The following is a 57,671-nucleotide window of genomic DNA, read 5'->3' on the forward strand; positions in this document are numbered from 1 at the left end:
ATCTCATCATTACCATGTTCCTGGGTGGCTTGTGGCATGGAGCTTCGTGGAATTTTGTCCTTTGGGGGATGACGCACGGTGTTGCGCTTGCAGCCCACAAGTGCTGGATGACGCTCACCGGACATAAGAAAGGTGCGGAAAGCCGTGGCATTCGCCGGTTCTTCGGGGTGCTTATTACTTTCCATTTTGTTTGTTTCTGCTGGATATTCTTCCGTAATGCGGAGTTTTCCACATCAATGGATATGCTGAGGCAGATATTCACTACTTTCCGTCCGCAACTCTTCCCGCAGTTGGTGGCAGGCTATTGGGAAGTGTTCGCATTGATGGCATTGGGATATTTTCTGCATTTTGTGCCCGACAGTTGGGAACGTGCCTGCACAAAAACAGTAATCCGCCTTCCCTTGTTGGGAAAGGCGGTACTGGTGCTTGCTGTAATCTATCTGGTCATTCAGATGAAAAGTTCGGAGATACAGCCGTTTATTTATTTCCAGTTCTGATTACTTCTTCTCGGTAGCAGTGGAGTCTGCCTGCTGTCGGAAGGGTTCCCGGTAGTTGAGCCCGTCTCTCCGGTAGAGGCTGATGAGTCCGGCCAGTCGGGTAGTGAAGTTTGTATAATCTTTCTTTTCCTGTTGTGTCCATTGTACTTCGGCAAGGGCGGCCATACGGGGGAGAACCATATACTCTACCTGCTCGCTGGTCGGGATGTATTCTGTCCAAAGGTTGGCTTGTGCGCCGAGTATGTGCTTGGCTTGTTCTTCGGTCAGTGAGGCGGTAGGATTCAGACTGTATACTTTTTCCAATGGGACAAAGCCTCCGATGGCAAATGGTTCGTGCCGGGTATCCTCACTTTGGTAATAATCAAAGTAGCAATAGTCGTTGGGTGTCATTATCACGTCGTGTCCCAGTTGGGCCGCTTTGATTCCTCCTGCCGAGCCACGCCATGACATAACAGTTGCGTTAGGAGCGACGTCGCCTTCCAGAATCTCATCCCAGCCGATAATCCGGCGTCCTTTACTATTGAGGAACTTTTCGATACGTGTCATGCAATAACTCTGCAGACGGTCTTCGGCTGTATGGTTCTTGTCGGATTTCAATTTTTCGGTTCTGATACGCGCCTGGCATTTGGGACACTTTTCCCAACGGGTGCGGGGAGCTTCGTCACCGCCGATGTGGATGTATTTGGAAGGGAATATATCAATGATTTCGGCCATGACATCTTCGAGGAACTGCATGGACTTTTCGTTGCCGATGCACAGCACATCTTCGAATACTCCCCAACGTGGACACACTTCATACGGTCCACCGGTGCATCCCATTTCGGGATAGGCGGCCAGTGCGGCAAGCATGTGTCCGGGCAGGTCTACTTCGGGGATGACCGTGATATAGCGCTCCTCGGCATATTTTACGATTTCCTTGGCTTGTTCCTGCGTATAGAAACCGCCATATCGGGTATTGTCATACTCTTCGGTATTCCGGCCGATGACGGTACGGTCGCGCCAGGCGCCAATTTCCGTCAGCTTGGGATATTTCTTTATTTCTATTCTCCAGCCTTGGTCTTCGGTGAGGTGCCAGTGAAAGGTATTCATATTGTGAAGTGCCAGTAAATCTATGTATTTCTTGATGAACTCAATGGGGAAGAAGTGGCGGCCCACATCGAGGTGCATGCCTCGGTAGCTGAAGCGGGGTTCATCCTGGATGCTGCCGGCAGGCAATAGGATAGAGGTGGCTTTGGTTTCGGCAGGGATTGATTTACGCAGGGTTTGTATACCGTAGAACACTCCGTTCTCGGTCTGGCCGTTTAGGGTCACCCGGTCGGCTTTGACGGTCAGCACATAGCCTTCCCGGTTGCGGATAGCCGGATCCAGTCCTAATGTGATGGCGTCTTTGGGCGCTTCGCTCCCCGGGGCAAGGGCTTCTGTCTGGAGGGTGTGGCCGGTGGACTGGCTGATGTATTCAGCCAGAAACTCAGCATTGCGTTTCAAAAGTTCATTGTTTTCGGGGTAGGCGATGATGGTACCGGCATTCAGGTTGAAGGGAGATTCCTGACTCAAGGCAACTTCCTGGGGCAGGGGGATGACTTGATAGTTGGCTGTTGTTTCTACCCCGCATGAAGAGCAGGCCAGGACGAGGGTACCTGCAAGGAGCATGTGTGTAAGTTTTCTCATGGCATTGAATTGATTAAATTAGTGTCTGACAAATATACGCAAAAAATACTAAAGAGGTAGAGGATAAGGGGGATTTATGTATGCTTATGCTTCAGTTCTCTTTGCTCTATACTCCTTGAGTGACATTCCCGTGTGTTTCTTGAAATATCGTCCGAAAAAAAACTGGTCGGGAAAACGGTATTTGTCGGCAATCTCTTTCAGTATTAGCTGTCGCCGGCTTGGTACTGACCAGTTGCGGCATCTATACCAAATACCAGCGCCCGGAGGACATCACAACCGATGGACTTTATGAACACGATTTGGACGGGCAAAGTTTGGATAGCCTGAGTCTGTTTGCGGCATCGGACACTGTCTCCATCGCCTCCCTTTCCTGGCTCGAGCTTTTTACGGACACGCAATTATAGTCGCTCATCGAGCAAATCTTGCAAGGCAACACCGACTTGCTTTCCGCCCAGCAATGCATCAGGGAGGCAGAAGCCACGCTGATGTCGGCCAAACTTTCGTACCTGTCTTCGTTTATGCTCACTCCGCAGTGTGGCGTCAGCAGTTTCGACAATTCCAAAGGTTCGTGGACCTATTCCGGTATTGCCTCGGCAAGTTGGAGAGTCGATATTTGGGCTAATTTGACCAGTGCCATGCGCTGCTCCAAAGCGCTCTACCTTCAAAGTTTGGAGTACGAACAAGCCGTCAGCACTTCGCTGATAGCTATGTGGCCAACCTTTACCTTGCTGATACTTGACGAGCAATACCGCATTTCCGAAGAAACAGCCGCCAGTTGGCGCGAAAGTGCACGCACCATGCGAGCCATGATGGCTGCAGGCATGACGAACGAGGCGAGTGTTTCGCAATCCGAAGCCAACTGTCGCCCAGGTGGAAGCTTCGCTGCTCGACCTCCGGCAGCAGGTAAGGGAAATGCCGCCCGTTCTGCTTTCTACCCCTCCATCACCCTGAGCGGTACAGCTGGCTGGACCAACTCGGCAGGAAGCATGATTGTCAATCCCGGAAAACTTCTTCTGTCTGCCATCGACTCGCTGACACAACCCTTGTTCAACAAAGGGCTGAACGTGGCACAGCTCAAGATGCCAAAGCACAGCAGGAAGAAGCCAGGCTCGCTTTTCAGCAAGTTTTGCTTAATGTCGGCAGCGAAGTGAACAATGCTCTGACCCAAGTGCAGGTAACCCGTGGAAAGACGGAGCTCTGCACAAGGCAGATAACTTCACTGGAAACTACCGTCCGCAGCACCCGGTTACTGATGCGGCACGGCACCTCCACCTATCTGGAAGTGCTCACTGCCCAGCAGGGGCTACTCTCTGCCCAACTGACACAGGTAGCCCACCGCTTTGATGAAATACAAGGTATCATCAATTTTTATCAAGTCCTCGGTGGAGGACGGGAGTAAAATATACTCTTTCTCATCTTCATTCTCTTGCTCCTCTATCAATCCGGCATTTCCTTTTTTGTGGAAATCCGGCGGTAGAGGAACTTTCATATAAGCGGGCTATGGCAAAAAAAACTACGGTCTCCTGCCGTCAAACCGGGACAAACTTTATAACTTTGCGGCATACGACATAAAAATCTATTGATTATGAACTGCAAATCCTTGTTTTTTCTGGCTATTTTTTCCCTGCCCCTTATATCAGGGGTGTTTGCTCAAAAGAAAGTTTCTATTCTTGGCGATTCCTATTCCACTTTTTACGGTCATGTCTCTCCTGCCGCCAATCTCTGCTGGTATGGAGTTCCCGGCGAAAAGAAAGAGAATGATGTGACAAAGGTGGAGGAAACCTGGTGGTACCGTTTCATCCATGAGCACGGCTTTCAGTTGGAACGCAACAATTCCTATTCCGGCTCCACCGTCTGTCATACCGGTTACGAGAAAGCCGATTACTCCGACCGTTCTTTTATCACTCGTATTCACAACCTCGGCACCCCCGACATAATCCTTGTTTTTGGCGGTACCAATGACAGCTGGGCAGGTGCCCCCATTGGCGCATACCAATATGATGGCTGGACGAAAGCCGATTTGTATAGCTTCCGTCCTGCCTTTTGCTATCTGCTTGCATCTCTCAAGCAGCTCTATCCTGCGGCCAGGATTTATAATATTACCAATTCTGAATTATCCGAAGAGGTAACTGATTCCATGGATGAAATTTGCCGGTACTATGGCATCGAGAATATTCGTTTGCACGACATTGATAAACAATGGGGGCATCCTTCTGTGCAAGGAATGCAGAGTATTGATGCTCAGGTTTGGGAGTCTGTCTCCCCGATATTGGAGGCTTCTGTTTCTTTGCCTGCCAAGAACTAAGGACAGACTCATTGGGAGTTATCCTTTTCTATCCTAGATGCTAATCTTTCCACTGCCGTATTCTTTTCTTTCCACAGCTGTGGAAAGAAAAGAATACGGCAGTGGAAAGAAAGTAAAATCCTTGTGGCAAGAAAAATAATTAGTACCTTTACTGCCAGCTTCTGCCGATTTCGAGAACATTTCTTCCCCAAGTTTGCTGCAAGTTTTCCTCAATTCTCTATAAACCATTAATTTAAATTATTTTATGAGTGCTTATTATGACCTTTATGAAACGCCCGTCCCCGAAGGCGAGGAACCGAAGTCGCTACATGCCCGTGTCTGTTCCAAGGGAACCATTTCCGGTAAAGAGTTCATGGAACGGGTTTTTCGTGAAGAACATATGCCCCACGCCATGGTTGTGGGTATTGTGCAAGCCATCACCACTACGCTTGGAGACTGGCTGGCAAAGGGCTATACGGTGGAGATAGAGGAAGTTGAGAAATGAATATACATGATTTTAAAAAGTAATATATGACACTGATAAGCAATCTGTTACAATAACTTAGGCTACTTTATACTTTCAAACAATATCATATACTTTTGTAAATCGGGGGAGTAGTTAAAGGATGTTACTCCCCCTAATCAGTCTTCGTATCTTTGCTCTTGAAATTAGGTGGATAGAACAAGGAAAACTAGTTTGTACTATCATGTATATTCATGTAATGTCAGCCTGTTTTTCCTTTAAAATCTTCTCTTTAGATTCGCAACAAAATTAAATAAAAGGTATGAAAAAGACAAGTTTTAGCACAAGAGCCTATGTAATGAAGAACGGGCAGGTAATGATCCGGGTAAGATGGAACAGTAAGAAGAATGAAGTCGGTTTCTCTGTCGGTTATACTATTGATCCTCTAAAATGGGATAGTGACAAACAACTGGTAAAAAGCAATACGACCCATAAAATCGGTGGGAAGATTGTTTATGCCCGTGAGATTAACAATGCAATCCGTAGTTTTCTGGTTTGTATCGAGGAAGTGTTTACTGAATACGATGTTCGTTCAACGATACCAACGACTGCTGACCTAAAAGAATCAGTTAATGAAAAACTGGGTAGAGTGAAACAAAAAGTAGAAGAAGAAAATGAAACAAAAACACTGAAATACATATTCAACGAGTTCTTAAGAACAAGAGCATTGGAAGGAAACTGGAGTATAGAAGCAGAATATAAATATGGACAAGTATGGCAACAACTAACAGGCTGTGATTCTAAAATAGAACTGGAAACACTGGATAAAGATAAAATGATTCAACTTATGAATTGGTATATAAAAAATGATTATCGAAATCGAACCATTGTTAAACAGTTGAGTATGTTGAAGTCGTTTCTTCGTTGGGTTTCCAGAAATGGATATGTGATACAACCTGGTGTACTGGAATTCAAGCCTAAGCTAAAAGTTATACCGAAGGCCGTCACCTTTTTAAAATATAAGGAACTGATGCACTTCTTCCATTTTGAATTTCCCAAGGAGAGGGAGTATTTGTCGAGGGCAAGGGATATGTTTTGCTTCATGGCTTTCACCTCACTTCGATATTCAGACCTGGCCGCACTAAAACCTGCCAATATTGTAGATGGCTGCCTAGATTTCTGTACCGAAAAGACTGATGACAAACTGCATATCGTTCTGAATGAACATGCCCAGCGGATCATTGATAAATACTCCTGGTACAAAGGTAAAACTATTTTTCCAGTCCCAAGTAACCAAAAACTGAATGATTACTTGAAAGATGCTGCCAAACTTGCCGGACTGGATCGCGAAATATCCCAGGTTTATTTCAAGGGTAATACCAGACATGAGGATACCTATAAGTTCTGGGAACAGATCAGCTGCCACGATGCAAGAAGAACTTTTGTATGTTGTTCCTTGGCTCTTGGTATTCCGGCTAGCGTAGTAATGAGTTGCACAGGTCATTCCGATTACGAAAGTATGAAACCTTACATTGAAGTGGCCGATGAAACCCAAAAGATGCAGATGGAGAAATGGAACACCCACCAATACAAGTCTGGGGTCATAGAAAGTATGGAAAAGATGACTCCGACACAACTAAAACAGCTTTTTGAATATGTAAAAAGCATTGCATAACAAGATTATCGTTATATTTGGGGCGATATTCGGGATAAGCCCGGATATCGGCTTTATTATTAATTTTAAATATAATATCTATGATAAAGAACAGATACAGAAACAGTGCGAAAATTCTGGTGGATCCCCAACTTATGAAATGTAGTGGATCCAGAGACAGCGTGAGCCTCCTGCCATCTTCCAATCCTGTCTTTTATAGTCCAATAAGGACAAAAAGGGAAACTATTGTTACGGGTGCTGTATGTCTGGTGGCAGGAGTAGGATTGGGAATGATGTTGAAAGATTGTTTAGACGGGAAAAAGAATACCCCAACAGTCCGCGGAATAGGTCCTTCGGATTTGGATTTTTTTATAAATGATACGAATCCCCCATCTATAGATGGCCATACGAACAATCCAACATGCATTGATAAACCAACGGGTCAACAGTCAAGTGACAATCAGCCCGTACTTGAAACCAACACTGCCGAGACTATAAGTCTGTCACCGGAAAAAGAGACTGATAAGGTTCCCGATGCAGTGGAGCAACAAGAGATGCAGTCCTTCCAACCCGCTCCTGAAGTTCCCGTCCAGGATAAAACAAAGGAGGAAGGTGGCAAGACAGTATTAAAAAATATTGAGGTTTCTCTAGAGGAGTTCTCTCAAAGCAATCGGCCAACACCTATTCCACTGTCTTATCCACCTTTATTTATCAAGACTATCAAAGCTGAAAATAAAGCTAAAACTAAAGCTAAACGGTTGAAGGCCATGGAGGCATTATTTGAAGAGCTGACAGATGGATATATGAAATGTTCCTCGTACATATATTTTTGCTATATATTCGGAGGAATGGGGGCATCAGGGACCTACGAGCCCGAGGAGAATGATTATATAGATTGGACCGGCGGTAAAGGCTCCCTGCAATGGCTTATTCTGAAGCTGTACAAATTGGAAGGGAAGAGCCAGATTAGAAGAGGAACGTGGCAAAAGGTGGAAACATGCATCATGCTGGACCACGCACAGATTCCTTCCGGTACTCTAAAAAATGCAACCAATAAAATTGCCAAATCAGATCAAGAAGAGATAGATGCGGTTATATCAAAAGTTATATCAGACGTTATGGAGGGCGTAAAATAACTGTGTCATGCGCTGTTCTCTTTCTGTGCCCAGCAGTCGGGGATTGACCAGTGCCAACAATACTCCGGCTGGCGTAAAGCTACAACAATTCAAATATGTTTCCAGGCTTTGTCACCGGTTGTCGTGCAATGGCTCCCCAATCAGCCAATAGCATGGCCCATGCCTTCCGTATATTGTGGCAAGCAAGGTAGATCGGTTTTTCAAGGGGTGTGTCCGGTGGGAACACGCCCTTGTTTTTTGTTCCTTGCGGATCTGGCGGTGATATTCCTCAACGGTACGGGTCACACGTCGTATATCTGCTGTGGATTGGTGATATCCGGTAAACCTTTCCTTGCTCTCCCGCCATGATTCGATAACGACAGCGTATTCCCCACTCCATTTTTCATCCAGATTAAGTAACCCCGTTCCACCGGTATCTGCCTACAATCCCATAAACATGCTCCGGTTTCCCCCATGAACTTTTTTGGGCATCTGTTACCGGCATGTCCGATCAAGTTTCATGTCTGATGGGCAACACAGAGCCGGACGAATAGACTTTGGATAATACCGGGGAAACCTTCCAATCCGCAAAAACATGTTACCCGAAACATGAAGGCCGATAATGCGGCCAGCAATACTCCCTGCCGGATGATTTCACGTTCTTAACAAACCGGAATCAAAGCCGGAGTTACGGTCACAAGGTATGGAAACGGCACTTTACCCGTTGGAGTCTGCACCTGTCTCTGTATCCTTCCATCACGGCGGCTGTCACTCATGCGTGCATTCCCGGAAAGACAAGTGTCCATCCCGTCTTCAAGGGGCAGCCTTAAAATGTTTTCCAACAATGGGGCAAGGACCTGTCGGAATTCAACGGCTCAAGAGGATTGTCTTTGACACTTCTGAAATCAAATTCCCCGTTCAAAAAAAACAGTGCCGGCATAATCAATTTTTTATTAGTTTTCTTTGCCGGTACAGTCCGAATCACAGCCCCTTATTATTACAACCATGTACAATCTTAAAGGCTAAATCTACAACCAACTACAATCATCTACAACCTATTCCAACCTATTCCAACTTCATGTAATTTTCTGATAATAAACCGGTTATTATTTTGAAATAATCGTATTTTTTGTTTATACCTTTGCGGCGTTTCGAAACAGAAAACAATTATATTAAAATATAGATAAATATGAAAAAGAAGATGGAAGTACCGCATAATAAAACGGTATGTATAATGGCAGGCAGTAAACAGCCGGAACAATTCCGGTTGCCGAAGGACCCGAAAGTGGAAGTGGAAAAGTCAACCATGGATGATTACCTTGGATTCCCCAGATTTGTAACGGGCATCAAGAGTCTTGCCGGGGTGCTTGAAGTCTCATCAAGCACAGTCAACAGGTGGAAGGCCAGCGGTCTGCTGGATGATGCGACCTATCAGAACGGCAAATACATATTGTTTGACGTATATGGGGTGCTGGATATCCTACGGGTAAGTAACCAAAAGGGGAGATATAACCAATCAAAGTATAATCATAACATGTAACCGTAATGAATACAATTGTTCAAAGTCTTGTGCTTGCACACGCAGAGCAGACAACTGTCCAAGCAACGGTAGGATGTATTAATGACGGTGCAAAACCTGAGGGAAATGCCAGGCCTGATAGTAACTATAGTAAACGGACAATGAATATGAGAATCATACATGATAAGATGAGGATTAGGAGTCCTGAATGCGACATCAAGTATCTTGAAGGCCTGTCAGAAACCTTTATTGGGGGCACTGTCAAATGTGTCATGGCCGGTACTTGTCTGCGTGTACAGGTGTGGCAGCAGGTTCAAGATACCAGTGAAGGACCTCTCAAAAAATAACCGGAGAATACCGGTTTGCGACCATAACATCAGAATTATAAAAAATTATTAAAATGCAATAGAAATGAATTATAATAAAGGAATAGCCCTAATGGGGCTTTGTATGACAGCCATAGGGCTTGCGAGTACATTGTTTTATAACATGTCCATGAAGAAACGTGGGCAGACCGGGAAAGCGCCTGCCGCAACTAATGATGTGAAAAATGATGGAAGATTCGCCATGAAAAGTGTATCGTCCCACAAGCGGATTAAAGAAACAGTGGCCATTGGCAACCTTCACGAGCGGATTGGACTGCCAGCGGCCAAGACCCGACTCCACCTTGCCGAATTGAATAGAGAGAGAAACGACGGAACCTCCCCGATTGTATCGTCCTCAGACAATACCGTAAGTGCAACAAGGATCCATGGCAAGGCCATTTACCAACCGGATGGAAGAGCCAGAGAGTTCTGTTTATGGGCCTGCAACCTGTACAACGGCTGTTCGAATAACTGCGATTACTGCTTTAACAACAAAAGCATCATGGCCGGTACACTTGGCGGCATCATTGTATCCTTGAAGAAGTCCCTCGTCGACACCGAGACCGCCTTTGAGATATTTAAAACGGAACTAACCAGGTGGCGGTCGAAAATCATCAAGGACGGTGGGCTCCATTTCAACTTCGTGTCCGATCCCTGCCTGGCTGAGACCATCGAATTGAACTTCAGATGCATGGACGAGGCACAGCGTCAAGGAGTCCCTTGCCAGATACTTACCAAATGTGCAGACTGGTTGGATCATCCTGCCGTACAGAATGTGCTTTCCAGAAAGGGGTTTGTATCCGTTGGTTTCACACTTACCGGACGTGACGACCTGGAACCTGGCGCAAGTACCAACAGGGAACGTATTCAGTCCATGAAAGAACTGCACAATGCCGGTATAAGCACGTGGGCGAGCATCGAGCCCATTATCGACCCGGACCTCTCGTTCGAAATGATTAGAGAAACGGCAGGGTTCTGCGACCATTACAAGATCGGTATCCTCAGCGGCAAAAAAGGTTACGCCCCGCAGCAGATACGTGATTTCGTGGCAAAGGTACAGTCCCTGGGGCATACCTCGATATATTGGAAAGAGAGCCTGCGTGAATTCATTAATAAGCAATAGTCACAAAACCAGACAGCCGGTGGCGGTCGGGGTATCGGATCTGAGCAGTATTATTATAAACAGTAAATTATTAATATCGTGAACATTAAAAGAATAGTCCTAATGGAACTTGGCATGGCTGTCGTCGGCCTTGCAGGTATATTGGCCTATAAGAGCTCTGTAAAGAGACACGGTCAGATAGTGGAAGCACCTGCCGTAATTGATAAGGTGGGAAATGATGCGGAAAAGGTTGTACCATCACAGGTTCTCCTCTCTACCAAACGTACCAGGACCAGAACAAAAGTCACCCGTGGCATGGTGAGAGAATGGCATCTGGCGTCGAAGAAGGGGATGACGCACAGGGAAATCGCCGCCATGTATGGCGTATCATTGGTAACTGTGGACCGTCATCTGGCGGATGTCAACAGAAGGCAGGCCGTCAAAACCGTGAAGTCTCCGGTCTGTCTGACAGTCCCGACAGACGATGCAGTAATTAAACAAGATTTATCAACTTTAAAAAATCACATTGATTATGAGTAGAAATTTTTCAAATGCAAGTGCCCCTTCCACCATTAAAGCGAGAGCGAGTGTAGGACTGTGTGGAGTTGGGGGGAGCTATGAGGGTACCGTTTCATCTTTCTGGAAAATCGGTGGTCCCGTTGTCGGCATCACGGTTGCAGTCGGGCTGATCGTATTGCCCAAAATCAGGAAGAAGCTGGTAAAGGCCAGGATTGAGAACGAGATACTGAAAAGCGTAATCAGGAAGGATGAGGCATGCGAGAACAGCAGGATCAAAAAGGACGAGGCGGAACAGCAGTGCGACCTTGACATCCGGAAAGCAAAAGGGCTCAGCCAGATAAAGATTGACGAGACGCGTGCTTTGCTTGGAATCCGCCGGGAGCTCGATCCAATGGGGAAAAGTACGGGGCAAGAGCAGAACCCGCACGAAGATGTCAGTCTTGGAGAATGGCTGCAATGGTTCAACCGGGAATTCCCCATGCCGTGCCACTCTGCCATCCCCCACATCAGTACCATTCTTGACGGCTGTCCTGAAGGTTTCAGGCCTGCCATGCTCTTCCATCTGCTCGGTGGCTACGGTGCACTGGCCTTCTCAAATGTACAGGCAAGATATCTGGATGGACGGTATCATTCACCCAGCCTGCAGGTGATTATCGAGGGTGGGCAGGGTTCCGGAAAGAGTGTGTTCAAGGACGTGTATGAGCAGGACCTCTTTCAAAGGGTGGTCATGGACAACAGGCTAAAATCCAGAACCGGCAGGACAGACCGGATTGTCCAGATAGTGGGTACCGACATTTCAAAGGCAAGGCTGATGGAGGTCATCGCCAACAGCCGGGGTCTTTCCCTCTATGCACTGGAAACGGAGATCGACACCATACGGAAATCCGCTTCGAAAGGTGGTGGATTCTCGAGTGACCTGCTACGCAAGGCATTCTCCGGTGAGGCCGTCTCCCTGGACAACAAGCATACCCGTGATGACTGCCGCGGTGATTTTTCTGTCCGTTTGAACTATACCTTCACCGGTACTCCCGGAGCTGTCGGACGCTTCTTTACGGATGAGGACTACGAGAACGGCACCGCATCCCGTATCTGCTTCTGCGCGATTCCCGAACAGGACCGTTCAATTCCCGAGTTCGATCTGCCGGAGGGTGAGGAACTTGAGAGAATGCGCGACCAGTTAGGGGAATGGCGGGAGAAATACTGCCTCAGGACTGCGGAGGATGGCACGGACATTCCCGCTGACGAGTATCTTACTGACCTCTCCTATGTACATGGCCCACTGGGCAACTGGATCGGGGAACAGAAGAAGGCTGATGACAGGATGAGGAGAATGGTCTCCCCCCGTATGGCCACCATTGCCTTCCATGCCGCCATCGTGCTGCACATGCTCGCCGGAGAACCCGGTGAGGACAACCCGAAGATGCGCAAGGCAGTCTGCAAACTGACCGTATATATTGCCAACCACTGCATGGAACGTTTCCTCCACAAATACTATAAGGGGGCGTATCCGAAGATGGAGAAGATGTCCTGCTCACCTCTCAGGCGTAAGCTGACAGACGAGGAGGTTGAATGCTGGTATCCTCTATGGCATACTCCCGGTGAGTATGGCCAGCCGTTGGGATACGGGAGGATAGCAAAAATGATCGGAGTGGACCGGGACAGCGTAAAAAATGCTTTCAAAAGATATGAGAGAAGAAACGGTTTGAGATGAAACGAACCAAGGAGGGTATACGAAAGGTGCCCTCCTTTTTCTTTTTTCAGGGGGGTAAATATCATTCGCTGGTGGGTAAATACTATATTTCAGACGGGTAAACGTTCAAAATACAGCTCCTTGGAAAATACAATATGATACGACTTTTTGAATTGAATATTAATTGGTTAATCGACGAAAAACTATCTATCCCTAGAGTGTGTAAAACGCTACCCACCTATATATAATATAAATATAAGAAAAAAGACTGTCTTTTCATGCCCAACAGAACGGGTATAGTATTATATGATATATAAAATATTTTACATTATTCCATTTTCCAAGTAGCCATATAACCAACACTTCATCCCAAATCCGTACGGGTAATAATGAATAGAGTGGATGAGTGGCTAATACAGAGTCCGGTTATCAGATTAGTTCCCATACTGATACTGAGATAACCCTTCTACCAATGATGAACCGACAGCAAACCATATCCTATATTCATCGCTTCTTTATGACCAGCTCTTGTATTAAGTATTTATCCTTACCGGTTGAATGATAATAAAGCTCTTCTATTTCCACCCTATACTTGTTTAATACTCCACAAGGCAAGGTACATGAACGGGCAATAGATAAACGTGCCTGGTGTATGTGGAGAGAGTTTTATATTTCCTCCACCTGTTTTCCGGCACTGTCATAGGTTTGCCCGTCGATTATAGCCGTGAAGTAACCATATCAGCTCTTCAACATTACTCTTTCATTCCATTCACGGGGGCAAGGACTATCTCGCAATATTAACGGGAGACATATATAGCCTGGTTTAAACCGGATCCATTGTAAGGGTGATGGGAGTGGTTTATCGGATCCTTGCTTATACTGATACACTTTTGCCCATACCTCCCGATGCAATATGTATAGTACAAATGAGGAGTTGAAACAATGTATAAGTATGCCAATTCAGCCAGGGAAAAAAGGCAAGGTTCATCATTCAAACATTATCCGAACTGTGGGAGTAAAGAGTTAACTGAAAGCCAATTATACCATATGATTATTACAATTGATGATAATATCCACTCAAGCGGCGTGAGCCTACAACAAACGAAAGAAAGAAAATATATTATATCCCAAAATCAACTTTTTTTGCTGAAATGTGGATTATTACTTAAAAGAGAAAGATTTTATTGAGAAAAAAAGTGATGCGTACCGTTAACTCATCCGACAGTGATTTGGGCATACAGAAAGATTGCATTGTCTGATTTGCTATATCTTCATTTATAGCAATCATACTCCGGGTTTATAGAATACCGGGGAATGAATAAAATCCCAATTCTCTTGCTGCCTTTTGGGGGATATATAGCCGAAAGAACAAGTGACAAGTTTGGCAATAATACACCCATTCCGTATTATCAATTTTTCCAGTTCCCAAATCATCATTGAAAGGGTAAACGGAACGCTATCAATCAATTTTTTTTCCTTTGAAACATATCATTTATAAGTAATTTCCCTCATTCTGGCAAAAAAAGTTGATCTGAAATTATATACTATTCTCTTCTTCGTCAGATGTAGGCTCACGCCGCTTGAGTGAGTATTATTATTAATTACAGTAACATATGGTACAATAGGCTTTCAGTTGACCCTTGCATATCATCATTTATGTGATACATGGGTAATGTGATTTTAATCCCCTTGCTTCCCTTGACTGGACAGATGGAATGTCAGCATATGGTCGCCAAGAAAAAAACAGTACCGTCCTATCCATGGACGTACTGTCATATTATTTGTCTATGCTTCCAGTATCTTGATAAAATACACTTTCCTGCCCCTGTCATTTGTCCTCTGTTTTTCCATGACGGGAAGATACAGTTTCAGTTCTGTTGCCTTGGCTGTTTTCCCGGAAAGTCCCAAGTTGTCGTATATCTTCTGTAACTTGGCCTTTACCTCCTGTTTGGAATAAAGCATGCCGGGAACGAACTCCTGCCTGCAAGCCTCACTTATCGGAGCCTGTGCACAAAGAACATTATAGGCATCCTCAACATCAGCCTCACGAAAATCAAGACTTGACAGGGTATCATAACCAAGAGTTCCATACCACCCGTGAAATCTGAAATCAATGAACGGATTTTGTAAGAGCAGGGTGTCATATTGCGGACATTGATTTCTGAAATTCGCATATCCTGCAAGCCTGTCCTTGTCAGGTGCATTATAATACCACTGCTCGAACTGCTTCACCTCATCCGGCTTCTTCCGCATCCCGACCGCAGACTGAATGCTCGTCAACAGCTGGCAGGAATTGTTATAATAGTAACTTCTCTGGTACCACCTGTTCCACATTGCCGCCATTACCAGATGATTGTAACCTATCGTCGTTTGCCCGTTCTCCTGTATGAGGTCAGTATAATCATCTGTAAACTTCTTGTCTGGTTCCATTTTTCTGTAAGAATCTATTAATACAGTTCTGTATTCTTCAGGAGCACTATTGAATACATTGAGGATGTTATTTGTTTTCAAATCCATCATCTTCTGCTTTTGTTCAAACTCCGCTTCCGTCATAGTGGCAGGGTAGGTCTTGTAATATATCGTGGCATCATGCCGGAACGGATTTGTATCAAGCCTCTGTCTGCCGAGAATCTGAGGTATATCCAGCATGATGTCCAATGTCTGCCACTCCTTCCCCGCATTGATGAAGATATAGGTGCTGGCATTGTCCGAGTAAAAATCCACACCTTCAAAAGATGACTTTGTGCAGAAAGTGAAAGGTTTGTTTTGGGGATTGTTCCTGTCCGTATCCAACCCGTCTATCGTGAATCCTTTGGGCAGCCTTGAGGACTGGCTTTCAGAACACAGGATAGTCACCTCATCCGGCTTCAGACTGTTTTGCCCGATTATTCTTATGATTGACTTGACCTCATTGAGAAATATGCAGGCTTCACGGGAACAGACTATATTTCCATCCACTATTTTCCTTTCAAAATATCCGTCCTTTCTGTAACGTTGTATCAGTTCCCCACACAGTTTCTCCGCAGTCTCACCGTTCCTCATCTGCCTCTCCTTCAATGTCGGCTCCACAATCACATCAGGATCCCATTCCAGTTTATAGTAGGGAATGTTGGCGAATTGAGGTATGTAGTCAAGGTAGATGTCAGGGACAGGTGTAGCTGACAAGTAACAGATACGTTTCACTTCATTGTCAAGCCGGATGAGAAAATTCATGTCCGTACTCCCCTTGAACGTCGCATCGCCCATAAGACATTGGAACTCATCAACCACAAAGAGGCATGAATCCAGCATATTATTTCCTCTAAGGACACCAAGAACCTTGTCCGATGAATCCAGTGTGACCAGTATCTTGGCAGGTCTCATTGGTAAGGAGGTGAATGGTGTGCTTCCATGATGATAATCCAGGTATGAATCAAGATCCCGCATCATTTGGATTATTGCTTGTCCTCTATTACCACTGAATGGGACATGGAAGTGGAAGCTGTCGGGGTATTGTCTGTGCTTCTCTTTCAACACCTGAAGCCGTGGCGAAATTATTACCACAGGAAAGTTCGAATTGAGAAACAGGGATGTACCACCACAACCGGTTATAGTCTTGTTCAGGATAAACTTACCATCCAATGGCAATTCCCCATTCAAGAGATTTTCATAATCACTCATATACCTACAACCTTTCGGCATACTAATTGATATCATATTATTTATATTATTATCCATAATTGTTTTATTTTTGTTTATACTCATTTCATATATAAAGGTTTGCAATGTTTTTATATACCCTTTTTACACTTCGATGAGTAAACGGAACGCATCAATATTTTTCCTTATACATTCTATTTCTTTTAAGTAAAAATCTCAATTTTAGCAAAAAAAGTTGCATGAAACTATTGTATATCTTTCTTCTTTCGTCAGTTGTAGGCTCACGCCGCCTGAGTGGGTATTATAATAAAATATGCAGTATATGTATAATAAACTTGCCTCCGGTTAACTCACAAGGTGTTATTTTGCAATATTTTTCACCTGTATCCTTGTCATATGGATTCTTTATTGGCTTTGACGAAATTTTAAAGGAGAGCTTATGTAGCATCTCCTTTATCTTTCCAATCAGTCAGTACATTCTCAAATCCAGCACTTGGCATTGGATTTGACTACCACTCTGGTAAATTTCTGAAGTCCGGTTATCAATGCCTGCACTTCATTCCTTGTCGGTTCGGGAAGGGTAATGTCCTGTCGGGAGTTCCTGCCGATATTGACTTGTACAGGGGAACACATGCTGACAAGTTCAACCATTTCGGGCAAGTCGAATTTTATCAGAGGTTCACAGGTCACATAGGTTCTCATTCCAAGGCTCGCCAGTTTTTGCATGGCTTTGGCACGTTTCCGGGTACCTGGAGCATTCCTTACGATGTCCGGATAAAAGACATTGGTTTCTATGGTCGTGCACAAAACCGATTTCTTCATTACCGGATGACTAATGAACTCCAAAAAACGTGAAGGGTCCTTGGACTGGAAAAGATAGTTGTTATTAAACAGGTTACAATAATCCAGGAACCGGGTAATCCAGTCCGAAGGTATATCGAAAGCCCAGGCATCCGTTCCGCTACCAACGAAAATAAAATTGCCGTTACCCAGGTTTACTTCCAGTTCCTTGGGGTCAAACCGTATAGGAAGCAGACCATCGAATTTTTTCATGTAACAATAGGGGCAGTCATGAAAACATATCCCTTTTATTGTATTCCACGTGTGGGTAACAAAAGGATACATGTTACCCCGGCTTTTTGTCAGTGCCATAATTGTTTTTTTAAAGGGTTGATTAAATCAGTGTATTGTAAATATCAATGTTCCGAAGTTCTTCTCTTCGGTCTTATAGGCGTTGCCCACATGGCTTCTGATTTCCTTTTCATCCATTGTGTCATCTTCCCAGCCATCAATGAAATACTCAGTAGCCAATTCCTCGTCAACACCCCATTTGCACATCCAGCAGGCTAACCTGAAGATGCAGTTTCCCCTGTTGCCTTTTTTCCAATATTCAAGATTGTTCCTCTTCCAGTGGGAGTTCATGATGCTGATGATGCTTTTGTCCGACACTGTTCTTGTCCCGGATGATTGTGGCATCTGTACCTGTGGCTTTATGGTGGGGACATAAGGGTACGGTTCAGGATTTGGATTGACCCATATGTCCGGATCGTAGCTCAGGTAATTTCTGCGTGCAAGGTCTTTACAGCCTGCATCATTCCTGTCAGCCACATAGAACATGTTTAGTAGCTGCTCATATAAATCCCCATGTCTGGCCGGATCTGTATTGTCATGCAAGACCAGAGCCTTCAGTCCATTTCCACTGGGTGTAACAAAAACACTCAGGACACATTCGGTTATCATCAGCTTGTTCCGTAACCGGATCATTTCATCCGGTGTTGCTATATGGTCAAAATCCAATGCCGTCACACGCGAGTATTCAATCAGCCCCGCACCGTTAAGTTCCCTGAATGTACCGTTATAGGCAACAGCGGGCAGGAGTCTGGCTTTCCATTTCCGCATGTCACCCGGGGCTACACTCCTGATATGCTCTATTGCCTGCTTCAATGTATAGCCATCAAACTCATTGTCATGTAATTGCATGTCTCCCGTACGAATCATCTGTATAATATCACCCAGCCCCGGATAAGTCAGGTTGTACTTTGTCCAATTGATCTTTTCTGTCAATGTTACTTTCATATTCCTTACCATAGACTTTATTGCTTTTTTATCCAACGTAGATTGGAAGCCGCATTGTTGGACATGTCGCCGTCAATATGCTCCACTTCCGTATAGGCCTTCGGATCAGGGTTGACCAGGAATGTCTCAGCAACGAGGAGATCGACATAAGCCTTCTCCCCGCCGATGATGATGTACTGTCTGCCGTTTGCCTCCCCGAATACCGGTACATTGCCTCCGTTTGCGGATGATGGCATTGCCGGACCAGTGCAGGGAACTTTTTCAAGGCTTTTTCTGACATCCGACCATAACCTGTATTTCCTGATGTCCCTCATGCCCCGTGAATACAGACCCTCATACAGGTCACAGAGGAAATCCACACTGTCGTATATCCCCAGTTCATAGGCCTTCTCGAACCATCCTGTCGCTTCCTTGTACATTACGGGAGTCCCAAACAGCCCTTTGAGGCGTATATGTCCCATTGTGAAAGCCGACAGTCCGTCACCTGAATCCGCGGCCTGCCCGAGTAACCCGATACCTTTCCCTATATCCTGCGGACATCCCTGCCCTTCCAGGTATATATGGCCCAGATTGGCTTTTGCTGTGGGTTCCTTTTCCGCGATGCTTTCCAGAAGGGCGATTGCCTTGCCGGTATCACGCTTTACAGCCATCCCTTTCAGGTAATACACGGCAACGGCGTTGATTCCATATACGAATCCCTGTGTAGCCGACCGTTCATACCATAGGAAAGCCTCGTCGGCATTTCCCTTATCCTCATAATACAGACCGGTCAGATACTGAGCCTCGGCATCACCTGCCTGGGCCTTTTCCAAAATTCTTTTTGTTTCTGTTTTCATGTTTCTTTCATTTTTGAAATTGAACATTTTTTTAAAATCACACATGTAAGGATTTCGGGGTTTTGTCAGACGGCAGTTTTTTATGTGTGTAAGTTGAAGCGGGGAGAATATGCGGATGATGGCCCAATGAATTTGTCCGGCAGCCATTTCGGTGTGTCAAGACTTCCCGGCAAAGTTATCAGATGAGAGTAGTTGATACTGAAAGTGTAAGTATGGTTCAGAGATTAAAAAAGGAGTTCGAGTTGTAGGAGATAAAGGATAAGGGAAAGGCTGTGTATGGCTTCCCTTTTACTCTTTCTTCCCGGTCTGTTGGATAAGAAGGAATAACCCGAAGAGAAAGGAAGCGCTGGAATAGAGCAAAGGGGCTATGGTAGGTGTAAATGAAAGATTGAAGAAGAGAGGCTACTTCGTACCCTGCCAGAGTGGAGAGAGAAGAATTTATTTTGTTTTTCTTCTTCTCACTTTTGTAGACTGCAAAGCCGGTCTACTCTTCTATATCCTCATTTAGTCATTATTTCACCCGTATTTTTTTACTTCTCTCTATATATTTAGTATGTACATCAAAAAAGTCCGGGTAACAATTTTTTCTTATTAGCCATCTTCCATAAATCAAAAAATAAAAAGAAGAGCTTCCCATTCTATTACAGACAGAAAGCCCTCCAACACAACAACTAAAATCTTGTTAATCAAAAGTACTGTGTCTAAAGAATCTCACAATTCCATGGCAAAAATAACGATAATGCACATGATTTTCAAAAATAAACTGATAATATATATCACTCCGCCGATTTTATCCCCCACACAATTTGAATATCCATCATTTGGAGAACTGGAGATGTTTCAGTGGGGGGGGATATACGGCAGCGGTGGATATGTCTGGATTTCATATTATCTTTGTGCCGTCGAAATACTCCTTCTACATAACATAGGAATTACATATACCTTGTTCTCAGGATTCTCAAGAGCGGATTCCTGAATATCCCCATCCTGCTCCACAGCATGCCCGGCAATCGCCAGCGCCAGCTGCTTACGGACAGTACCTTGCCGGACGGCCGGATGACGAAACGTACCTTCCCGACCACATCGGCAACCGTACACTGCTCCCGGGCTACAAAAGAGCCGTCCCCCCGGATGTACAGCCGGGTACCTTCCCTCCTGATGATGCGGTGCAGCACGTGTCTTCCGTTATATCTGAAAAGTACCACGTCCATAGGCTGAAGTTCATCCTCCGTACAGGGGTACAGCACCACCTCGTCCCGCCCGTCACGCAATAACGGGAACATCGACCAGCCTTTCAGGCGGAACCGGACGGGGCGTCCTCCGGCGATTTCCGCCTCCACCCGGGAAAAGAACAGCTCGTTGGGAATCTTTCTCATATCGTATCCTTGAAAATCGTCCGGCAGGCAAGTCGTGCGGCTTCCCGGTCTGGAAGGCACGCCAGGTGATAGAACGGAACAGCCCGGAGCAGCTTGCCGATACATCTGCTCACATGGTCATACAAACCGTTGTCATAAGCAAATTCCGGCGGGCAGGAAGGGTGTACTGCCCCGTAAGCCTGCAATACGGACAGCCTTGTTATCCGGTTATACGGAGCCTGCGAAAGACGCACACAGGCTTCCAGCTTATAACACTCCTGCCTGTAGCAGGGAGTTTTCCCGCTCCAAGGGCTTCCATAGACCCGCACGACGTCGTCTTCCACCCGCAGCACCGGGCTGTCATCGTTCAGCAGGAAAGCACCTTCCACATGCTCCCTCCATAGGCGTGTATGGGTGCTTTTTCCCGTTCCGCTCTCACCGAGAAACAATACCGCCCTGTCCCGGTAAACGATGCAACTGCTGTGGACGGCTATGGTGCCGTACGGAAGCGTCATCAGTCCATAGCCCACCCACAAGGCGAAGCGGTACAGACGTGCTGAAAGGTTGCCGCATATCCGCACCTCATTCCCCCCGTCGGTACACCACAGATACAGCGCATCCCCTCCGGAAGGCTCCAGCTTCAACATGAAGCCCTTGACCGTCCGTCCGAAAAAGCCCCTGACATCCTCGTATCCGAAGGTATATTCCACGTTTCCCATCACCGGTACGGCGGTATCCTCCATGAAGGCGAACAGCACCTCGCCATCCTGGGATTCAAAAGGCCTGAATCCGGCAATTCCTTCTACAGCCTTGCAGAGTTTGTCTCCCCATAACATGAAGCGGTGTCCGGCAACCTGATAAGTTCTATTCATTTTCATTTCCAATGATAATAATCCGTTTACAATAAGCCAGCGAACTTTCCCGGTGGGCGATGGAAAGTATCGTCAGTCCTTTATATCTTTCTTTCAGTTGGCAGAGGGTTTCGTTCACCTCCCTTTCCGTCACATTGTCGAGTGCCGATGTCGCCTCGTCCAGCAGCAGGACCTCCGCCTGCTTGTAAAGTGCGCGGGCAATGCCGATACGCTGTCTCTGCCCGCCCGAGAGCCTTCCACCCGCTTCACCGAGCAGGGTGTCCATGCCATCCGGCAACGCTTCCGCCCACCTGCCCAGACAGACTTGTCCCAACAGTTCCTTTACCCTGCCGTAATCAATCGTCCCATAGCCCAAGGCGATATTCTCGGCCAGTGTACCGTTAAAGATGAACACCTCCTGGGGGACGTAGCCGAGCCGCCTCATCCAGGAAGCGCGTGTCATCCCGTTCAGGAGTACCCCGTCAATCCGTATCTCTCCCGAATCGGGTTCGAGCAGACCTGCAAGCAAGTTGAACAGTGTGGACTTTCCCGCACCGCTGGCCCCCCGGAAGCCGACATGCTCCCCCTTACGGATACGGCAGTTGAAATTATCCAGCACCGGCCCGCTATCGGGATAGGTGTATGCAAGCCTCCTAATGGTTATCTCCTTTTCGAACGGTATTTCTTCGGAATATGTGCTGACCGCCTCTGCCGGTCCTGCCAGCCCTTCCTCTATCGTGTTCAGGCTGTATGCCGCGTTCTGTATCTGCGTCCATCCCGTCAACAAGGTGCGGAGGGCAGGAAGCAGGCGGAATGCCGTAATGGCAAAAACACCCACCACCATCTTCACGTCTCCGTCCCCGGAAGCCACCAGCAGGCCAAGTGCGATGACAACCGACAGTTCGGAAAGGAAGAGCGGCAGTCCGAGCACGGTGTCAAGCTTCATGCGGTTGCGGCTTATCCTGTCCAGACCTTTAAGAAAGGCGGTCTGAGAGACGGGGAAAGCACCGTTCACCTCCAATTCCATGTATCCCCCGAATGTATCCATGACGGTTCTCGACTGCTCCCGCTTGGCAAGCATATCGTCCTCGCCGTATTTCCTGACCCGTTTCCTCACCACGAGGAGATAGGTACACATGAACGGGAGGAACGAGACATACAGTAGCAATACTGACATGCCGTCGAACACGAGTAAAGCTACCGTCACCAGCATGACGAGCAGCACGTCGCCCGCCATGCGGCAGATGGAGGAGAGCAGGCCGTGGCTGAAGGAGTAGCATACAACGTTGGTCTCGTATGCCAGCCTGCTGCTGCCGCGCTCCCGGATAAAAAGCAGTCCGCGGCGGTAATACGCGGAGAACAGCGAGAAGCTCAGTCTCCGGTAGAAAGAGAGTAGACACCTGTCCTGGTAACGGGTGAAAACGGTTGCCAGCACGCTCTTGACAACGATGACCCCTATGGCCAGAAGACAGAACAGCAGGGCAGCCCGCCGGTTTTCGCCCCCTTCCAGCAGGATATAGAGTACGGGCAGCAGTGCCGCCAGGGAGACGAAATCGAGCAGTGCGGAGAAGAACACCGTCCCTGCCATCTTCCATACCTTCCTGCGCTCTTCGGGTTGCAGCAGATGCCAGATTCTCTTCAGTGTCATTGCTCTGTACCTCGCTGGAATATGGTTTTCGGCTCTCGGATATGTGCGATGACCGAGTGCAGTATCGTCTTATATACAGAAGCCCCCAATACCTCACGCCTGAGTGCAGTGAGGTGTGCCATCCTCCTTACCTTGTAGAGGAGGATGCCGGCTCTGCCTTTGACCGGCACCTTTGTTCCGTAACGCGGATGGAGCATCTCCTCCAGTATGTTCCGTGCCAGATTCTCCTGCACGTCAGCCACCGGGACATCTGTCTCCAGCAGCTTGTCAGCCAACAGGGTCAGTGCCGACACGAAACGCAGGAAACGGCGGTCGGTGATGTCTGCCGGTATGTGCAGGCCATGTTTTTTCAATAGGCATGCCCAGTCGCAGAGATGGTGCAACACCAGACCGCTTCCGTAATGCTGGGCGGCATGGAAAGCGACGAACAGCATATTAAAGAGCGGCGAGGGAGTAAGAATCCGGCCTCCGTCCAATTCCGTTGGTTGTGGGTTCATGTGTTCTTTCAGCACCTTTTCCACCTCTCCGGCCGCCTTATAGCTCTCCACGTTCAGGAAGGTCTTGTGGTTTTCCACCGGAACACCTTTGTAGTAGAATACGCTGTGCTTGGGGGAATGTTCCGTATCCACGTCTATGTTCTCCAGCCGCATCAGGCTGTCCGCTAACCTGTTCGCCTCCCCGTCGCTCATCCGGCTCTTGTCCGCCGAATAGGTGTAAATGTCTATGTCGCCTCCCTCGCGGTGGCATGGAACGGGATAGATTGCGGAGAGTCCCACGCCTTTCATCTGCATGGCGGATATGCCATGCTGCGCATAAAAGCGGGAAAGTTCATCTGCCGTCCTGCAATAGTGAAGATATTTTTTCTCGTACCTTTCTACAGCGGCTGCCCATGCCAGCTTCACGGAAAGGGGCGGTTGCAGTTCCGCCGGTAGTCTCATCACACCGTCCCATGCCAGCGCCATCACTCCCTGACTTACGGCCAGGCGGTGGCATTGTTTCCACTCCTCGTCAGTGCTGTCCAGGAAAAGTGTGATTTCTGTTTTCCGCTCGTGCAGCGAGGCCCGGAGCAGGGCGAAGAGCATCCGCTCGTGTCTGTACAGTGTGATCTCTTTCATTCGATTACCTTGCATTTTTTCAGTGCCTCCATCCAGGCTGTGGCATCCTTCAATGCCTGTTGTCCGTCTATTCCGTAAGTGTCCGTCAGGATTTTCGCGGCATCTTCCGTTGTGAAATCCTTGTCTGCCAGCCGTTCATATAGCAGGCGGGCGGATTTGTTCAGGGAGATGATGCGGGTAAGGTCGGCACCCGTATGTCCCTGATTCACGATGATGGTTTCTCCGGCCATTTCGCGGAGCTTGAAGTTTGGATTAATTTTCATAATGAAATATCTTACTGATAGATAAACAAGAACCACCGATGTATGATGAACACCGGTGGTTCGCTTTAGTTACTTTATTAATAATTATTTCAACAAATCCACTACCTATTATTTGTAGAGCTAACTACATAAGTCTCTCCATTGTCGGAAGTGGTAGCTGTATATCCTTCAGGACAGAAATTGGTGCTGTCTAGCTCCCCTTCCGCTCCGTTACTGGCAGGATTGAACTTATGGAATGTTCCACCTGTTACGATAACGTTTGCTTTCTTAGGATCAGCTTTGTAATGCTGATCATAGCAGTTAAGAACAAATTCATATGGCTTATTACCATCTGCGAGCTGTTGGATGCTATATTCACCACCTTTGATATTAGCAACACCTTCCCATACATATACAGTATGCACATTACCCACATATTCTCCTCCTTCTATGGTTAAAGTAGCATTATTACGCACATCTAACGCATAGCAGTCATCTTTTAATGCGGCCAGTTTACCGTCGCCCTTAATGGTAAGTTCTTTTCCTTGCACGGAAATCAGTGACCATGCCTTTGTCTTCTCATTCCAAATATTGGTAGTGTTAGAAAGAGTGTTACCGTTTAAGTTAAGAGTCATAGTTCCTTTTGTAATTATCTGTTTTGTCAAGATAATATCCTTGTTAAATTCAATATTTACATTGCCGTCTTCAGCGATGTAATCAGTTGCGCTCAAATCGGAGAACGTACCACCAGTAACCGACACTGTGATATTGTGATGTGCTCCATCTTCACGCTTTGCAATTCCTACCGATTTGCCTTTGGCAATGAATGTGCCACCAGTAATGTTGACTGTACAATCGCCATAAGTATTTTGATTGCCAGTACCAATGTTAATTACAGCATATCCCATAGTTCCAGTACCGTCACCCCATTGACCGGAATCTCCTGTACCTTCTCCAATGAGCTTAGCCTGGTCATTAATGTTCAATGTGCCGCTACGCATACCTATTGCACCACAAGCACCCTTGATGATTCCACCGGAAATTGTGGTAGTACCGGCTTGCGGCAAATAGACAGCATAATCTACCACAGAAATCAATTCTCCACCCGTGATGTTGATCACAGAATTCTGCGTCGTATTTAGACCGTTACCAGAAACCGCATACCAACCGGTTTCAATCTTACCACCTTCGATCGTAAGGTCAGCACCACGCCAGAGTCCGATACCAAACTGTCCGTTATTTGCCGGATTGTCACGTACTGCATAGATGTTACCACTCTTCATCGTCATTTTGGCATCCTCACCATCCACATAAATAATACCGGTGGTATAAGGGCTACCATAATCTTTCGTAGCCTTAATGACACCATTGCCAGCATTGTCTTGCAAAATAAAAGAGCCTTCTACTCTAATAAAACCATTGTTCGCGGCTTCTAGTGTCTTGCCATTCAAATCAAGTGTCACCTCTTTGCCCTTAGGAACCATCATTTCAACTCCTACGATATTCATGTCTTGTGGCAAAGTGTAAGTACCGCCTTCTGCAAACACCTTCTGCATATCGGCGACAGCGGCATCCATAACGACAAATTCTTCACCCCACGAAGACGGAATTTCAGCGCCATCCTCTTTATAAACTGTTACAGTCGTAGCTTGATTATCTGACGATTTTTCAATCGCTACCAGTTTCGCTCCCTTATTTACGCGGATATTACCTTTTTTCACGATCACCTTTCTAACTTCCACACCGTTGCCAATGACAAGTGTATTATCTGCTGTTTCGGATGTGACTGTACCATAAATAGCTGCACCCGCGTTACCGGTCAGGGCAACGGTTGTATTCGGCATGGTTATAGTTACATCCAATGGTTTAAACTCAGCAGTTTCATTGATAGGAATTGATAAGGTGAAGTTGTCAACGGAATTGTCTGTAGAACCTGAACTATTCGCGTCTGAAACTGTAAGGGATGCTCCGCTCGCTACCTTCTCCAATGAAAGGCTTTTGGCTGTCTCAGCGGTGCCATCTGAGGCAGCAGGAATAGAAATACTACTATTTGAACCGACTTCTCCGGTAACCGTTACTGCATCGCTATTTCCCAACGCGGTAGCGGCGTCATCCAAAGAGTTAGATTCTGTAGGAACCGTAGCATCTATATTTCCGTTGGGCAATTCGATTTTTTTCAAGTCACAACGGGCAATAGTATAAGTACCTGCCGCAACATTCACTTTTTCAGTAGAGCCTTGGCTTTCTGTAACTTTTATACGTACATCGTATGTCCCGGTAGGAACAGGCACATAGAAAACACCGGGCTGATCTTGGGTAGCACCACTGAATTCAATAGTTACTGTATTATTTTCACTGGTACTTGTCTCTGTTGATGCAATGACAGGAATATTGTCATTTAAGTTCACCGCAAAAGTGCCGGTAATTTTCTTGTCTACAATAAGAGACAAGGTTCCTGCCTTTATAGGCATCTTAGGCACTTTGATGCAGAACACACCGCCCAAGTGTTTCATTTGCACAGCACCGTTTACAATTTTTCCCCACATGGCCGGATTGAAGCTGTTGCCTTCACCTTGAACCGTAGTAAAGTAATCCGCATCCACTTTATTATATGTATAGGATGTAGGGAAATTATAAGTCAAGGTAGCACCATTTATGCTATGGTTGTCATAGTATGGATATACCGCATAATCACCGATGGTTCCGCTTATTATGCCGTCAAAAGTACCGCTTGCAGTTCCATTGCCATTTGTCAAGTTTAGGGCTGTAAATTTGCTGGCGTTTCCGGAAGTAGTGACACCTAATTGGTCTTTTTCTGACCAGTAGAATTTGCCATCACTTGCAAACCCCGCACGTGTACTGGAATGGTTTCCTTCCACGGTAGCGCTCAGTATGCCTTTTGTGGAAGTGGAAATCAATTCTTCATCATTTTCATTGCTACAAGCCGTTATCAGGAATGCGGCCATAGCCAGACTAATTAAAGATCTGATTTTCATTTTTACTAATTTAAATTCATTTTTTATAGACGTGTAAATTTACATACAGACCGAATTTCCGGAAAAGTTATCAATTCCAGTTTCCGTCTTCACCTCCGGAACTTACCGCAAATCCTTTTTCTACTTCTACTTCTACCACTTCCACCTGGGGAGCCTCGTAATTTTCAATAAATTTTTTCTTGTCCATAACAAAAATCTTTTAAGGGTTAAACAATATCTAAATATTAAGCATTTATGATTTATTGTCATTTATGTCTATATATATTATTATTAATGCAAAAATATGAATTTTATAGTAAATAATATTATTTTTTAATGAAAATATATATATTGCCGCCGATTTTATCCCCCACACAATTTGAATATCCATCATTTGGAGAACTGGAGATATATTAGTGGGGAAAATGTACGGCGGCGGTGGATATGTCTGGATTGCGTATTATCTTTGTGCCGTCGAAATGCTCTCTCTTTATACAATAGACTACTGTTGATATGCTCTGTCTAATGATGGATGGGGCATATCGTTTTTTTGTACCGCAGCATAATGGAAGTTCCGACAACAATCATTACTTTCGTTTTTATAAAGGAATGGATAGTCATATTGTTTCACCATGAGTGCATGGAAATTATACACGCAAATCTCTTTCTCTCGTCTGGTCAGTGATGATAGGATGAGAGTTTTTTGTATGATTTCACTTGCATATCTCATCTGAATATTCTAACTTTCAGACATAATTTTAGAAGTTGTATTCAAGGGTGGTCTGGGTTGGTGTTTTTCCGTGAGGATGAATTGTCACAATAAACTGTTTCATGTTAACTGACCACCCTTAATATTGTTTGAGTAATTTTATGCCCGTTCTGCCAGTGATTGGTCGGACGGGTATTTGCTTATCTCATCCGGTTGCTTTATCTTTGCGGATGTTGTAAGGTAATTAGATTGGAGACAGCTTGAAGAATCTTATTGTCTGTGAAGATAGCGTTTCATAAGCTCTATACTTGGGTCAGGCTGTCTTTCTTACTCTACAAAAAATAAGAGTCTTCTGGAATACAGTAAACACTATTGATAAAAGATGTAACCATAGCCATTATACACCATACTATCCGGAAGGCTTGGATGAATAGAAGAAACCATGTGGGAAATGTTCGGTTATCTTAAGGCTCTTATTTTTTATCACAATAAATACTTTGCTACAGACTTCCAATTTGGAAACTGTTCAGAACCGAATAATATAAGCTTGCCTTTAAAATTAGCAGCACCATTCTTCTTCCTATCATCTATTAAGTAATCACCTGCATTCAAGTTTTTATGGTGCGACAAGATTAAACGCTTATGGCATACTTCACCCAAATAACGCTTTACCCATTCCAATTTATCAGACCATGCACTTGGGTTGTCCCATGGAGCTGTCGATAATATGTAAATGTCATATTTGTTCTTTAAACAATTTATAGCATCTATTGCCCCTTCATTGGGTTGCATTTTGGAAAATATATTAGGGACTCTATCATAGCACCCCGCGTATTGTTTTTTTAGCTTCTCACTTAAGGCGTCTATGCCAGATTGGAAGTTTACCAACACATTATCCATGTCTACATATAGAACTTTCTTATTTGAGCACCGTTCGAGGTAATCCAATGCTTTTTTATATGTTTCCATTTTCCAATGTGGCTTACCATCCAAACGGGACAAATCCATATTGTCTTTCAAATCTTGTATTTTGACTTTTACGGCAAGTGGATTGGTTGCTACACGTTGGATGAATGTTTGGTAGTCCTCATCTTCTATTTGGGTCAGACACTTTAAAGCAGCCAACACTTCGTCACTAAACCCTTGTGCTTTTAATTCTTCCAATGTCATAGAGGTATCTTCTACCACATCGTGTAACAATGCCACAATCTTTTCATCTTCTGTTTGGCAATGTAATGCCACCCTTGCAAGGTGAAGTTTGTAAGGAGCGCCAGCTTTGTCTGTCTGCCCCAAATGAGCCTTGTAAGCAATATCTAAAGCCTTGTTCAACATATTATTTTAGTCGTTATAAATTATTCATCGGTTAGTGGTGCACGTGGAATGGAAAATGTGTCTTCATCCAAAAAGCCACCTGTCATTTCAATATAGTCATATATAATGTTGACAATATGTTCCAACTTACCATACGAAAACATAATCTTCTTTTTTTTTAATTGATGGTCTATATAATTTACAGTTTCTTCAAAATTTACATAATTACCAAAACCTATAACATCATTCCAGTAATTACTGAAAGCTGTATCAATTACTTCCCAAATAATTATTGGAAGTTCAAATTTAATTCGATTATATACAGCAACTTTTACTCTATCTGCATTTATAGAACCTGTGTCCATTTCAGTTTACGATATTGTTAAAATTTGAACTACACCTGACACAAAGATAACCAAAAAAGTTAGGCTTGCCGATTTTTTAGCTAAATTAACGTGAAATAAAATTAGAAAATAGCGAGTTGCTTGTTGTTGATGAATTTTACATCAATAGCGGGTTGCTTCTCAAAAAAGCTGTATGCTGCGATAGCTAACAATGAATAGGCAATGAAATTACAGAAAGAACGATGTAGGGAGTGTCTATCTGTGCAATGTTCTTCAATTCGTCATTGACCGTCTCAATCAATGCTCTTTTTCTGAGCAGAATCTTGTCAGCTATATTTCGTATACATATATTCGAGTTTAACCTTTATTAGTTCCTTAAAATGATTTTCATATTGCTTTGTGGTAAGAATCTCATAAAAAGTAAGTTCTTATTATTGGAAAATCTGGAATATGTCAGTGGAAAAAATGAATGGCGACTGTTTCGAAACTTTAATTGGTTACGCGGAAGAGTAATATGGACAAGGCTCACGTTATCGAGAAGTATTTAGATTTTTAACAAAATGTTTTTATACGTAACGAAATATCCTTTCTCGCTGATAATAGGATCTGTTTTTGTATATTTTTAAGCCTGCAAGATATATCAAAGACAGCCTGAAGAGCCTTATTGTCTGTGAAGATAGCGTTTCATAAGTTCTATACTTGGGTCAGGCCGTCTTTCTCATTCTACAAAAAGCATAAGCTTCCCGAAATACAGCGAACACTACCGATAAGAGATATACAACCGGAACCTGACTCCACAGATTAACACCATATTATTCGGAAGGCCTAAATAGATATAACAGAAAACACGTGGGGAATTGTTCGGTTATTTAAGGGCAATGAATTAAGTGCCTCTAAATTATCGGGAAGTGGGTTTAGGTTTTATTCCCGAAGTTCAAAGGCACATCTCCGAATTGTCCATAAAAACAAGAGAAATGTTATGTTTATAAGCCAGTCCCATTCCAATAATATCAATAAATGTACGGCAGTAGTGATATGTTCGGATTTTATGCAGTCTTTGCACCATCAGAAATACACATCTATAGTAGAACTGCTGTGTGCCCTATCCGATGATGGATAGGGTATATTCATTTTTCAGACTTGGGCAATATCATTATGAGCATAAACAAGTCCCTTGGAATGATGTTGTTTTTTATACATAATAGTAGTGTTTTTATACCATATAATCTCAAAATAACAATGAATGATACATCTTTATCCACTATTGTATTTTCAGCTGTTCTTTCTATTGACTATCTTTGTACAAATTATATATAAAATAAAGACGTCAACCTTATAAAAGAAATTGCCTATGGACTAATTGGGAGCGACTCTTGAAATCAATCATAACAATGTAATATGGCTTCGCCGAGAATTAAAAAAGCGTTACAAAACAACAAAGCCCTCCATTGAAGGTGCAATATCCATACAAGACGAAGCAAAAATAACCGGTGTAAAAAACACTATGGTACGAATAGCATCCAACCTCAAGCTGGAATGCGATAGTAAGTGTGAATCTTAATGTTTCGGGATTGAAAGCTGTGACTGCTTGTTATGCCAAGTGTATAGCTGCCGGAAAAGAAAGAAGGGACAACCACGATACAATAACATAATGTATAACCGATCATTTAATAGAAACAATGAAAAAAATATTCGTTTTATTCTTGCTTTCAATCATCAGCATTTCTAGTATATGCGCAGAGACAGTTCGCATGAAAGTAGGGGATACCAAAACACTTTCTCCGTCTGTTTTACCGACAAAAGTGCTTGCGGGACAGCCTGCATGGACCTCCTCTCGCCCCAATGATGTTAAGATCGTTTCAACAACTATGTACTCCTGCGAGATAGAGGCGGTTAATTCATTTAGCGGATATGCTACTATACATTGCAAATATTATTATAGAGAGTTGGACCCAACAACGGGCCAATATATATATCAGCGTTCCGGATATGTTGATTACAAGGTATTTGTTGAAGAAACAACAATAACAAGTATAGAGATTAGCCCTACCAATATCGAATTGAACAATGGTGAAACTCATAAGATGGAGGTTATAATTCTACCTTCCAATGCGAATCAGAGTGTAGCGTGGTCATCATCCGATCAATCTGTCGCGTTTGTCAATTCAAGCAATGTTCTTAGGGCCAACGGATATGGCACTGCCGTAGTAACTGCAACCGCAAGCAATGGTCTTACTGCGACTTGTACTGTAACAGTAAAAAAGAATGGGGATGACAGTGGGGAAAACAGTGGCAATGATGGACAAGACAGCACTGATTATGATGAACTGGACTATTATTTCCAAATAGCAAAAAAAAGGATGAACGCACTCCGGAATAAGGCTATACAACAACAGAATAAAAATAATGAATGACATGAAAAATATAACACTTCTCATTTTGTCCTTAATGGCATTAGCCTGCTTTTCCTCATGTAATGATGAAGGGGAAGAGAATGCGATTCCACAATATTCATTTTTCAAGCCCTACCTGGAATGGGGAAGTTCTAAAACGCAAATTGCCTCAAAGATGGCAGATTGTGTTGTTTTGTTAGATACAGATAATACGTTATGCTATCAATCAGAAAGTGAAACTATTGCCTATGCGTTTAAAAACGGCAAATTAAATACGGTCGTCGTTATTCCAGAAAGGGCATTGCCATTAGATGAAATCTTATTGGCGTTTAATGGCTACACATTATTAGGAGAATATGACAATATGGTTTATTTGAATGAACAATCGAATACAATTGCTGAAATTGAGGACAGCAACGGTTTTTATACTATAAGCTGGAGCCAGTACGGTCTTGATATGGCAAATGCGGTAGACTTAGGCTTGAGTGTGAAATGGGCAGACGTAAATTTAGATATGGGATATGATGATTATGCGGCACTGACCCCTGAAAACATCCAAGACGACATGACAAGGTACTTTAATGGATTAATTGGATGGGGAGATCCCACTGGTATAAAGAAAAGCGAAATTGAGGGCGATTATCCCAAAGCCAGTTCAATAAGCGGTACAATATATGATGTTGCTAAAGTAAAATGGGGAGGCAAATGGAGGGTTGCCACTCAAAGCGAATTCCAGGAACTGATTTCCGCTTGCATATGGACTTGGGAAGAGAGGAATGGCTATTATGGATATAAAGTCATAGGCCCGAATGGAAATAGTATATTCCTTCCAACTACAGGATACAGAATAGGTCTTTCATGGTATAGTAGCGATAAAGGATATTATTGGACAGGTACTATGCGACCAGGCACAAGTCCGTATCCATATGTTCTAAATTTCGACAAAGCGAATAAAGGACTCAATACTTCATCTGTTTCTGGTTTGGCTTATCCGTTTAAGCATTTTGGTTGTGCGATAAGACCTGTACAAGATGAATAATTCCTTTCCGGTATGGAAGAAACAGAAAAATGCTATTTGAGGCAGTATCCATAATTTTGTGTAAATAGAAACGGGATTCAGTTATAAGTTCTCTTACATCTGGATTCTGTTTTCAAAAATAAGCATAAATTGGTTCATAATCAATCCCCAGTTAGTAATCGGCATTGTCCATTTTTTCTCAATCTCCATCAGAGCGAGGTATACCATTTTCTTCACAGTATCATCCGACGGGAATGAAAGCTTTGATTTAGTGTACTTTCTGATTTTTCCATTCAGATTTTCTATGAGGTTTGTGGTGTAGATTATTTTCCTAATTTTCAATGGGAACTGGAAGAAAACAGTCAGGACATCCTTCTATATCCCAATCAAATTAATAATATTCGCCATCAATTAAATTATCATTAGACACATAAACTTTTTGCTCTATAGGTTTACCACCGGAACCTTCTATTCGTTCCCCTGCAGCACCACGTAAGTCATCAAAATACGAATTGTCTTTATGATATAGCCCTATAATATATGGAGATGCAACTCTTTCTTTATATAATCAATGAAAGGCTTTTCCATGTTAAATGTTATTTGTTAAATAATCCAAGATTACACACTTTGTTGAATATAATAAGCTTTGATGATACAATGATAAATAATTCTAAATTAGATGTTTTGTACCATCAAAGCATATAGTATATAATTAGCAGGTATTATAAAACCTATTTTTATTATAATTTTAGTCTGCTTTTTATTTCAGACATCATTTCATCCATACTAATTGTATCATTATTTTTTTCCGCATTTTTCGTCGGATAGACAAATCCTTTTGATGTTGATATTTGTTTAAAATTTATTCCTCTTTTTGATGGGAGATTATTAATATGTAATCTTATTTCTTCATTAAATATTTCTAGAAGTCTCTCTTTTCGAAATATATAAAACTTATCTGGAGTTCCAATGAGCCAATAAACACAATTATCTATTTTAAGTATCCCAGAATTCACATATTCCCAATTTGATGATTTAGACTTCTCTTGATATTCAATATAAATATTGCCATATTTATTTATTAATGTATCATTTTTGATTTCAATACCTAAAGAGTTTTCTCCTAACTTATATTGTCCTTCAGGCGTAAGATAAGGCTCTAAATTTATTCCATATCTATCAGATATTAATTTTGCAATGTAATTTTCAAAATCAAATCCCATCTGAAGTTTTTCCTTATAATAATCTGTTTTTTTTCTATCGCTCCATAAACAAGCTTTTGGCTTGTATATTGTTCCAAAACCTAACTTAAATTCCTCTGTTGTTTCTTTATTTTGCCTGAACCAAAGAATAACAGGATCATTATCTTGTACGTTTTTTATCCATTGATTGAATTTTTTTACAATAATATCTGTTAACTCAAAGTTGTTGTACTTACATATATTTACATCGTCATGTTTTTCGTGTAAATGATAATATACATATATCTGAATATACTCTAGAAAATCCCTTCCGTTTTTAAATTCTGTAAATTTCATTTTTCTACAGTTTCTAATAGTTCATCCAAAAGTTTCCAATTCTCAGATAGTTTACCAGGAGCATAATTGTAAGGTAAATTGTTTGAACAGTACCACTGATTATTCTCTAATACAACAAGTCCTCCTATGCAATTAACTCCATTCTTTTTTAATGATTCTATTTTATTGTATAGTCCTTCAGCTCGTCCATTTGTATCAGTAGCTGTAAAGCCTGCTTTTGTATCAAAGATACCAATAACACCAGATTTAAACCTTATAATCCAGTCCGGATAAAATAAAGCCTCTGAAGCATTGTCAATTGTTGTATATTTTAAACAGAAATAATCCTTTCCATTATCACCATTTTTAAACCACCAATCAATTAGATTATTCTTTCCTTCCAAGAACTTAATAAATTTAATTTCATTTTTCTTCCCTTTATATTCTTTTCTAATATAAAAAGGTTGCACAACAGATAATTTAGTCGTTGTTTCGTCTTCAGAAAGGATATGAAAATCTTCAGTATATCTGTATTCTGGTTTTATATCAAATTTCATTTTTTCTTTCTCTTCAATCTTAATTTTTCTGTTTTTAATATACTCCTTTCTGATTGGATAATACTCTTTTAAAGCATAGGTAATCGTCTTTCTAAAAACACTATTTTGCTCTTTATTTATATCTGCTAAGAATACTTTATAATAATCAATTGTATCTATACCTAACATAGATTTAAACCATACTCTTAAAGCTGATTTTAAAGGGCCCCATGAACGAGAAACATTTGATATTTTTGCTGTTTCATCCGATTGCTCCGTCAATATCTTATAACACCAATAATTAAAGAGTCGTTCTATATCATTTCTTGAAATTTCATATTCTTCGTCATATCCACCAATAACAGAGTCTAAACTTAACTTATCATAATCCGGAATTTCTGCATTTACAATAATCCTATTCGTCAATTTAGGACACAGGGATACACCTTTATTTTGAATTTTTTCTCTTACTTTATCTACAAAATCCTGTTCTGTTATACCAAAGAAATCAGATAAATATTTAGTGAAAAATTTTTGGAATAACAAAGCATTACCTAAATCTCCATAGTCAGCCCTCGAAACAAAGTCTGAATATATATCGTCAATATTATTTACTAAATCTTTTCTATAAGCAGTAAATATATAAGGTTTGTTTTTCTCCGATTGCTCTGGTATTTTGACTTCATTCCTTTTATAGTTAGTGAATATGAAACCAAGTTTTAAATTGGGATTATATTTATAATCATCTATCTTATCAGGCTCTACAAATCTTAATATTCTTCCAACTGTTTGAGTATAAAAAGTAGGAGAAGATATTTCCCTATACATTAACAGAATTTGGGCACGAGGACAATCCCATCCTGTACCAGCTGCTTGTTTGAATAACATAAAATCAATATCAGACTCATTATTTTCAATGTAGTCCATATTTACTCTTTTACCATCAAACCATAGAGCTACCTTATTATCTATATCAATCCCTTTTTTATACAAGAAGTCCATGACAATTTGCTCTTTTGTCTTTTCCCCTGTACTTATGAGCTTATGATCATCATTTGGGAGCTGTATTATTATTAATGGATTGATAGCTTTTCCCAAAACTTTATATTCCAAAGCTAATTCTTCTCTTTTTTCTATAGCAAGATTTAATAACAACTCATCTAAATCCTGGCCAGGCATAGCTTTCAAATCTTCTTCTGTTTGGGTTACAATCTTTTCTTTTATAAGACCTGCATTTACAACATCTTCTCTTTTAACAGATACAAATCTAGCTCTGCCTTCCTCAACTTCCTCCTGATTAGGAATATATTTAGGAGTAGCTGATACATTAATTATAATTTTGGGATTGACAACATCAATAACACTCGACTGAGCCAAATCTGAGAGATGCGTATGACTTTCATCTACAATAATAATTATCTCTCTATTATCTTTAAAAGTATTTTCTATTATATCCTCAAAATAGTATCCTTGCTCCTTATTTAATAATGGATCGCTAGGTCTTCTTAGTACTCTATTCTCGGCTGCTTGAGATACTAATTTTTGCCAGTTAATAAAAAGTATATCATTTTTTTTCAGTTTACCCTGCTTAAAATCTTCAACTGTTAGAAGATTATTCTTTAGATTATTACTAAAGTATTCAGTAAACTTATCTTTACTCTGCATGGCTAATGTATCACTAAATGTGATCCAAATAAAAGCCTTATCAAAATCCCAATTGGGCAGATCGTTTAAGCCATTTACAAAATGAGTTAGCATAAATGTTTTTCCACTACCTGTTGGTGACTTGAAAACTAAATTGCATTTTCTTGCCGGAGAATCCCATAAAGCTAGAAAATTCGTAGTTAACTTCTCTATAGCTTCTTCTTGAAAACCAAATGGTTTATATCTACTCATACTACTATCTCCTATATATTTTTTTATAAATATCTAAAATTGGTTGAGGAACAGTCTTTAATGTTAAGTCTTTAAAATCTTCAAAAAGATCTTCATATTCACTTGTACCACCCCAACTGAAAATATACATGGTTATCTTTTTATCTATCTTTTTCAATTTTTCTAAAAGATGAAACAAATCATAAACTTCTTCTTTAAAGTATACAGCTGTAGCTTTTTCTTCATTTTCAAAAATCTGATAAGATTGAGTTCTTTCAACTTCCAGTAATGTATTTGCAGCCAAAGCTAATAAATACCCAGCATTTTGAGCAAGCGAGACCTTATCTTCATCTGAAACGGATAAGATATTATGATCGCCTATAAATGTAGATTTGTAGTACATTAAAGTATCATTTGTACCTTTTTTAAATTCACCATTTTTAGTTATTCCATAAATCACATATTTGTCCTTTTTTATTTCCTCCTTAATTTTATCATATCTTTCTTTATACTTATCAGAAAAAAACTCCTCATGAGCATTCAATATCGGAGTATTATTAATTAATAATTTTGTATTAAGAGGTACTTCATAGAGAATCTCACGTTGGTTTTTCTTAAGAGTATAACCATTTATTATATTTTTTAGTCTCGGATATGTTACTTCATGTGCTATGTTATTCTCATTATTTGTACACAAAATAACTTGTCTTTGTCCTCCATCAAGCTGATTTAATTCCATAACCGCTTGACCTGTAGAACCGCTTCCTGCAAAAAAATCCAATATTACTGCATTCTTATTGGTTGTGCCTATTGATAGAATAAACTTTAGAAAATCAACGGGTTTCTTACCATTTCTAAACTCTATACCTCCTTCATAACCGACATTATTAAATGCTTCTTCGAAATCTAGATAATTTGGATAAGGAACTTCTTTTACGTCTTTTTTACTTAATGGAACACCCTGAAAATAAAATCCATTGGCATTCTTCTCTGAACTACGTGTTAAGAAGTATCTAAAAGGATACTTATCATCACCTATATCTGGAACCTTATATAAATAGTTAAATAGGTGATTTCTCTCCTCTAAATATTTCATATGAAAACGTCCAGAACTATTTCCATCTTTTATTGAACCTCGAATATTGATTTTTTGAAAATTACCAACTGAAGGCTCTGTTTGGACTATACGATATTGCCCAGGTTTAAAAACAGAAACTTCTTTATTTCCCAGCATTATAGTCTCAGGATTATCAATTAATTCCTCTATAGTATAAACATAATTATCTATTGAAGTATTATCTTGTAATCTTTTTAATACTTTAAATTTAGGTGACCTTCTATATAGAAGAAGTAACTCGGTTGTTTCATGATAGTCCTTATCACCTTTAAGAATACGATCCTCATGGCGCACCTTAACAGTAAATGTAGTCAGATAATTTGATTCCAGAAAAATTCTGTCACACAACAGTTTTAATTGAGCATATTCTTCCTCATTTATTGAAATAAAAATTGCACCTTCAGGCTTTAAAAGATTATAAGCAAGTTCCAACCTTTTATACATAAATGATAGCCAATAGCTATGTCTTAATGGATGATCTTTGGGAACTTCTGTTCCGTCAGGAAACTTATTTAGAATTCTTTTATCTCTATATCTAAATCCATCTGAACCGGTATTATATGGAGGATCAATATAAATTATGTCAACTTTCTCTTTATGAGTATAATTAAGGCATGTGAGGGCATGATAGTTATCTCCTTCAATTAATATGTGCTCAGTTTTAGCCTCAGTATTTATAATACTTTTTTCTTTTACCTCCTCAAGTACTTGTATTTTATTTTCCGCTTTTTCAAAATCCTCAGGAACATCAAGCCATACTAAACCATATTTCTCTTTTTTAAGTCTATTATTGGTAATAGAAATAACTTGCTCTAAATGATTAATTTTATTTTGAAGTTCTATTTCTTTATTGGTCATATTATAAGATATTAAATTACTAAAATTATTTATCTACTCTTATCAAATCAACAACACCCACGTTTAATAATTCAGCTATTTTTATAAAAACCTCAATTGATGGTTGAGAACTATTTGTGCACCATTTGGAAACAGTTGCAGGATCTTTATTCAATTGTTCTGCTAACCACTTACTTGTTCTATTCTTTTCTGCAAGAACAACTTTTATTCTATTAATCTCCTTTTTCATATTATATACACTTTACTATTATTCAAAGATACTATTAATTATTTTAAATTGAAAATAACCCCTATAAGATTGCATAATTTTCACTTAATAAAATGCTGTGGATACCCATACAAGAACTTGTTTGACTGTATTTTGCCACCAAAGATAAAAGCTTTAAGGCTGCGATACTCTTCGTTTCAAAGCCTCTAACATTGACAATTGGTTATCGGAAACCGGTCTGAAGACGAAAACAAGCAGTCCGCCCCAATGATGCAGACTAAAGCTTGCATTGCTGGAAATATAGAAAAAAGTAAATATAAATTCAGTGGAACAGCATTTGGGGACAAATATTAAAACATGCCTCATTGGCATTTTATATAAGTTTTTTTCAACAGTACTTTGAACAGTGAAAGAATTTTCTGATAGCCAGAACATGATGGAAGCGGGCGCTTTCTCGTTCAACAATGAGCTGGAGGAGAAAATCATACCGCAGGAAGTCACGAGAATCGAGGACATGGCTTTCGAGGGCTGTCCCAAACTTTCCCATGCATATCTCCTCCCTTCAATGGACCATATCGGAAGTAATGTCTTTGACCGCTGCGGTGCCCTTAAAGCCATATTCGTAGAGCAGGGAGAGGAGGAAAAAATCAAGCGTGAACTTTCCCCGGGTATGCAAGGAAAGCTGATGGCAGTGTGAATACGCCTTGAAAAACTTTTCCAGATACAGATTTATAACCTTGACAATTCCCGTCTTGCCGATAAAGTGGGACGGGATTATTTTTCCCGGTATGACACAACGAATCAGGTTGGAATTTGCTCCATCTCTTCCGGTGTCAGTCCTGTAGCCTGGGAAATGATATCGGCAGCAACACCAAGTTTCTTCAGGTTACGGGCGTTTTCTTTCTTTTCTTCAGCTCTACCTTTATTCAGACCTTCTTCCAATCCTTCAGCCTTACCTTCTTCCCGCCCTTTCTTCTCGGCCGTTGATATGACACTGTACCAATCCCTGAAATTCTTGAGGCTGTCCCAATATTCGCTTAATTCAGTCTTGGAGAACTTCGCTATCTCGGCCGTTTCAAAGAGGCGGTCAAATACCCTGTTCTGTAAGGCTTTGGGACGTTCAAGAAGCGAGGAGAGGTTACGGAGGACAAACAACCATTTGTCAAACATCGTCTCAAGTTCATCCTCAGTCTTGTTGAACTTCGGCATCTCCAGGTAAACGAAAGTAAGCTTGTCATAAAAGACTTTCTTTGTGTAGAGATTGACAAGTTTAACCTCATGATGGAAATACTCGGGATCAGACGGATCAAAGGAGAAGTTCAGGATACCGACCACATAGACAGCTTTCAGCTCATAGTCCCACTCACCGCGCCTTGCCTGCTCCCGGATAGGGAAGGTGGAGTAGAATACACTGCGGTCCTTGAAGAACTGCTGCTCGCCACGCTGCATCTCGACAAGGAATTTCTCACCTCTCTCGTTCTCACAATATACATCGAATACAGCCCGACGGTCATACTCCTGAGTTCCAAGATGCTCCGCGTTGAGATAGGTCACATCCTTAATCACCTCCTCACCGAACAATAGGGCATTGAGGAAGCTGATCAAAAGCTCCTTGTTCATAGCCGTGCCGAAAAGCAGCTTGAATCCGAAGTCCGTATATGGATTTACATATCTGTCCTGTATGCCTTCTGTTCCCATTGATTCCTCTTTTTTACCGTTTAAGACCCAGCCCCACGTAAGAGACAAAACCTCACAGCCGGGTACAACAATCACAAAGATAACGATTATGACGGAATTTCAAGACGGAAGAGATGAATTATGAGAAAAAATAAGAGGCAAGCCATCATAAACTTACCTCTTGTACACTACCTTGACTCTTACTGAAACGGCGTATTCTCCCTCAGTTTCTGGTTCCTGTACACCACTCCCCGTTCCTTCCTTGAATACAGTTCCATCCGTGAGACACCAAAGCTTTCACGGTTCGCATTATAGTTGTTGACTGCCATACCTTCAATGTCATCCTCCGAGATACCATGCCTGCCGAACGTACCGATGAGATAGCCAAGTGCAGCATCGTATAAGACACCGTACCGACATAACCATTTTGCTCTTGAGAGTATGGAACTGTGCCTATTTCCATCTTCATAACTGTCCGGATACTCTCTTCTCCATTTCCTGTCCACGTAGTTAATCAGTGTCTTGTCCTTCCATAACCTCTGAAAACCTGTATTCCTCTCAATCTCTTCCGGCGTATGAATGAAACAACCGCCGGAACCACCATGATTATAACTCTTCGCAGCAGGTTCAGGAATGGATGGGTCATATTCAAAGTGGTAGGGAATCAACGTGTCTTTCTCCGGGTTGACATAGACATCAGGATTATAACTCAGGAAGAACGTGCGGCTTAGATTATGACAACTCTTATCGAATTCATCAGTCCTTGGATATAACCTTTGCTTCACCTGCCGGAAAAGATTGTAATGATGCTCCGGGTCGGTGTTCTCGTGAATCATAGCCGCCTTCACACCTTTATTACCCGGGGAGAACCATACTGCGTAAAGATGGAGAGGATTGGCATATTGTATCAGTTTCTCTTTAAATTCCTGTGCAGCCTCATGTGACCCGAAATCGTCAAAGTCGAGCACAAGGATATTGGAATACTGGTGCAGGTTGTCCGGGTCATCGTTTCTGTAGTCGAATATTCCGGAAGGTGCTATCATGGGGAGTCTGTGTTTCTCCTCCTTGTAAGCCTTCTCTGTTGTCTGTTTTCTAACCATGTCTGTCTGTTCCGAAAGTTTAGTGTCGGATGCTATAAGTTCAAGGATATGGTCGAAGTTATAATAGATTCTACTCCTTGAATCGCTTGAATTAAAGTAGTAGCTTATGTTTTTGTTTATCATATTATTGGATTTTAGATTGTTATTGTATCGTGAACCTTCCTAGAGACCGGACCAGGCTTTTCTTTGGAAGAAAGCCGGTCCTCTCAGTATCTTCGTCTCTCAGGAAGAACCGCTATTTTTCAGTAAAGGAGCTATGGAAACGGTTGATGAAAGATTGAAGAGAGAGGCTACTTCGTACCCTTCCAGAGTGAGAGAGAAGAAGGATGTTTTTTGTTTTGTTTATTCTTTCCCTCTCACTTTGGTAGACCGCGAAGCAGGTCTCTTTCCTCACTCTCTATTCTATACTCCTTTCATTTACTATATTACCCCCTTTTTTTTACTTCTCTATATATATTAGAATGTCCATCAAAAAATAGGGGGGTGTCACAATAAATCTTATCTTAGCTCCTTCACTGTAAAAAAGGAATCCGGAATATACTATGCTATCACCAGATTTATCCCCATAGTCTTCAGAACATCAATCAGTGCTTTATATCTTCCCCTTTCTCTTTTGCCTCTTTTTATACCAGTCATTTCCAGATAGGCAAATGTCACTTCTTTTGTATACTTCTGCTCCATAACGATAGCCCTCTGCATATCCCTGTCATATCCAGTCAACAGTCTGATCTCTTTTTTAATGTTGCTTCTGATCCTCATCCCCTCCAGCCTCTTTTCCCAGTCATTGTTGGAGACCGGACTTCTTCCAATGACCCTGTTCTCATTGAAGTAGGCGTCCATCCTTTCTATGAACCTCCCGTCAAAATCATCAGTATACCAGACCGTATATACCTCACCCTCGATATGTTTCCTGATGCCTATCCTCGTTATGAGCTGTGAGAAATACCAGTCCTTCTGACTGTGCGGGTCAGTGGAGGTACCATAGGCCCTCCGGATCTTTGCCGATTCGGTGTTCGGAAGGTTCCAGTCTCTACTAATGTTTCTGGTATACGCTCTCTCTGTGAATGGGTATGAGTATTTTCTCCAATTCCACTTTCATTGTAGAAAAAGGGAAATGTTATGGCCTCTAACAATGCCAGTTGATATGAAAGGCTATCCGGTCATTTATGGTATCATCCATAATCCCGTTCAAAGAGAAAAAGGGAACATCCACCTTAAAATCTTCTTCAAATCGCACTATTATGAGTGACAATGTTTATTTTTTCATGAAAAGGTATAGATAGATGAGTACAAATAAAAAGTTTGTCTGTATAGTCTATAGAGACATCCTAATTCTATTAAAAAATGGGAAAAGATACATTCGAAAGTTTTGCTTCTTCGGATTTGTTGCGAAAGCATATTGCCTTAGGTGAACCGACTTTGTCCGAAAATGAAAGACAAGGCATGTGGAAAGCCATAGAACGCCGGACCATATTGCGCTCACGCCGTTCCTTGAGGATGTGGAGATGGTGTGCGGCTGCTTCGGTATTTGCCATTGTCGTGGGAAGTTGGTTGTTTTCCCAGGCTTGCTTTCAGTCCGATCCTTACGGGAAAATGACCAGACTGGTGAATGTGGATACTTTACGTCATATTTCTTTGTATTTAGGAGAGCAACAAGTGGAATTGGATGGACAAATAGAAGTCCGTTGCTTGGCGGTAACCAATCAAGTGGAGGTTAAATCGGTAAGTGGCGCATCTTTTAGACTATCGGCTACAGAACAGGAAGAAACTTATCTGCAACTTGCCGTACCGGCAGGGATAAAGGCTGAGGTGGTCCTTGCTGATGGATCACGGATAACAGTTCGTGAACAGTCCAAGTTCAGTTTTCCGTTGTGCCTGGCTGGAGAAAAACGAAGAGTTTATTTGGAAGGAGAAGCCCATATGAAGATAGCCCGGAATATAAATAAACAGTTTGTTACAGAAACTCGGAATATGAATGTGACCGTTTTGGGGACCGAGTTTCTGGTATCGGCTTATCCCAAGTCTTCGGAACAGTCCGTGTTGCTGGTTTCTGGAAAAGTTGAGGTGGAACCATTACAAGGTAGTCGCCTTGTGTTGTCTCCCAATCAACGGTACGTATTCAACACGACTACCCAAAAGTCAAGCCTGGACAGCGATGTGGATCCCACTCTTTATACATGCTGGAGAGAGAATCTGTTGGAGATAAAGGATGAACCCCTCGGAGATGTCCTCAAAAGTATAGAGGCTATCTATCAGACGAATTTCAATTATGATTGGAACGAACTGGCCCAAATACGTATCAACGGCAAACTGGATGTCAGTGTGCCGTTGGATGAGTTGCTTGACAGGCTCGTCAGGATAGCCCCTATAAGGCTGGATGGGACACGGAGAAAAATAATATTGAATAATAACCGCTAAAAACACGAATGCCTATGACATAGAATTTAAGACAGGAAAACATGAAAAAGGGCCGGAAAATGTTCGCACCATTCGCCAGCCCAGACTTTGAAAATTAAATAAACTAATAACCAAAATCTATTATAATGAAGATAAAACAACATTATCTCTGCAATTATACACATTTTTTGCGGAATAGACTCATATTGATAAGCTATATTTTATTTTTTGTCGGAATATACCCGCAAATGCTTCATGCTACGGAAAACGCAGGAGTCATGATAACCGACGCTGGAGAAATCACTATTAAAGTAAGTAACAAGTCCATCAAAGAGGTGTTGGTGCTCATTGAAGAACAAAGTAAATTCGTTTTTATATACAATAGCGAGACTGTCAACCTAGATAAGAGAGTGACCATGAACCTCACTTCCTCTTCCATCAATGAAGTGATGGGCACTTTATTAAAGGGAACTCCTTTGGCATACGAAATATCCGCACGCCAAATTCTCATCTTTACGAGAAACGGTGGAAAGCAGAACGAGCAGCGACAGATTATGGCTACCGGTATAGTAAAGGATGAACATGGAGAGCCGCTAATTGGAGTGAGCGTACAAGTGAAAGGGACTACCATTGGCGCCATTACGGATATGGACGGTAACTTCTCAGTAAAAGCCAATAGCGGTCAAGAACTTGTCTTTTCATATATCGGTTACAAACGTATGGAACTGAAAGCAGCCCAGAACATGAATATATTGATGACAAGTGACTCGGAACTGCTGAGTGAAGTGGTGGTAGTGGGATATGGTACGATGAAGAAGAGTGACCTTACCGGCTCTGTGGCCGCTGTCAAGTCAAAAGATTTCAACAAGGGGCTGGTTACCTCCCCTTCGCAGTTGATACAAGGTCGTGTTTCTGGTGTGAACATCACCAATAACGGCGGTGAACCCGGAGGCGGTGTAACGATTCGTGTACGCGGTTCTAATTCTATCCGTTCTGGACAAGACCCTCTGTATGTAGTGGACGGTGTGCCTCTTGACACTTCAGAAGAACAGCAACCTTCCGGTGCAAGTATTGCCGGTGTGGGCAGCAATGCCACGAAAAATCCTCTGAATTTCTTGAATCCTGATGACATAGAGTCTATTGATGTTTTAAAAGACGCTTCTGCCACTGCCATTTATGGCGCACGTGGTGCCAATGGTGTTATCATGGTTACCACAAAAAAGGGAACCGAAGGAAAGGCAAAAGTGGCTTACTCGGCATACGGTAGTGTTTCGTTTCTACCCAAGCAGTATCCCATGTTGAATGCATCACAGTATCGCTTGTTTGCATCGGAAAAAGGGATTGAGATTGAAGATAAAGGCGCCAATACCAATTGGCAAAATGAGATTTTCCGCACCGCTTTCTCACACAATCACAATCTTTCCATTGGTGGAGGCATGAAGAACGGAAGCTACCGCGCATCACTTGGATTCCAGGAACAGAAAGGTATTGTAAGCCGCACTGGCATGAAAAAATATACAGGACGTTTCTATGTAAACCAAAAAACACTGAACAATCGCCTTAACATCGAAGCCAGCATTACGGCTACCCGTACCAATGACCAGCGTGTGCCGTTAGGGGAGTCCGGTGGTTTTGAAGGAGATGTACTGCTGTCGGCTTTAAAAGTAAACCCCACCTATCCTGTCTACAATGAAGACGGAAGTTTTTACCAAAAGAGCAAGGATGTGCGTAATCCGGTAGCCATGATCAACCTTACGGATGACAAAACGGAAACGGATCGCGTGCTTGCCAACATTACTGGGACATTGGACCTCTGGAAAGACTTGAAATACAAGATGAACGTAGCTTTCGATGAAATGAAGGCATCACGTAAAGTAACCCAGGATGCCGGCCTAATTTATCTGACTGATAAAGGTACGGTGGATATTAATAATGTAGAGGGAAAAAGTTTCCTGATAGAGAACTATCTGACTTATAATTTTAATATCGGAACCAAACACCGTTTCAACCTGTTGGCCGGACATTCTTACCAAAAGTTCCGTAACTATCGTTATGGCTTCTCTGAGAATGGTTTCGAGATAGATGGCATAGACTATATTTATGATTTAGCCTTTGGCAAGAACAAGCAGATAGAAGGTAACTCCAATATTACAGTCAATGAGCTCCAGTCATTCTTCGGGCGTATCAACTACAACCTGATGGACAAGTATCTGCTTACTGTGAACTTTCGTACCGACGGTTCCACCAAGTTCGGCGACAACAATAAATACGGTTTCTTCCCGTCAGCTGCATTGGCGTGGCGCATGAGTGAAGAGAAGTTCATTAAGAGACTGAATTTCTTTGACAACTTAAAATTACGCTTCAGTTGGGGTGTTACCGGCAACCAGGAAATACCGAATAAAATTTCAAGAATCTTGTTGGGAACAGGCAACAGCGAAGGTGCCATTTTGGATGGAGGGACGTTGGTGGTGCCTGGAGTGACCTTAAAGCGTACTCCTAATCCCGATTTAAAGTGGGAACGTTCAGAACAATTGAATCTTGGCATTGATTTCTCCATTTTCAACAATCGGTTGAACGGTACGGTTGATTACTTCTCAAAGAGAACACGTGATGTCTTACTGGAAGTATACTCTATTTCTCCGGCACCTACCACCAAAGTATGGAGCAATGTGCCCGATATGAAGATTCTTAATACGGGATGGGAAATTGGGCTGAACGGAATCCTGATTGACAATAAAGACTGGCATTGGAGCATAGGCGCCAATTTCTCAAAGATAGAAAATGAAGTAAAGGATTTGCCCATGTCTTATCTGCCTACCGGTAAGCCCAGTGGACCTGGTATTGATGGTTTTACTTCGCAGGTCATTAAGAGTGGTTATCCTATCGGCACGTTTTGGGGATATAACTTTCTTGGTTTCGATGAAAATGGAAAGAGCAAGTATGAAGTGGATGAGAATGGCAAAAAAATAGAAAAGTGCATTGGCAATGCCCAACCGGATTTTTCCATTAATTTCAATACAAGTCTTTCGTATAGGAATCTTGACCTGAGCTTGTTCTTTAATGGAGTGGTGGGCAATGACATCTACAACAATCTGGCTAATGTGATGGATAATCTCAGCTTGTTTTCCAAAGGTTTCAACACAACGGTGAATGCCACCAAATCGCCTGAGGCATTTGACAATGTACTTGACTATTCCAGCCGTTATATCGAAGACGGATCATATCTTCGTCTGAGCAGTGCAACATTAGGATATAATGTTCCCTTAAAGTCAAATAAATGGGTCAGCAATGTCCGTTTGACACTGACCGGGAACAACTTGTTTGTCCTGACCGGATATAGCGGTTATGATCCGGAAGTAAATGCCGGACGCAGCACAGACGGAGTGCCTTCACTCGGCATCGGTTGGACCAGTTATCCTATGGCACGCAGCTTCAGTTTTGGTGTAGCCATTGATTTTTAATTTTTAATTGATTACTACAATGAAAAGAATATCAGTTATAACTTGTATACTGCTCATCGGCTTCATGATGGCAGGATGCACGGACCTCAAAGAAGAAATTTTGAATGAGAAAGACAGTTCGGATATTATCTCCGACTCCAAGAATGCGCCCATGCTGGTTGCTCCGGCCTATGCTTACCTACGCGACTTACAGAGTCGCAGCGGCGTATGGCTGGTATTGGAAAGCGTAACCGATGAAATGCTGTTTCCCACCCGTGGGACGGACTGGAACAATGCCAACTACCGCACTTTGTTCACACACGAATATGACAGTAAAAATACCTATATTAAAAATGCCTGGAACAGTTTTATGATAGGTATCACCAAATGCAACACTGCCTTGCAATACCTGAGCAAACTGCAGCAGACGGAAGAAGTAAAGGGATATATGAACGAGGCTCGTTTCATCCGTGCGCTTTGCATGTATCATCTGATGGATTGTTTTGGCAAATTCCCCATGCGTGAATATGCAGAAATTGACTATTCCAAGAAACCGGTCATTCTGGAACGTCCACAAGCCATTGAGCGCATTGAGAATGAATTGTTGGAAATCATTCCTCTACTGAAGGAAAAGGGTGAGGTTCCATATGGGCGTATCACTCGCGCGGCTGCTCAAATGCTGTTGGCAAAACTTTATCTGAACAATCAGGTATATACAGGAACAGCTCCTGACTTTACTGACGGAATCGGTAAATGGACAGAGACAATTGCACTGTGTGACGAAATCATCGGTTCCGGCAAATATAAGTTGGCCGATGACTTTTGGAAACTTTACATGGCTTTCAATGAAAGCTATTGCGACCAGACGGAAACAATCTTACCTATTATCTATAATATGACCGCAGGTTTGAAAGGTATTGACTGGCTGAATATCACTTTGCATTACAATCAGACATTCGGGACTTTCAAAGGAATGTGGAACGGATGTTGTACGACTCCCGATTTCCTGAATACTTGGGACACAACGGACTCCCGATATCAAGACAGTCGTCTGAAAAACCAGATAGGATTCAATTTGGGAATTTTGATAGGACAGCAATATGGTTTGAACGGGGAGAAACTGAAAGACCGTACCGGTGCGGATTTGGTATATACACCGGAGTTCAGTGTACAGAACTCATCAGAAGCGCAGGGAGCACGTGTCGTAAAGTATGCACCGGATCCGAATTCGACTTATGGCAACAAAAGTGAGAACGATTTCCAGTATTATCGTCTTGCCGACGTTTACTTGATGCGTGCCGAGGCCAAAATGCGCAGTAACGATGCCAAAGGCGCCTTGTCTGACATCAATGCGGTTCGCAGGAAACGCAGTGTCCGACCTTATACTTTAGATGAACTGACATTAGAGAAAATTTACAATGAGCGTGGTTATGAGTTCTATTGGGATGGTCCTTCACGCCGCAACGATATGATACGATTTAATAAATATTGTCAGGCACGCTATGAGAAACCGGCTTCTGAGACCTATAAGATTTTGTTGCCTATCCCGCTGAGCGCCATGGAAGCCAATCCCGAACTGACGCAGAATAGTGATAAGTACGAATAATTGTCCACAAGGCTATAGCCCCCTCCTAAGGCTCTGTCGTAGTAAAGGCAGAGCCTTTGTGTCAAAATTCCAAAGTTTTTATGAAAAGATTATATATTGGCTGTTTACTCAGCCTATTGTTTGCCTGCTCATCGCATGCCGGGCAAAAGGAGTTCCCATTGCCCCGTTGGATTGAAGAAGCGATATTCTATCAAATCTATCCTCAAAGTTTTCAGGACACGAACGGAGATGGTATCGGAGACATACAAGGCATCATCAGCCGTTTGGACTATATACACTCATTGGGATGCAATACCATTTGGTTGAATCCATGTTTCCATTCGGCATTTATGGATGCCGGCTATGATGTGATTGATTTTTATCGTGTGGCTCCCCGTTACGGCACGAACGATGACTTGCGCAGGCTCTTTGATGAAGCACACCAACGCGGTATGAGAGTGGTGCTCGACTTGGTTGCGGGGCATTCGTCCGACCAGTCTCCCTGGTTCAAATATTCTCAAAAACGAGAACGGAACGCCTATACCGACCGCTATATTTGGACAAATGACTCCACGGTATGTCCTGACAGATTCGTTAAGGGAGACTTTAAACGCAACGGAAGTTATCGCAAGAATTACTTTGAGTGCCAGCCTGCCCTGAACTATGGATATGGCAACCCTGATCCTAATAATCCATGGGAGCAACCGGTGAGTGCCCCCGGACCTACTGCCACTCGTTTGGAACTGATCCACATCATGGACTACTGGATGCAGATGGGATGTGACGGTTTCCGTGTGGACATGGCAGGCTCGTTGGTGAAAAACGATCCGGATTTGTCCGGAACTACCGCTTTATGGCATAGTATCCGCACTCATTTCCAAGAGTTATATCCCGAAGGCATACTGTTGGCCGAATGGAGCAATCCTCAAAAAGCATTAAAAGTGGGATTTATGATGGACTTTATCATCCATTTCGGCAGAACTGGATATAGAGAACTGATGTTCAATGAAGCAGGCACCTATCGCAGAGACACCTGCTATTTTGATGTCCGCGGAGTGGGAAATCCGGAATTATACATTCACAATCTGTACAAATGCTTAAAGGTGGCAGACAATTGTGGGCATGTATGTATTCCGACCGGCAACCATGATTTCCAGCGTATTCGTTGCGGGCGTCGTGATACAGAAGAACAAGTGCGTACAGCCATTACATTCTTCCTGACCCAGCCCGGAGTACCTTGTATCTATTACGGCGATGAAATAGGCATGCGTTTCATAGAAAATCTTCCCAATAAGGAAGGCAGTATGCTGTCCAGTGGAAACCGGGCAGGCTCCCGCACTCCCATGCAATGGGACGCTACACCTGGAGCGGGATTCTCTACAGCTTCTCCCGACAAATTCTATCTGCCTTTGGATTCTTTTACCAATCGTCCGAACGTGGCAGCCCAAGAATGCGACTCTACTTCCCAGCTTCACTTTGTACGCCGTCTGTTGAAGCTGAGACAGGAATATCCGGCACTGGCTTGTCGTGGTGACATTGAATTTTTCCAAGAAGGGGAAAATGCTTATCCGATGGTGTATGAGCGCAGGAATGGTGACCAACGCATTTTGGTATGCATCAATCCCTCAGGACGGGAAGTTAGGACTGTCCGTAAGTATACCGGTAGCTTTAAAACAGTTACTCCTATACTTACGGAAGGAAAACCACAGGGATTAAGGGCATATAAAGGGCATCTACATTTAGATGTGCCTGAACTTTCAATAGGAATTTATCAAATAGACTAATATGATGAGAACAAATATTTTACTTGTTATTTTGTGCTTGTCCTCCTCTTTGTGGGGACAGGATCCGTGGAAAATTATTGCTACCGATATTCGACCGGATCATTATTATGGAGTGACTGTAGGCAATGGAATGTTGGGGATTGTCTCATCGGCATATCCATTCCGCACGGATAATGTGGTATTGGCGGGAAGTTACGATAAATATGGACGTGGACGCGTCAGTAATTTCCTTAACGGATTCAATATGCTGAATACTTCGGTTTCCATAGACGGAAAGACCGTCAACTGCAGCAACATATCCGGTTTTACGCAAACACTGGACATGAAAAATGCCATGCACACCTCACATTTCTCTTTTGGAGAGAAAGCAGATGTCACCTACTCTTACTTGGCATTGAGGCAATTGCCTTATTGTGCCTTATTGGTAGTGGATGTAAATCCAAAGAGTGATTTGACTCTCTCTGCCGTCAACATACAAGAAATTCCAGACGCTTTTCGGGATGGACAAATGTATTACAATGAAATCAACCGCCGACATGCGTCCGTTAAACTGTTGACCACTCAGGCAAAGAGCCCCACAGGACATTTAACAGTCTGTGCTTCTTCCGCTTTTCTTTTCCCTGAAAAGGTGGGTGAAGAACCTCGTGTCATTCATAACACACCGAACAGCAACAGTCACCAAATGCGTTTCTCTAAAAAATTACAGAAAGGGGAAAAATATCGTTTCTGCATTGTCGGATCTACACTAACTTCAGCTCATCATCCCGACCCGACAAATGAAGTGGAACGGCTTACTGTATTTGCACATCTTGAAGGTTGCGACCGCCTGCTGGCACGCCATCTGTCTCAATGGGACGAATTGTGGGAAAGTGATATTTTGGTGGAAGGAGACGCTCAAGCGCAGCAGGACATCCACAGCATGATTTATCACCTTTATTCATTTGTCCGTGAAGGTTCAGCACTTTCCATATCACCGATGGGACTTTCCGGATTGGGATATAACGGACACATCTTTTGGGATGCCGACACATGGATATTCCCCACCCTGCTGATGCTGAAACCCCAGTTGGCAAAATCCATGATTGAATATCGGTTTAATCGCCTGCAAGCAGCCCGGAAAAATGCCTTTGAGCACGGCTTTCGTGGAGCCATGTTCCCTTGGGAAAGCGCTGACAGTGGTTTTGAGGAAACTCCAGTATGGGCACTTGCCGGAACTTTTGAGCATCACATCACAGGGTGCGTAGCATTGGCTGCATGGAATTATTATCGAGTCACTCAAGACAAAGACTGGCTGAAAAAAAAAGGATTTCCAATCCTGAAAGCAACAGCTGAATTTTGGTTGAGCAGGGTCGAGAAAGGGAATGACGGCACATATCATATACGGAATGTGGTAGCTGCCGATGAATGGGCAGAGAATGTGGATGACAATGCCTATACGAACGGTGTGGCAAAATTGAATCTCAAAGCCGCTTCCAAAGCAGCCAAACTATTGGGAGAACCGATAGTACAGGAATGGAACAAAGTGAGCGAAGGACTGGTTATTCTCTCGTTTCCCGATGGAGTGACGCGTGAGCATGCCCAGTATGACGGTGAAAATATCAAGCAGGCAGATGTAACTCTTTTGGCTTATCCGTTGAAATTGATTACAAATTCCACGCGGATAGAGAAAGATTTAGCCTATTATGAGACAAGAGTACCGGAAAAAAACACCCCAGCCATGACGCAGGCTATCTTCTCTTTGCTATACTCGCGCTTGGGCAATGCCGAGAAGGCGACTCATTTTTTCAAAGACGCCTATCTTCCTAATTTAAATCCACCCTTCAGGGTGATTGCCGAAACGAAAGGAGGAACCAATCCTTATTTCATAACGGGAGCAGGTGGTGTGTTACAGGCTGTGATGATGGGGTTCGGAGGACTGGACATAACGGACAATGGCATTGTACAAGAGAAAACCGGGGTACTTCCCACACATTGGAAAACACTTACTCTGAAAGGTATTGGAACAAAAGGAAAGACATACTTGCGGAAGAGGTAAGCTGCATGCACTGACGCAATTTAGTCATGGCACGATGAATGAGATTTCTCGTTGATTGATAATTCATACCCAATAGGGCAGGGAGTTCATTCAACGGGATTTCTTGTATATAATATAAATAAATGGCTTCCCGTTGGCGGGCAGAGAGCGTTTCCAGAGCTTTGGCCAGTTGCTGTTCCATCTCTTCATCATAGCAAGAGGCCTCTTCTTCAAATGCATTCCGAGAAATCAGTTCAATCTCAAAACGAACCTCATCCATTTCTTCTAAACACAGAATGGAATGAGCCTGAGATAAATTCAATAATGTCCGTTTCAGAGCGATAAAAAGATATCCTTTTACAGATACAGTTTCTCTCAGATTTTGTCTGTTATTATAGAGCTTGACAAACACATCCTGAATAGCATCTTTGACCAATTCTGCATCAGGGGTCATTTTCCGACCATAAGCATACATGGCATCGGCATACTTTTCAAACAGGTACGCAAAAGCATTCTTATCGGAAGATAAAAATGCATGCCAAAGTTCTTGTTCTGTTTGGAATGTTTTTTGTCCGATATTCATAAAGTTAGATATTATCTAGCAAATGTACATGATATTTTTGAATTATTCAAGTCGCTGGTATAAGTTTGCATGAACAAACTTCATCTATGATTTTCCTATCTATAGAGCAGAAAAGTTTCCCCTTGCTCTTTCGATATGCAAAAGTTAATTATGAAACGGCAGCGATAGTTCTATTGAGCTTTATGAAGATGAGGTAGATTTATTTTGATATGTATTCAGTATTATTCAAAAATGACACAAGTGGTTTGTCGCCAATAAAACTGGACCGATGATAGACTTCATGTAAAAGAAACGATAAGTGGGAATGTCCTTCGGCCACGGTAAATATAAAGCTGTGATATATGAATCATAAGATATATAATACATGGTGGCCTAAAAAGAGGAGATGTTATCCTACAGATTTACTTTCCATTATTTCGATTAATAGAAAGTGCAGAATAGGAAAAATGAAGAGGCAAGCTATAAACTCATCTCTTCCATTATCCTGTCTATCTTCCGCATATCACATCATACGCGGAGCAGCCTTTCGTATAATCATCTATCCCAGGTTCGAATTCCTTCCACCATTCCCAGACATGCAGATTATAACCTTTCCATTGCAGCGTCTCTATCTCTGCCTTCCACTCATAAGACCATTGATTGTTAAGACGTGGACAGACCAGGATGCGTAGATGTCTTGGAATACCTGCCATCAATTCCTCCGACAACACCTTTCCGCCCGTTGAGAACCATTGGAAACCCGGAAAAAGCCCCGTCATCCCTTCAGCCACGCCATCATCATCCACTATCACAATCCTCATGTCCGGGCGGTATTTCATTGTCGGATTTGGAAGATGATAAAATGAAGGGATATTTTTTACTCTGGAGAACAATGCTTTCAGTCTCTTTTCCGCCCCTTCCCTTATCAGTGTCTTATTCCCGAACCTTTTATTCCTGTATGCATTGCCGACCGTATACCTAATCTCACCGGGCGTAAAGTCGGAGGAGGCGTAAGGGAGAAGTATGTCAAGTGCCTCGTCTCTCCCGATACCGTATTCACAGAGATTGCAGGCCGTATCATAGACATACCCGTTACGGTTGCCTCTCCTGAATCCCCCTTCCGTCCATGAGAGTATGATCCTGAGCCTCTCGTCCATATCTGTAACCGGGGCTGTGTAGTTGGCTGTATCCGGATTTATGGTTATCTCCTCTTTTACCTCAACCGTTTTGTCCCATACAAGTGCTCCAAGGTTGAGATGGAGGTCAGGATCGTAGGTGACGTTCGTATATCTTGCCACATCCTGGGCTCTTCTATCCTCATCCACGCCAAAATCCTCCGCTATGGCCCTGTAGTAGAGTTTATGTCTTTCAGCGTCAAGACTCTCCGGCACCTTGACCAGCACCTTGAGGCCTTTTCCGGATATTGAGAGGAAGACCGAGTATACATAAGGGTTCTTCGTCAGCCGTTCCTTCTCCGAAAATACGTCCCCGTCCAGATGGTCTATGTCGATGGCCATGATACCGCTATGCCTTATCAGCCTCTCTTTCCCGCGTTTCTCGAATATGCCTGAGAATGAGAATCCGGGAGCGTCGAATTTAGCCCGGTCCATTTCCTCCCCGGTCCTGGCGTTCCTGACCTTGTCCGCATATTCCCTGTATTTCCCTTCCTTAATCAGACGGAGGGCATAATCCACACTCATCCTTTTTGCCGGAAGTGTATTGCTCTTGCTTGTATAAAAATCTATATCGTTCATTGCTACTCGTTTTTAAGTTGTTGATGTGTGGAGGCGTTCGCTGTTTGGAGAGCGAACACCCCACCAAGATGTATATTTTGATGTTTACCACTGATTACGGGTGTTTACCAGTGTTTAGGGGTGTTTACGGGTGTTCACGGTGTTTATGAGTGTTTACACTGTTTACTGGTGATCACTACTGTTTAGGGTGTTTACTAGTGTTTAGGGTGTAAATAAATGAACACCACTATATATTTTTTCTTCTTTTGGGTCATTCTCCAGTCTTACTTATGTGATATTATCCTTTATAATAGTAGTCAGCAATAGGGTATGAAAAGGAATAACCCAAAGAAAAGAGAGAGAATGATGTTTTTTTCTTTCTTTTGGGTCATTTCCTATTGATATACCATATATATAGGCTATATATGGGATAATAATAATGAATAACCCAAAAAAGAAGGAAAAATGAATATAAGTGTTCATTCATTTATATAGTGAACATAGGTAAACAGTGTAAACAGCAGTGAACACCTTAAACACTCCTAAACACCTTAAACAGTAGTAAACACCTTAAACACTTCTAAACACCTTAACAGTAGTAAACACCTTAAACGCTCCTAAACACCTTAAACAGTAGTAAACACCTTAAACACCCATAAACAGTAGTAAACATCAGAAATCAACAGCAGATAATATACAATGTGAAGGATTGGCCCTCAAAAGCCAATCCCTTCACTTTTAACTATTCTTACATTCATTCCTTCCCGTCAACATCCATCCCTTTCAGCCTTTTTCCGATAGTGGCAGGTGAGAGGTTCAGTTTCTCAGCTATCTTCCTGTTCGACATACCCTGCTCATGTAATTTCCTGATCTGCTCAAGCTGCATATTGTCCGCATCCCTCAACAGATCACATTCCCTGGCTGTCTGGATAGGGGTTGAGGTTTCCATTCCGGTCTGGTGAAGCTGTGCGGGCTGTATGAAACGGAGCATGGTAGGGTCGAGCGTCTTGTCAATCACATAAGGTATCACATGGTTCCCGTCCCATACTATCCTGCCGTTCCTGCTCTTGAGTTGCTTCACGTATCTGCCCGTCGAGGGATTGCTGCTGTCCGTTCCTATGGCGAAGACCGACTGAACGAAGTTGGTGAGCATGCTTGAGCCCAGGCAGTGGTTTATGTCAAGGGGTGTGAACGGCTGGATCTTCGGGGTATGGTTGACTACAAGGATAGAGTAACCCTCTTTCGCCCAGTTACAGAACTCCTGGCAGATCGGTTTCACATCCTCGGCCTTCATCCCCCCGTTGTTGACAAGAAAGGTGAGGTTGTCAAGGAGCAGCACCCTCGCGTTCACCTTTGCCATCATCCTCCTTATCAACGGTAGGAACCTGCCCGAATCATAGAGGCCGTCTCCGATCATGCTTAAATCCGGGCGGTGGAGATTATCGGGCCAAACATGCAGTTCACCGTCCCTTGAGGTATATCTCTCCTGGAACTGCTTCATGGAGAGTTCAAGGTCGAGATAGAGCACTGTTTTTCCCAGCTCCCCACTTATATGTTCCGCTATCTGGACCGCATAAAGGCTCTTGCCCGTATTTGTCCGCCCGAAAAGGATGGCGAACTCGTTCTCGAACCATAGCGCGTTACCATTCCCGTCACCTCCCCATAATATCTCCGGTACGGGTTTCCGTTGCTCTTCCATCATCATACTGTTTAAGGATTGTCCCATTATAAAGTCAAGTTCGTCCGCTCCGTCTGCCTGTTGTGTATCCCTGGGTGTGGATGCAGGTGTTGCAGGTGCCGTGTATCCATCCTCCCTCTCCGTATGCCATTCTTTTCCATTGCCGAAGGGGTTGAATTCCGGCACTTCTATGGGTGGCACG

General features: G+C 42.8%; 41 protein-coding genes and 4 pseudogenes (2 of these 45 cut by a window edge). 19 read left to right on the top strand and 26 right to left on the bottom strand.

Features of this window, described 5'->3' with window-relative positions; translation table 11 throughout:
• Positions 1-497, top strand: the end of a protein-coding gene (locus H1A11_RS17455; protein ID WP_117601036.1) for an MBOAT family protein. 1,012 nt of this gene lie to the left of the window's left edge; only the last 497 of its 1,509 coding nucleotides appear in the window; its start codon lies off the left edge, out of view; the stop codon is at positions 495-497.
• Here the strand turns inward: H1A11_RS17455 and H1A11_RS17460 are convergent, their stop codons facing one another.
• Positions 498-2,165: a beta-N-acetylhexosaminidase gene (locus tag H1A11_RS17460; protein WP_181757505.1), complete on the bottom strand. Its 1,668-nt coding sequence runs from the start codon at positions 2,163-2,165 to the stop codon at positions 498-500.
• An 84-nt stretch (positions 2,166-2,249) separates the two neighbouring features.
• Positions 2,250-2,366 (bottom strand): annotated as a pseudogene (locus tag H1A11_RS19310) (AraC family transcriptional regulator); the annotation flags it as partial.
• Positions 2,367-2,383: 17 nt separating this feature from the next.
• Between H1A11_RS19310 and H1A11_RS19795 the strand changes: the two are divergent.
• The 10 genes and pseudogenes from H1A11_RS19795 (at position 2,384) to H1A11_RS17505 (ending at position 12,897) form a co-directional block, all read left to right on the top strand.
• Positions 2,384-2,569 (top strand): hypothetical protein, encoded by a 186-nt coding sequence (locus H1A11_RS19795; protein WP_370293083.1) that lies wholly within the window; start codon positions 2,384-2,386, stop codon positions 2,567-2,569.
• 27 nt (positions 2,570-2,596) lie between these two features.
• A pseudogene (locus H1A11_RS17465) lies at positions 2,597-3,564 on the top strand (TolC family protein); the annotation flags it as partial.
• Between the two features lie 186 nt (positions 3,565-3,750).
• The gene (locus H1A11_RS17470; protein ID WP_174646435.1) at positions 3,751-4,470 is read left to right on the top strand and encodes an SGNH/GDSL hydrolase family protein; all 720 of its coding nucleotides are present in this window, start codon (positions 3,751-3,753) and stop codon (positions 4,468-4,470) included.
• A 244-nt stretch (positions 4,471-4,714) separates the two neighbouring features.
• Positions 4,715-4,954, top strand: a complete 240-nt coding sequence (locus tag H1A11_RS17475) for a hypothetical protein (protein ID WP_255461473.1) — start codon at positions 4,715-4,717, stop codon at positions 4,952-4,954.
• Positions 4,955-5,234: 280 nt separating this feature from the next.
• A complete protein-coding gene (locus H1A11_RS17480; RefSeq protein ID WP_181757506.1) occupies positions 5,235-6,587 on the top strand; it encodes a tyrosine-type recombinase/integrase in 1,353 nt (450 codons plus the stop codon).
• An 80-nt stretch (positions 6,588-6,667) separates the two neighbouring features.
• Entirely contained in the window at positions 6,668-7,702 is a 1,035-nt protein-coding gene (locus tag H1A11_RS17485; RefSeq protein WP_181757507.1) for a hypothetical protein, read from the top strand.
• Between the two features lie 1,168 nt (positions 7,703-8,870).
• Complete coding sequence (locus H1A11_RS17490) at positions 8,871-9,221, top strand: DUF3853 family protein (RefSeq protein WP_181757508.1); 351 nt, start codon at positions 8,871-8,873, stop codon at positions 9,219-9,221.
• Positions 9,222-9,611: 390 nt separating this feature from the next.
• Positions 9,612-10,688, top strand: coding sequence for a radical SAM protein (locus tag H1A11_RS17495; RefSeq protein WP_181757509.1), 1,077 nt, complete (start codon positions 9,612-9,614; stop codon positions 10,686-10,688).
• Between the two features lie 102 nt (positions 10,689-10,790).
• Positions 10,791-11,207 carry a hypothetical protein gene (locus tag H1A11_RS17500; protein WP_255461474.1) on the top strand — a complete coding sequence of 139 codons (417 nt, stop codon included), beginning with the start codon at positions 10,791-10,793 and terminating at the stop codon, positions 11,205-11,207.
• The gene (locus tag H1A11_RS17505; RefSeq protein ID WP_181757511.1) at positions 11,200-12,897 is read left to right on the top strand and encodes a DUF3987 domain-containing protein; all 1,698 of its coding nucleotides are present in this window, start codon (positions 11,200-11,202) and stop codon (positions 12,895-12,897) included. Before H1A11_RS17500 ends, H1A11_RS17505 begins: the two co-directional genes overlap by 8 nt.
• 1,764 nt (positions 12,898-14,661) lie before the next feature.
• Here H1A11_RS17505 and H1A11_RS17510 read toward each other — a convergent pair.
• The 13 genes and pseudogenes from H1A11_RS17510 to H1A11_RS17570 form a co-directional block, all read right to left on the bottom strand.
• A complete protein-coding gene (locus H1A11_RS17510; protein WP_255461475.1) occupies positions 14,662-16,536 on the bottom strand; it encodes a hypothetical protein in 1,875 nt (624 codons plus the stop codon).
• Between the two features lie 459 nt (positions 16,537-16,995).
• Positions 16,996-17,568, bottom strand: coding sequence for a hypothetical protein (locus H1A11_RS17515; protein ID WP_181758102.1), 573 nt, complete (start codon positions 17,566-17,568; stop codon positions 16,996-16,998).
• A 126-nt stretch (positions 17,569-17,694) separates the two neighbouring features.
• Positions 17,695-18,603, bottom strand: a complete 909-nt coding sequence (locus H1A11_RS17520; protein WP_181757513.1) for a BT4734/BF3469 family protein — start codon at positions 18,601-18,603, stop codon at positions 17,695-17,697.
• 5 nt (positions 18,604-18,608) lie between these two features.
• Entirely contained in the window at positions 18,609-19,427 is an 819-nt protein-coding gene (locus H1A11_RS17525; protein WP_181757514.1) for an SEL1-like repeat protein, read from the bottom strand.
• 932 nt (positions 19,428-20,359) lie between these two features.
• On the bottom strand, positions 20,360-20,803 hold the full coding sequence (locus tag H1A11_RS17530; RefSeq protein ID WP_181757515.1) for a S24/S26 family peptidase: 444 nt from the start codon (positions 20,801-20,803) through the stop codon (positions 20,360-20,362).
• Positions 20,800-21,660, bottom strand: a complete 861-nt coding sequence (locus H1A11_RS17535) for a hypothetical protein (RefSeq protein ID WP_370528676.1) — start codon at positions 21,658-21,660, stop codon at positions 20,800-20,802. The genes H1A11_RS17530 and H1A11_RS17535 overlap by 4 nt, the downstream gene beginning before the upstream one ends.
• Positions 21,647-23,281, bottom strand: coding sequence for an ABC transporter ATP-binding protein (locus tag H1A11_RS17540; RefSeq protein ID WP_181757516.1), 1,635 nt, complete (start codon positions 23,279-23,281; stop codon positions 21,647-21,649). The genes H1A11_RS17535 and H1A11_RS17540 overlap by 14 nt, the downstream gene beginning before the upstream one ends.
• Positions 23,278-24,396 carry a nucleotidyltransferase family protein gene (locus H1A11_RS17545; protein WP_255461476.1) on the bottom strand — a complete coding sequence of 373 codons (1,119 nt, stop codon included), beginning with the start codon at positions 24,394-24,396 and terminating at the stop codon, positions 23,278-23,280. The genes H1A11_RS17540 and H1A11_RS17545 overlap by 4 nt, the downstream gene beginning before the upstream one ends.
• On the bottom strand, positions 24,393-24,659 hold the full coding sequence (locus H1A11_RS17550) for a PqqD family peptide modification chaperone (RefSeq protein WP_117599633.1): 267 nt from the start codon (positions 24,657-24,659) through the stop codon (positions 24,393-24,395). The genes H1A11_RS17545 and H1A11_RS17550 overlap by 4 nt, the downstream gene beginning before the upstream one ends.
• Before the next feature lie 101 nt (positions 24,660-24,760).
• Positions 24,761-27,634 (bottom strand): fimbrillin family protein, encoded by a 2,874-nt coding sequence (locus tag H1A11_RS17555; protein WP_181757517.1) that lies wholly within the window; start codon positions 27,632-27,634, stop codon positions 24,761-24,763.
• Positions 27,635-28,805: 1,171 nt separating this feature from the next.
• Positions 28,806-29,654, bottom strand: coding sequence for a 2-C-methyl-D-erythritol 4-phosphate cytidylyltransferase (locus H1A11_RS17560; protein ID WP_181757518.1), 849 nt, complete (start codon positions 29,652-29,654; stop codon positions 28,806-28,808).
• 20 nt (positions 29,655-29,674) lie between these two features.
• Positions 29,675-29,998: a hypothetical protein gene (locus H1A11_RS17565; protein WP_181757519.1), complete on the bottom strand. Its 324-nt coding sequence runs from the start codon at positions 29,996-29,998 to the stop codon at positions 29,675-29,677.
• Between the two features lie 101 nt (positions 29,999-30,099).
• Positions 30,100-30,305: pseudogene (locus tag H1A11_RS17570) on the bottom strand (transposase); the annotation flags it as partial.
• Positions 30,306-31,656: 1,351 nt separating this feature from the next.
• On the opposite strand from H1A11_RS17570, the gene H1A11_RS17575 reads away from it, so the two are divergent.
• Both H1A11_RS17575 and H1A11_RS17580 read left to right on the top strand, forming a co-directional pair.
• Positions 31,657-32,391 (top strand): Ig-like domain-containing protein, encoded by a 735-nt coding sequence (locus H1A11_RS17575; protein ID WP_181757520.1) that lies wholly within the window; start codon positions 31,657-31,659, stop codon positions 32,389-32,391.
• Between the two features lies 1 nt (position 32,392).
• A complete protein-coding gene (locus H1A11_RS17580) occupies positions 32,393-33,409 on the top strand; it encodes a hypothetical protein (protein ID WP_181757521.1) in 1,017 nt (338 codons plus the stop codon).
• A gap of 93 nt (positions 33,410-33,502) precedes the next feature.
• On the opposite strand, the pseudogene H1A11_RS17585 reads toward H1A11_RS17580, so the two are convergent.
• From H1A11_RS17585 to H1A11_RS17605, 5 genes and pseudogenes are all read right to left on the bottom strand, one after another.
• A pseudogene (locus H1A11_RS17585) lies at positions 33,503-33,760 on the bottom strand (transposase); the annotation flags it as partial.
• Positions 33,761-34,128: 368 nt separating this feature from the next.
• Positions 34,129-34,926 (bottom strand): hypothetical protein, encoded by a 798-nt coding sequence (locus H1A11_RS17590; RefSeq protein WP_181757522.1) that lies wholly within the window; start codon positions 34,924-34,926, stop codon positions 34,129-34,131.
• Complete coding sequence (locus tag H1A11_RS17595) at positions 34,923-37,337, bottom strand: DEAD/DEAH box helicase (RefSeq protein WP_181757523.1); 2,415 nt, start codon at positions 37,335-37,337, stop codon at positions 34,923-34,925. Before H1A11_RS17595 ends, H1A11_RS17590 begins: the two co-directional genes overlap by 4 nt.
• A gap of 4 nt (positions 37,338-37,341) precedes the next feature.
• On the bottom strand, positions 37,342-39,291 hold the full coding sequence (locus tag H1A11_RS17600) for a site-specific DNA-methyltransferase (protein ID WP_181757524.1): 1,950 nt from the start codon (positions 39,289-39,291) through the stop codon (positions 37,342-37,344).
• Positions 39,292-39,316: 25 nt separating this feature from the next.
• Positions 39,317-39,520 (bottom strand): helix-turn-helix transcriptional regulator, encoded by a 204-nt coding sequence (locus H1A11_RS17605; RefSeq protein WP_181757525.1) that lies wholly within the window; start codon positions 39,518-39,520, stop codon positions 39,317-39,319.
• Positions 39,521-39,905: 385 nt separating this feature from the next.
• Between H1A11_RS17605 and H1A11_RS17610 the strand changes: the two genes are divergently transcribed.
• Positions 39,906-40,196 carry a leucine-rich repeat protein gene (locus H1A11_RS17610; protein WP_181757526.1) on the top strand — a complete coding sequence of 97 codons (291 nt, stop codon included), beginning with the start codon at positions 39,906-39,908 and terminating at the stop codon, positions 40,194-40,196.
• A gap of 104 nt (positions 40,197-40,300) precedes the next feature.
• On the opposite strand, the gene H1A11_RS17615 is transcribed toward H1A11_RS17610, so the two are convergent.
• The 3 genes from H1A11_RS17615 to H1A11_RS19315 all read right to left on the bottom strand — a co-directional run bounded on the left by H1A11_RS17615 (position 40,301) and on the right by H1A11_RS19315 (position 43,116).
• Positions 40,301-41,197: an Rpn family recombination-promoting nuclease/putative transposase gene (locus H1A11_RS17615; RefSeq protein ID WP_181757527.1), complete on the bottom strand. Its 897-nt coding sequence runs from the start codon at positions 41,195-41,197 to the stop codon at positions 40,301-40,303.
• A gap of 179 nt (positions 41,198-41,376) precedes the next feature.
• Complete coding sequence (locus tag H1A11_RS17620) at positions 41,377-42,399, bottom strand: BT4734/BF3469 family protein (RefSeq protein WP_181757528.1); 1,023 nt, start codon at positions 42,397-42,399, stop codon at positions 41,377-41,379.
• Positions 42,400-42,816: 417 nt separating this feature from the next.
• Positions 42,817-43,116, bottom strand: a complete 300-nt coding sequence (locus tag H1A11_RS19315; protein WP_255461477.1) for a hypothetical protein — start codon at positions 43,114-43,116, stop codon at positions 42,817-42,819.
• A 504-nt stretch (positions 43,117-43,620) separates the two neighbouring features.
• Here H1A11_RS19315 and H1A11_RS17630 point away from each other — a divergent pair.
• The 5 genes from H1A11_RS17630 to H1A11_RS17650 all read left to right on the top strand — a co-directional run bounded on the left by H1A11_RS17630 (position 43,621) and on the right by H1A11_RS17650 (position 53,517).
• A complete protein-coding gene (locus H1A11_RS17630) occupies positions 43,621-44,694 on the top strand; it encodes a FecR family protein (protein ID WP_181757529.1) in 1,074 nt (357 codons plus the stop codon).
• Between the two features lie 257 nt (positions 44,695-44,951).
• Entirely contained in the window at positions 44,952-48,134 is a 3,183-nt protein-coding gene (locus H1A11_RS17635) for a TonB-dependent receptor (protein WP_181757530.1), read from the top strand.
• Between the two features lie 19 nt (positions 48,135-48,153).
• The gene (locus H1A11_RS17640) at positions 48,154-49,719 is read left to right on the top strand and encodes a RagB/SusD family nutrient uptake outer membrane protein (protein ID WP_057088449.1); all 1,566 of its coding nucleotides are present in this window, start codon (positions 48,154-48,156) and stop codon (positions 49,717-49,719) included.
• An 80-nt stretch (positions 49,720-49,799) separates the two neighbouring features.
• Complete coding sequence (locus tag H1A11_RS17645; protein WP_057088447.1) at positions 49,800-51,482, top strand: alpha-amylase family glycosyl hydrolase; 1,683 nt, start codon at positions 49,800-49,802, stop codon at positions 51,480-51,482.
• A gap of 1 nt (position 51,483) precedes the next feature.
• Positions 51,484-53,517 carry a glycoside hydrolase family 65 protein gene (locus H1A11_RS17650; protein ID WP_220186789.1) on the top strand — a complete coding sequence of 678 codons (2,034 nt, stop codon included), beginning with the start codon at positions 51,484-51,486 and terminating at the stop codon, positions 53,515-53,517.
• Here the strand turns inward: H1A11_RS17650 and H1A11_RS17655 are convergent.
• From H1A11_RS17655 to H1A11_RS17665, 3 genes are all read right to left on the bottom strand, one after another.
• The gene (locus H1A11_RS17655; protein WP_057088446.1) at positions 53,465-54,079 is read right to left on the bottom strand and encodes an RNA polymerase sigma factor; all 615 of its coding nucleotides are present in this window, start codon (positions 54,077-54,079) and stop codon (positions 53,465-53,467) included. The genes H1A11_RS17650 and H1A11_RS17655 overlap by 53 nt on opposite strands.
• 488 nt (positions 54,080-54,567) lie before the next feature.
• A complete protein-coding gene (locus H1A11_RS17660; protein ID WP_255461478.1) occupies positions 54,568-55,812 on the bottom strand; it encodes a BT4734/BF3469 family protein in 1,245 nt (414 codons plus the stop codon).
• A gap of 733 nt (positions 55,813-56,545) precedes the next feature.
• Positions 56,546-57,671, bottom strand: the 3' portion of a protein-coding gene (locus tag H1A11_RS17665; protein ID WP_181757531.1) for an AAA family ATPase. It continues 107 nt past the right edge of the window; only the last 1,126 of its 1,233 coding nucleotides appear in the window; its start codon lies off the right edge, out of view; the stop codon is at positions 56,546-56,548.

This window comes from Bacteroides sp. CACC 737, assembly GCF_013874375.1.
In the GTDB taxonomy this organism is placed as follows: Bacteria; Bacteroidota; Bacteroidia; order Bacteroidales; family Bacteroidaceae; genus Bacteroides; species Bacteroides uniformis.

Bases quoted from the DNA above. Each gene is read 5' to 3' on its own strand.
- H1A11_RS17460 (WP_181757505.1), bottom strand. From the start codon at position 2,165: ATGAGAAAACTTACACACATGCTCCTTGCAGGTACCCTCGTCCTGGCC.
- H1A11_RS17470 (WP_174646435.1), top strand. From the start codon at position 3,751: ATGAACTGCAAATCCTTGTTTTTTCTGGCTATTTTTTCCCTGCCCCTT.
- H1A11_RS17475 (WP_255461473.1), top strand. From the start codon at position 4,715: ATGAGTGCTTATTATGACCTTTATGAAACGCCCGTCCCCGAAGGCGAG.
- H1A11_RS17480 (WP_181757506.1), top strand. From the start codon at position 5,235: ATGAAAAAGACAAGTTTTAGCACAAGAGCCTATGTAATGAAGAACGGG.
- H1A11_RS17485 (WP_181757507.1), top strand. From the start codon at position 6,668: ATGATAAAGAACAGATACAGAAACAGTGCGAAAATTCTGGTGGATCCC.
- H1A11_RS17490 (WP_181757508.1), top strand. From the start codon at position 8,871: ATGAAAAAGAAGATGGAAGTACCGCATAATAAAACGGTATGTATAATG.
- H1A11_RS17495 (WP_181757509.1), top strand. From the start codon at position 9,612: ATGAATTATAATAAAGGAATAGCCCTAATGGGGCTTTGTATGACAGCC.
- H1A11_RS17500 (WP_255461474.1), top strand. From the start codon at position 10,791: ATGGAACTTGGCATGGCTGTCGTCGGCCTTGCAGGTATATTGGCCTAT.
- H1A11_RS17505 (WP_181757511.1), top strand. From the start codon at position 11,200: ATGAGTAGAAATTTTTCAAATGCAAGTGCCCCTTCCACCATTAAAGCG.
- H1A11_RS17510 (WP_255461475.1), bottom strand. From the start codon at position 16,536: ATGAGTGATTATGAAAATCTCTTGAATGGGGAATTGCCATTGGATGGT.
- H1A11_RS17515 (WP_181758102.1), bottom strand. From the start codon at position 17,568: ATGAAAAAATTCGATGGTCTGCTTCCTATACGGTTTGACCCCAAGGAA.
- H1A11_RS17520 (WP_181757513.1), bottom strand. From the start codon at position 18,603: ATGGTAAGGAATATGAAAGTAACATTGACAGAAAAGATCAATTGGACA.
- H1A11_RS17525 (WP_181757514.1), bottom strand. From the start codon at position 19,427: ATGAAAACAGAAACAAAAAGAATTTTGGAAAAGGCCCAGGCAGGTGAT.
- H1A11_RS17530 (WP_181757515.1), bottom strand. From the start codon at position 20,803: ATGAGAAAGATTCCCAACGAGCTGTTCTTTTCCCGGGTGGAGGCGGAA.
- H1A11_RS17535 (WP_370528676.1), bottom strand. From the start codon at position 21,660: ATGAAAATGAATAGAACTTATCAGGTTGCCGGACACCGCTTCATGTTA.
- H1A11_RS17540 (WP_181757516.1), bottom strand. From the start codon at position 23,281: ATGACACTGAAGAGAATCTGGCATCTGCTGCAACCCGAAGAGCGCAGG.
- H1A11_RS17545 (WP_255461476.1), bottom strand. From the start codon at position 24,396: ATGAAAGAGATCACACTGTACAGACACGAGCGGATGCTCTTCGCCCTG.
- H1A11_RS17550 (WP_117599633.1), bottom strand. From the start codon at position 24,659: ATGAAAATTAATCCAAACTTCAAGCTCCGCGAAATGGCCGGAGAAACC.
- H1A11_RS17555 (WP_181757517.1), bottom strand. From the start codon at position 27,634: ATGAAAATCAGATCTTTAATTAGTCTGGCTATGGCCGCATTCCTGATA.
- H1A11_RS17560 (WP_181757518.1), bottom strand. From the start codon at position 29,654: ATGTTGAACAAGGCTTTAGATATTGCTTACAAGGCTCATTTGGGGCAG.
- H1A11_RS17565 (WP_181757519.1), bottom strand. From the start codon at position 29,998: ATGGACACAGGTTCTATAAATGCAGATAGAGTAAAAGTTGCTGTATAT.
- H1A11_RS17575 (WP_181757520.1), top strand. From the start codon at position 31,657: ATGAAAAAAATATTCGTTTTATTCTTGCTTTCAATCATCAGCATTTCT.
- H1A11_RS17580 (WP_181757521.1), top strand. From the start codon at position 32,393: ATGAAAAATATAACACTTCTCATTTTGTCCTTAATGGCATTAGCCTGC.
- H1A11_RS17590 (WP_181757522.1), bottom strand. From the start codon at position 34,926: ATGAAATTTACAGAATTTAAAAACGGAAGGGATTTTCTAGAGTATATT.
- H1A11_RS17595 (WP_181757523.1), bottom strand. From the start codon at position 37,337: ATGAGTAGATATAAACCATTTGGTTTTCAAGAAGAAGCTATAGAGAAG.
- H1A11_RS17600 (WP_181757524.1), bottom strand. From the start codon at position 39,291: ATGACCAATAAAGAAATAGAACTTCAAAATAAAATTAATCATTTAGAG.
- H1A11_RS17605 (WP_181757525.1), bottom strand. From the start codon at position 39,520: ATGAAAAAGGAGATTAATAGAATAAAAGTTGTTCTTGCAGAAAAGAAT.
- H1A11_RS17615 (WP_181757527.1), bottom strand. From the start codon at position 41,197: ATGGGAACAGAAGGCATACAGGACAGATATGTAAATCCATATACGGAC.
- H1A11_RS17620 (WP_181757528.1), bottom strand. From the start codon at position 42,399: ATGATAAACAAAAACATAAGCTACTACTTTAATTCAAGCGATTCAAGG.
- H1A11_RS19315 (WP_255461477.1), bottom strand. From the start codon at position 43,116: ATGGACGCCTACTTCAATGAGAACAGGGTCATTGGAAGAAGTCCGGTC.
- H1A11_RS17630 (WP_181757529.1), top strand. From the start codon at position 43,621: ATGGGAAAAGATACATTCGAAAGTTTTGCTTCTTCGGATTTGTTGCGA.
- H1A11_RS17635 (WP_181757530.1), top strand. From the start codon at position 44,952: ATGATAACCGACGCTGGAGAAATCACTATTAAAGTAAGTAACAAGTCC.
- H1A11_RS17640 (WP_057088449.1), top strand. From the start codon at position 48,154: ATGAAAAGAATATCAGTTATAACTTGTATACTGCTCATCGGCTTCATG.
- H1A11_RS17645 (WP_057088447.1), top strand. From the start codon at position 49,800: ATGAAAAGATTATATATTGGCTGTTTACTCAGCCTATTGTTTGCCTGC.
- H1A11_RS17650 (WP_220186789.1), top strand. From the start codon at position 51,484: ATGATGAGAACAAATATTTTACTTGTTATTTTGTGCTTGTCCTCCTCT.
- H1A11_RS17655 (WP_057088446.1), bottom strand. From the start codon at position 54,079: ATGAATATCGGACAAAAAACATTCCAAACAGAACAAGAACTTTGGCAT.
- H1A11_RS17660 (WP_255461478.1), bottom strand. From the start codon at position 55,812: ATGAACGATATAGATTTTTATACAAGCAAGAGCAATACACTTCCGGCA.